The sequence below is a fragment of the Alloalcanivorax sp. C16-2 genome (assembly GCF_046507615.1).
GTDB lineage: Bacteria > Pseudomonadota > Gammaproteobacteria > Pseudomonadales > Alcanivoracaceae > Alloalcanivorax > Alloalcanivorax marinus_A.
In genome coordinates, this window is record NZ_JBKFTL010000006.1 from 55,645 (window position 1) to 111,168 (window position 55,524).

Below are 55,524 nucleotides of genomic sequence, written 5' to 3' on the forward strand. Positions count from 1 at the left end.
ACGTGGGAATGCACGGTGCGTTCACTAAGGCAAAGGCGCCGCGCGATGTCCCGGTCACCAAGCCCCGCCGCCAGCCAGCTGAGCACCCGCATCTCGGCGCTGGTCATGTTCATCGGCAGCGGTGTGGGCGTCAGCGTCGCCAGCACGTCCTCCCCGGCGAGTTTTTGCGCGTGCAGCCGAAAGGCGCGGCGCCCCTCCAGCCAGAACGCGGTGAGCGTATCGTCCTTGAGCGAAGCCAGCGCCCGGGCCATCCGTTGGTGATCCAGGCCGGCCGGCGGGCGCGGCGCGTATAACGCCTGCCGCCCCGGCTGACGGTTGAAGTACACCGGGACCGACTGTTCGGCGTGCAGCGCCGGCAGGCGCTCCCGCAGGGCGGCCTCCAGCAACGGTTGGGCGCCCCGCGCCAGGGTGCGCACCCGCTGGTTGAAGGCGCCCGGCGTGCAGGAAGAGAAATGCGCCAGCCCCAGATGCCGCCCCTCGATGCCCAGCTCAATGGTCATGCCGTCCTGGAAACCCTGAGGGTGCAGAGCGGACCGGTAAACCGACGTCGCCAGGAACGGCGGAAACATCTTGCCGGCGCACTCACTGATGGAAGGCGGCAGCCGGTCCCGGGGGGAAAGCTGTCGGGTAAAACCCGGCGGATAGAGGCGCGGAAACTGGTCGGCGAGGGCATCGATGCTGGCTGGGGAATATCCTTGATGCCACAGCGAAACATGACGCTTCTGCGACGGCAGAAACGCGACCAGTTGCGCGGCATCAAAGCCGATCAGCTCCCGCAGCGCCAGGATGGGTTGCTGCAATGGCGACATGGTGGTCACCCCGTTGTTATTCTCTTCGCTCATAGCAGCACCGCCTTGAGACGAGGTCAAGGAGAACCCATGAGCGACACTCTGGATTACCACGCCCTGCTCAAGGTGGCCCTGGAACAGGCCCGCCAGGGCCTGGCCGAGGGCGGCATCCCCATCGGCGCGGCCCTGTTCGACGCCGACGGCACCCTGCTCGGCGCCGGCCACAACCGGCGCATTCAGGAAGACGACCCCTCGGTGCACGCCGAAACCGACGCCTTCCGCAAGGCCGGCCGTCAGCGCCGCTACCGCGACAAGATCATGGTCACCACCCTGGCGCCGTGCCTGTATTGCAGCGGCCTGGTGCGCCAGTTCCGCATTGGCACCGTGGTGGTGGGCGAGTCCGAGAATTTCCCTGGTGGCCTGGACGAGCTGCGCGCCCACGGCGTGCGCGTCATCGAGCTGGACGACCCGGACTGCAAGACCCTGCTTGCCGACTACATCCGCGCCAACCCGGACGTCTGGCACGAGGACATCGGCGAGGACTGAGCCCCGCCCGCCGGCAGGAAGCGGCCGAAGCCGGCATCGCGGCCCAGCGCCGGCATGACCCGGTCGTTTTCCATGGCCAACCGACCGTTGATCCAGACCGCTTCGATGATGCCCGGGTTGCGGTTCACCATGCGCTGCAGGCCGAAGTTTTCCATCTCCGCCCATTGCGGCTGTTCCAGTTCCTGGTCGAGGCCGGCGGGGTCGAGGATCATCAGGTCGGCGCGGTCGCCGGGGCGGATCTTGCCCGCTTCCACGCCAAGCCAGTCGGCCTGTTCGCCGGTGAGTCGCCAGATGGCTTTTTCCATGGGCATCACCGGCTCGCCCTGGCGTTGTGCCTGGAGCACCAGTTTCAGGAAGCGCAGCGGCATGTTGTAGAACGCCATGTTGCGGATGTGCGCGCCCGCGTCGGAGAAGGTGAGCAGGGTGTGCGGGAAGCACACCATCCGTTTCAGGCGCTCTTGATCGTGATTGCCGATCACCGTGAACCAGCGCAGCTTGCGACCGTGTTCGATCATGGCGTCGAGGAAGAAATCCACCACGTGCACGCCGCGCTCCGCGGCCAGGCTAGCGAAGTCGCGGCCCACCAGGGCCGGGTCCGGGCAGTCCAGCACCACGGCGTCGGCGAAGTCCCTCTGCCAGACGCGGGGCGACAGTTTGTTGCCGTAGTTCTTGCGGAACAGCCGACGGTAGGCCGGGTCCCGCAGCAGTTCATTGCGTTCGATCTGGTCCTTCAGGTCCAGGGCCATTTCGCCGGCGCCGAATTCCTCGAACAGCACCACGTCCATGCCGTCCGCGTAGACCGAAAAGGCGGTGGGCAGCAGCTGCCAGCGGAAGTCGCCGTTGAGCCAGTTGGTGACCCGTGCCGAGAGCATGGCCATGGGGCGTACGGTGGCGTTGCCCTTGAGGTCGAGCATGGAGATCAGCGTGGTCTTCAGGGGTTTGCGCAGCAGGCCCACGGCCTCGCCCAGGTACTGGAATATCTGCAACGGGTTGGCGGCGTTGGGGGCGCCCTGGTGGACCCGGTCGTAGCGGCGCAGCAGCCGGTTGAGGCGGCGCACCTCGCTCCAGCGGGCGTAGGTGCTGGGCAGGGTCCGGGACCAGGCGCGGTCGCCGTCCACCTTGTCGAACTTGAGGCACATGGTGGACAGGCCGGCGAAGCCCAGTTCCAGGGCCTCCTCCAGCAGCGCTTCCATGGCTTGTTGTTCCTGCTCACTGGGGCGCGTCCGGCGGTCGGTGGCCCGCTCCAGGCCCATGATGCCGGTGCGCAGGTCGCTGTGGCCGAGCAGGGAGATCAGGTTGGGCCCCAGCGGCAGGGAGTGAATGTGCTCCAGCCACTGGGCCGGCGTGCGCCAGGTTTTCTTCGCTTCCAGGATCGGCAGCACCTTCTCCCGGGGCACCGTCTCCACCCGGGTGAAGATGTCCGAGGCGTCCTCGGTGTCCGCGCAGATCATGGACAGTGAGCAACTGCCCACCAGCACCGTGGTGACGCCATGGCGCACCGATTCGGACAGGCTCGGCGCCACCAGCAATTCAGCGTCGTAATGGGTGTGGGTATCGAGAAAGCCGGGCAGCACCCACTTGCCGTGGGCATCGATCACCTGTTCCGCGGCGTCGCTGTCCAGCGTCGGGGCCACCGCCACCACGTGACCGTCCTTTACCGCCACGTCGCTGTCGGTGGCCGGGGCGCCGGTGCCGTCGAAGTAGCGGCCGCCGCGAATCACGAAGTCATAGGCGTATGCCATGGCGTCATCCTCTTGTTGTGGTTATGGGGCTCCTGGTCCGGGCCCTTGGGACGTCATCAGCATAGGCGGCTATACTGGGCCGGACTTACCAATTCACGACACCGTCATGTCTTCCTCGTATTCGACACCGGCTTACGGCGTGCGCAGCGGCGCTCTGATGGGCTGGCGGCCCCTGGTGGAGAGCCTCGGCGGCGAGCCCCGGGTATTGCTGCGCGATCATGGTCTGTCGCCGAGCCTGCTTACCGACCCCGACGCCATCATGCCGGTGGCGCGCTTCGCCGCGCTGCTGGGCAGCTGCGCCCGGCGTCTGGCGTGCCCGGATTTCGGTCTGCGCATGGCGGACGGGCAGGGCATGGCCATGCTCGGAGCTCTGGGCAAGCTGATCCAGGACAGCGCCGGGCCACAAGACGGGTTGGCGGTACTGCAACGGCACATAGCGCTGCACAACCAGGGCGAATACTGGAGCAGCCAGGTCACCGGTGACCGCCTGTACGTGTACCGCTTCGAGTTGTTCGATGGTGATCTGGACCGGCGCGTTTACCGGGAGCTGTCCGTGGGGGCTTGTTTGCGTCTGATCCAGGAACTGATCGGTCGCGACATCCGTCCGTTGCGAGTGGCCCTGTGTCACCGCCCGCTCGCCACGCAGGCCCGGTACCGACGCTTTTTCTCGGCGCCGGTGTCCTTCAACGAGGAGCAGGATGTGCTGGTGTTCGATGCCGCCATTCTGCGCCGCCGGCTGGTGCCCGCCAGCGAGGCCCTGAACCGCTATCTGGACGGCTATATCCAGGGCCTGATTCGCGAGACCGGGGACGACCTGGCGCGCCGGGTGCGCGCCCTGATCAGCCAGACCCTGCCCGCCGGCGGGCACGACCTGCAACACATCGCCGCTTTATTGGCCCTGCATCCGCGTACCCTGCAGCGGCGCCTGCGCCAGCAGGGCACCGGCTTCAACACCCTGCTCACGGAAACCCGCATGGGCGTGGCGCGCTGGCACCTGAGCGCCTCCACCATCCCCGTGACCATGCTGGCCAGCCTGCTGGGCTACGCTAATGTCGGTGCTTTCTCCCGGGCCTTTCACAAGGCCCATGGCTGCCCGCCCCGCCAATGGCGACGCCAGCATGCGCTGCGGGGCACCGCCGGGAACGGCGTCGGCGCTGTGTTATGATGCCCCGCCCAAGCCGCCGAGCCGGCACCCACCGACCCCGCCGGGGGCCGCCTGACAGAGAATGCTCATGAGTGAATTGCCCGCCTGCCCCCAATGCAGCTCCCCTTACACCTACGAAGACGGCGCCATGTTCGTGTGCCCGGAATGCGCCCATGAATGGAACGCCGCCGATGAGCAGGCCGCCGCCGAAGCGGACCTGATCAAGGACGCCAACGGCAATGTGCTCAACGACGGCGACACCGTCACCGTGATCAAGGATCTCAAGGTCAAGGGCTCCTCATCGGTGGTCAAGGTGGGTACCAAGGTCAAGGGCATCCGCCTGGTGGGCGGCGACCATGACATCGATTGCCGCATCGATGGTATCGGCGCCATGAAGCTGAAATCGGAGTTCGTGAAGAAGGTCTGACCGGGCGCGCTCGCCATTGGCCCGGCCTTTCAGCATGATAGGAAGCCTTTGCGACGCCCGCCGTTCCAACCCTGGCCGGGACGTTCTAAGGTGCCGGGTCCGGCCCCGCGCCGTCTTCGTTTTGCCACGGGAGAGATTGCATGTCCGACGACACCTATACGCCGCCTAAGGTTTGGAAATGGGAACCGGGCAACGGCGGCAAGTTCGCCAATATCAACCGTCCCATCGCCGGCCCCACCCACGACCAGGAACTGCCGGTGGGCAAGCACCCGCTGCAGCTTTATTCCCTGGCCACCCCCAACGGCGTCAAGGTCACGGTGATGCTGGAGGAACTGCTGGCCCTGGGCCATGAGGGCGCCGAATACGACGCCTGGCTGATCAATATCGGCGAGGGCGATCAATTCGGAAGCGGCTTCGTGGAGATCAACCCCAACTCCAAGATCCCGGCCATGATGGACCACGGCGTGACCCCGCCGCGCCGGGTGTTCGAGACCGCCTCCATCGTGCTCTACCTGGCGGAAAAATTCGCTGCCTTGATTCCGGCCGACCCGGCGGTGCGCACCGAGTGCATGAACTGGCTGTTCTGGCAGCAGGGCGCGGCGCCCTTCCTGGGCGGCGGCTTCGGCCACTTCTACGCCTACGCGCCGGAGAAATACCAGTACCCCATCGACCGCTACACCATGGAAGTGAAGCGCCAGCTCGACGTGCTCGACCGCCGCCTCGCCGACAACGCCTACCTGGCCGGCGACGAATACTCCATCGCCGACGTGGCCACCTGGCCCTGGTACGGCCAGTTAGTGCTGGGCCGGCTCTATGACGCCGCCGAGTTCCTGGACGTGACGTCCTACAAGAACGTGCTGCGCTGGGCCAAGGACATCGACGCACGCCCGGCGGTACAACGGGGCCGCATGGTGAACCGCAGCTTCGGCGATCCCGCCTCGCAACTTCGTGAGCGCCATGACGCCAGCGACTTCGAAACCAGGACCCAGGATAAAATCGGCGGCTGACCGGCGGGCCCATGAATGACACCGACCTGGCCCATCTGAGCCACTGCATCGAGCTCGCCGAGCGGGCCCTGGAAGCCGGTGACCAGCCATTCGGCTCGCTGCTGGTGGACCAGGACGGCACGGTGCTGTTCACCGCCCGCAACCGGGTCGGCGGCGGTGACCACACCCGCCACCCGGAATTCGAGATCGCCCGTTGGGCCGCCGAACACCTGCTCCCGGAGCGGCGCGCCCGCGCTACTGTCTACACCTCCGGGGAGCACTGCCCCATGTGCGCCGCCGCCCACGCCTGGGTGGGCCTGGGCCGCATCGTCTACGCCAGCTCCGGCGAGCAGTTGAGAGCCTGGCGGGCGGAATGGGGCCAGCCACCGTCCCCGGTGGCCGGCCTGTCGATCCAACAGGTGGCGCCGGATGTGCCGGTGGAGGGCCCGGTGCCGGACCTCGCCGAGCAGGTGCGTGCCTTGCACCGGCGATATCGCGACTGAAGTCGCTCCTACCGCGGTGCTGCTTGCACCTTAGGAGCGACCGGGCGGCGCACCGCTTCAGTCGCGATCACCCCGGTCGCCGGATGCCCCCTAACCGCGCCGATTCCCGAGCGCCTTTTCCAGCGCCATGAGCGTGTCCACGTAACCGACGAAGCGTTCCAGATATTCCGGCGCCAGTTCATGGAGCTGGTCCAGGGCGCGCACCACCTGGCGGTGGGAATTGAGCGGGCCGGCGTCGCCGGTGGGGTGGGCGAGGGCGGCGTCGATGCGTTGCGCGGTGCGCTGCCGGGCGTGTCGGGCGCGGATGTCGGCGGCGGCTTTCAGGTCTCGTTTGGGGGCGGCGTCGCTCTGGCCCTGGTGGTGGGCGCGCAGGCGCTGGTGCTGTTCGTGGAGCAGGGCGTCCAGCGCCGAGGCGCCGGCGGGCGCCGCCGGGGTGGTGTCGCCGGCGCGCAATTCGTCGACCAGTGCGCCCAGGGGCGAGGGCGCGCCGCCGGCGTTCGCCAGGCGCCTTGCGGCGCGGTGCTCGCCGCGCTCGCCGAGCGCCTGGAGCCGGGTGCGCAGGGCTTCGTCCCCGCATTGCTCGATGAGTGCGTCGGTGTGCCGGCGCGCCGCCGCCAACGCTTCTTCCAGGGCGCTTAGTTCCCGTTCCAGTTTTTCCCGGGTGGTGGCCAGGCCGGGCCGATGGTCGCCGTCGAGACGGCGGGCCAGGGCGTCCAGATAATGAAAGCGCACCGGTTCGAACCGGGCGGCGCCTTGCCCACGCAGGGCTGTCAGGCGGTCCATCAGGTCCGTCGCGGGCACAGTCGGGTTACTCATCGCCGCTGTCCTGGCGCGGCACCGTGGTGATTTCCACACGCCGATTGCGGGCCCGGGCGTCGTCGTCGGTGTTGGGTGTCACCGGCTGGTTATCGCCGAAGGCGGCGGCGAACAAGCGCTCTTCGGGCAGGCCCTGGTCGATCAGGGTGCGGGTCACGGTGAGCGCGCGCTGGGCGGACAGGCCCCAGTTGTCGCTGTAGCGGGGGTTGCCCTTCTGGATCGCCAGATCGTCGGTGAAGCCGCTTACCATGAGCAGCTCGTCGTGCTCGCTCAGGTATTGTTTGAGGGGCGCCACCAGGCTGCGCAGCAGGGTTTCGCCGTCCGCTTGCAGGCGGTCGGAGTTGAGCCCGAACAGGACGCTGCCGTTGATACCGATACGACCGTTCTGGAACGAGATGCGGCCACTGGCGAGCGGATCGGCGAGCGCTTCCTCCAGGGCCTGGCGGCGCTGCTGCTCGGCCTGCAGCTTGGCGCGCTCCTCCTGCAGCGACTGGCTCAGTTCCAGCTGGATGCCGATCACCCACACCAGAATCAGCACGAAGATGCCCACCAGGGCGGCCATCAGGTCCGAGAAGATGGCCCACACCGGGGTCGCCTGAGTGTCGCCGTCGTAGGCCATCAGCTCGCTCCGGTGGAGGAATCACGGACCCGGCCCAGAGCGTCGATCACGTCCTTCTGGGCGCTCAGGCTCAGGTCGATCACTTCGCGGGCCTGCTCCACATAGTAGGCGAGCTGTTCGTCGCTGCGTTCGGCGGAGCGGGTGAGGGCGCCTTCCACCTGCTGCAGGGTGTCCAGCAGCCCCTCATTGGCCTCACCGAAGCGGGCCACGGCGGCGCCGAAGGCCTCGCCCAGGCTGGCCATTTCCCGGGCGCCGCCGGTGAGGTCGCCGGCCAGGGTTTCCAGTTGCGTGCTTTGCCGTTCTACCTGGTCGGTGAAGGTGTCGCTGACCGCGCGCAGGGCGCCGCCGGCATCCACGATCAGGCTTTCCACCGCCTCGCGCTGCGCCTCGGCGGCCTGACGCTGGGCGCCGAGCAGGCGGTCCAGTTCGCTGACCAGGCGCTGGCGTTCTTCCAGCAGGGCGTTGTCGCGCTCGCTGTTGCGGGTCATTTCCGCGCGCAGTTCGTTGATCACCTCGGCGGCGGCTTTGGGGGTTTCCGAGGCGGTCTCGATGAGCCGGGTCATGGGTGCTTCCAGAGCCGTACCCAGTTCGGTGAGATGGCGGCTGGCGGTGGCTTCCAGCTCCGCCAGCCGCTGGCTCGCGGCCTCGCCGCGGGCCTGCTCCTGGTCGCGCAGGGCGGCCAGTTGCTCGCCGGTGCGGGCGGTAAGTTGTTCCAGGCCCTGCCGTTGCCCGTCCAGCAATTGCCGCACGGCCTGCTGGAAGCCGTCCTGGTGGCCCTGGAGGGTGGCGCCGACGTCGCGCAGTAGTTCGCCGGCTTGTTGTCGCTGGGTGTCCTGACTCTGGCGCTGGCCATCCAGCAGCTCGCCGGCGGTGGCGCGGAAGGCTTCGCCGTGGCGGGCCAGGGCCTGGTCCAGGCGTGCCACCAGTTCGCCGGCGGCGTGGCCTTGCTGCTCCAGGTGGTCGCGCCATTGCCCGGCGGCCTGCTCGGTGCTGGCCTGGAACGCCTCGGTGGTACGCGCCAGTTGCTCCTCGACGCGGGCGGCGTGCTCCGCCTGTTGCTGGCGGCCATGCTCGATCATCGCGCTATTGTCGGCGCGCAGGCGCTCGGCGGTATCTTCCAGGGTGCCGGCCAGGCGCTCGGTGGTTTCCGCCTGCTGACGGTTCTGTTGCGCCAGGCCGTCGCTCCAGGCGTCGGCGGCCTGGCGGGTGGTGTCCTGGAAGCGTTCGCTGAGCGCCGCCAGTTGTTGTTCATGGGCCTGGCGGCTTTCCGCCAGGCCCTGGCGCCACTGTTCGCCCAGGCCCGTCAGGTGCCGCTCGGTGACCTCGCCGAGCCGGTGGTGGGTGCGCTCGGTCTGTTCCTGGAGACGGGCCATGGCGTCTTCCATGACCGGCTTCACCCCCTCGGCGGCGAGTCGGGCGCTGTCGCCCAGGTGATGTTGCAGCCGCTCGCCGAGGGTGTCCGCGAGGGTTCGGTATTCCTCGGTCATGCGGCTGTGGAAGCGTTCCTGGTTGTCGCTCAGATTGTCGGCCAGCCGGCCGCCCAGGGCGTCCAGCCGGTCGGTGAGCGCGGCGAGCTGTTCGACCACGGCGGGGAAGGCATCGGATTGGGCGCGCAGGGCCTGGAAGGCGTCTCGTTGCTGCTGCTTAAGCGAAAAGACGCGCAGTTCGCGGCTGATCTTGCCGTCCAGTTCGCGGCCGGCCAGGGTGCGGTCCCGACGGCACAGGGTGGCGGCGAGGCCAAGCATGGCGGAGGCCGCCACGCCGGCGATGGAGGTGCCGAAGGCCAGGCTGAGGCCGGCGATGGGGGCTGCCAGGGCGCCCTGGATGGCCTGCAGGTCGGCGCCGCCGTCCAGGGCGGTGACCGCCCCTTGCAGGGTCACGGTCATGCCGATGAAGGTGCCCAGCAGACCCAGCATCACCAGCAGGCCGGACAGGTACGGGGTGAGCATGGGCCCGGGCAGCGCCACCGCCTCGCCCTCTATACGTCGCCGCACGGCGCCACGCAGGTCCGCCGGCAGGCTCGCCAGCCAGCCGCCCAGGGCCTGTTCGTCGCTGGGGGTGGAGGTGAGGTTCTCGCTCAGTCGGTCGGTGGCGCGGCGGAAGCGCAGCAGTTCCAGGAAGCCGAAGCCATAGACCAGGGCGATCAGCAGGGTGGCGAGCAGCGCCACTGGCTGGCCGGCGAGAAAACCGAGCCCCACCCAGAGTACCGCGGCGGCGCCCAGGATGAAGGCCAGAACAAAAAGAAAGCGTGTCATGTGCGGTCGCGTACCTCGTTGTGCAAAGCGTCCAGCAGGCCCAGCGGCGGCTCCAGCCGGGCTTCCAGTTCGGCGAGCAGCAGTAGCTGCATCTCCTGACAAAAACGGTGCAGCCAGCCGCCGGGCGCCATCCAGGCATCGGGGTCATCGGCGTCGTTGTCCAGCAGGCTGCGTTGTCCATCCGGCTTGAGCGCCTCGAAGCGCCGCGCCAGCAATTTCGGGACGGCGCCGAAGCAGCGCCGCGTCCAGGCGGTGAGGGTGGCGTCGAACACCGCGTCCAGTTCCGCCAGCCGGGCGGCGCCCGGACCGCAGTCGGCCAGGGCTCCGCGCAGGCGCACGCGCACCGGTTGCAGGCCGGCGGTGAGCTGGCGCTGGCGGGCCACGTAGAATTTCTGGTAGGGCTCGTAGTCCGCCTGGGGGGCGGGCAGGCCGTTGCGGGTGCCAAGCTGTTCCGGTTCGAACGCCCGGGTCAGGCCAGCCAGCAGCTTGTCGCGAACCTTGGCCAGATCCTCGCCGAGGCGCCGGTAGTCCCGCTCGCTGGCATGGAAGGGGCCCGTGGCGCGGTGGGCGTTGGCGGTGTCCAGAGCCACGGTGTCCGACAGGTCGAACAGGCGCGCCAGGCGTTCGGCGACGTCGCCGTCGGGCTGACCGTCGAGCAGATGCAACTCGGCCAGCAGACGGGCCAGCCGGCCGCCCGGATAGGATGCTCGTGGAAAGCTATGCACGCCGTTGCTCATTGCTGCCACCCTGGCCGGAACACGGGCCCGGAGGCGCCCGTTTAACGGGGCCCCGCCGGGCGAAGCGGCACATTCTAATCAGGAACGGCCGGCGATGATAATGCCGCGCCGCCGGGTGCGCCCGGCGCCCGGCAATCTTCCGGTCACCGCCCTTCAGGCGACCGCCAGGTCCCGGGGGAAGCGACGGATGCGCAGGGTCAGCAGCAGGGCACCCAGCAGCGAGGCGCAGGTGAAGCCCACCGCCAGATGGAAACCACCGCTGAACTCGATCAGCGCGCCGGCGATGGCCGGGCCCAGGAACTGGCCGGTGGCGAAGAACACGGTGACGTAGCTGAAGGCGATGGGGATGAAACGCGGCGCCACCTGGTCGGTGCTGGCGGCCTGGATCATGGTGAACACGCCATTCACCGCGCAGCCCATCAGCAGAAAATGGGCGAAGAACACCGGCAGCCCCTGGTCGAGAAGCGGCAGGCCCATGGCCAGGGTGACCACGGCGGTGGCCAGGGTCAGGGCGTTGCCGCGCCCCCAGATGTCCGAGAGTGACCCCCACAGCGGCCCGCTGGCCACGGACAGCAAGCCGGACATGGCCATCAGCCAACCGGCCACGTCGTCGCCGTGGCCGGCTTCCACCACATAGCTGACCATGAAGATGGACTGGATAATGTAGACCATGCCGATGACGCCATAGACGGTGGCCATGGTGATCACCCGTGGGTGACGGTAGATGCGCCATTTATCCGCCGGCGCCGGTCGCTGGGGATCGTCGCTGTCCAACGGCTCGGGATCGCGCACCGCGATCAGCACCAGGGCCACGGCCACCGCCGAGATCACCGCGAACACCCCCCAACTGACCCGCCAGCCGTGGTCGCCGAAGGCATCGGATAACCAGGGCACCAGCAGGCCGGTACCGAACAGGCCGGCGCCCACCCCCGCGCCCATGCAGCCGATCACCAGGCCGCGCCGCTCCGGATACCAGGTGGCCAGCAATGACACCATGGGCGCGAAGCAGAAGGCGGTACCCAGGCCCAGCAGGCCCATCAGGCCGAGAATCCAGCGGTAATCGGAGGCCACCGCCAGGCCGGCGAAGCCGAAGGTGAGAATGAACAGGCCCAGGGCCACGGCGTTGCGCGCGCCCCAGCGACCCGCCGCGACCCCGCCCACCAGCACGAACAGCAGATAGCCCAGGGCGGTGACGGTGCCCAGGTTGCCGGCCTGGCGGTAGCTCAGGCCCAGGTCCTCGCGCATGGGCGGCAGGATCACGCCGTAGGCAAGCCGCGCGAACACGATCGCCACCAGCGCCGTGAGAATGCCGCCGGTGACCATGATCAGGGCATTGGGGCGGTGTGGCGGTGGCGTGACCAGTGACATGCGGGCTTCCAGACGGTGGCGGCGCGAAAAGGGCGCACTACTTTAGGGCCTTTTCACCCTACTTGCATCACACCCGCCGCTTGCCCTGTCCGGCTTCCCGCCTGGGGCGCTACAATCACCCTGTTGACCCTTCACGAGGAGATCGGAACGATGACGACGCTGTTCATGGACGGTTTCGGCCGTCACTGGTGGTTGCTGGTGCTTTACGGCGTGCTCGGTGTGCTAGTGGGCCTGTATGCCGTGGTCTCCCCGCTGGAGGCGGCGGTGGCGCTGGCCTGGGCGATCGGTGTCCTGGCCCTGGCCGAGGGCGTGGTGGGGCTGGCGGCGCTGTTCGCCAACGGCGCCGTGGCGGGGCGCGGCTGGGTACTGTTCTACTCGCTGATTTCGCTGCTGTTCGGGTTGCTCGCGGTGACCAACCCGGCGGCCACCGCCGGGGCCCTGCTGCTGGTGCTGGCGTGCTGGTTCGTGGTCGCCGGCGTGTTCCGGGTGCTGTTCGCCTTCCAGATCCGCCGCCATGTGCGCGGTGAATGGGTGATCGCCGTCACCGGGCTGCTGGGCATCGTGCTGGGCGGTTTGTTCCTGGCCAAACCCCTGGCCGGATTGGTGGTGGCCACGGTCTGGTTCGGCGTTGGGATGCTGATCTACGGCGTGCTGCAGATCGTTGCCGGCCTGCGCCTGAGGAGCCTTTACAATCGTTCGTTTTAGGGGTTCACGATGACCGAAGTTTCCACTAGCCCGGCTCGCCGCCGGTTGCTGCTGGTGCTGGGGGTGTTTGCCTTGCTGGCGGTGGGCGCCGCCCCGGCGGTTTGGTGGTGGACCTCCGGCCAGTATCTCCATGGCGAGTGCCGCCCCTTGAACCCCTGCGGTCCGGCGGCCAGCGGCGCCGTGGCGCCCTTCACCATGGATACCGTGGGTCAGGTGATGGCGGTGCCGTCGCCCGGCGATGAGGTGGTGCTGGTGGGCACCTCGTTGCCGCCGGAGTCCGAGCGGCCAGTGGGTTGGCTGGGCCATGTCGAGCTGGTGCATATGGATCTCGACAGCGGCGCCGTCGGCGCCCGCCAGCGGATTCCGTTCGTGCATCCGCCGGACTGGGTTTTCGTTTCCCCCGACGGGGGCCGTATTACCCTGGTCTGCCCGAAGCATCACAATGACCCCTGGCGGCGGGAGAATGCTTATGAGCCCGGCAAGCTTGGCGACGACGAGTTCTGTTACCGGGGGGCCGGAGACGATGCCCTGGTGGTATCGGCGCGGGATGGACGCCGGCTGGATACCGTCGCCGAGATGGCCCGGCCGGGGTTTTTCCGCGCGGACTGGTGGCGCGGTTCGGGCCGTGGGCTGACCCGGCTGGGTGAACAATGGGTGGGGCAGCCCGATGGCGAGGACGTGCTGCTGTACCGCGTCGATGACGGCGAGATGCGTCGCCTGAAACCCCGCGACAACGAACCCAGATTAAACTACCCCTCCGGCTATACTCTGGCGCTGTCACCGGACGGCGAGCGGTTGGCGGCGCTCTACGCCGACGACACCCTGCGGCGCGATGGCTCCGCCTATATTCGCGTCTGGTCGGTGCGCAGCGGCGAGCAGATCGCCGCCTTCCAGGCGGAGAACCGGAACCTGCCCCGTCTCGCCTGGAGTCCGGACGGTGAAATCCTGGTCGCCGCCACGGCCATCGGTGGTTACCGCATTTCGGAGGTCCGGGTGGAGGTGTTCCGGCTGCCCTGAGCCCCCTGACTGGCTGTAGGGGCGGCTTCAGCCGCGACCACCCGCGCACCTCGGGTCGCGGCTACGCCTAAACCACCGTGGCGGCGTGGCGCCCGGCGCGGCGGCCGGAGAAGATGCAGCCGCCCAGGAAGGTGCCTTCCAGGGCGTTGTAGCCGTGGTAGCCGCCGCCGCCGAAGCCAGCCACCTCGCCGGCGGCGTACAGCCCGGGCAGCGGGTCGCCGGCGTCGTCGAGCACCTGGCCGTCCACGTTGGTGTGCAGGCCGCCCAGGGTCTTGCGGGTCAGGATGTGCAGGCGCACGGCGATCAGCGGGCCGTGTTTCGGGTCCAGGATTTTGTGCGGTTTGGCGGCGCGGAACAGCTTGTCGCCCAGGTAGTGGCGGGCGCCGTGAATGGCGGTGATCTGCGCGTCCTTGGCGTAGGGGTTGTCCATCTGGTTGTCGCGGGCGGTGAGCTCCGCGAGCAAGCGCCCGTGGTCGATGCGGTTCTCGCCGGTGAGCCGGTTCATGCCGTCCACCAGGGTTTTGAGGTCATTGGCCACCACGAAGTCCTCGCCGTGTTTCTTGAAGGCCTCCACCGGCGGCGGCGCGCCTTTGCCCAGGCGGCTCTTGAGCACTTCCTTCCACTGCCCGGAGGTCATGTCCGGATTCTGTTCCGAGCCGGACAGGGCGAATTCCTTCTCGATGATCGACTGGTCGAGCACGAACCAGGAATAGTCGTGGCCGCTGGCGAGGATCTCCTTGAGCGTGGCCAGGGTGTCGTAGCCGGGCAGGCAGGGCGCCGGCAGGCGCCGGCCGTTGGCGTCGAACCACATGGACGAGGGGCCGGGAATGATGCGGATGCCGTGGTTCGGCCAGATCGGGTTCCAGTTCTTCATGCCCTCGGTGTAATGCCACATACGGTCGCTGTTGATCACCGCCGCGCCGGCCTCCCGGGTAATGGCGATCATCCGCCCGTCCACATGGTGGGGCACGCCGAAGACCATGCTGGCCGGCGGTTCGCCGAGCCGCTCCCGGGGCCAGTATTCGCGCACCAGATCGTGGTTGCCGCCGATGCCGCCGGAGGTGACCAGCACGGCGCCGGCGTGGAATTCGAACGCGTCGATCACCTCCCGGGAGGAGCGCTCGCCCCGTTGCACGGTGCTGGGGGCGAGCATTTCGCCGGCCACGCCGATGACGCGGCCGTCGGCGGTGAGCACCCGGCCGACCCGGTGGCGCGTTTTTAGGGTGATGCGCCCGGCGTCCATGTGTTCGCGTACACGGCGTTCGAACGGCGCCACCACGCCGGGGCCGGTGCCCCAGGTAATGTGAAAGCGCGGCACGGAATTGCCGTGGCCGGTGGCGGTGGAGCCGCCCCGTTCCGCCCAGCCCACCACCGGGAACCAGCGCATGCCCTGCTCATACAGCCAGGGCCGCATTTCGCCGGCGGCGAATTCCACGAACGCCTCGGCGGTCTTGCGCGGCCAGTAGTCCTCGTCGCGGTCGAAGCCGGCGCTGCCCAGCCAGTCCTGCAGGGCCAGCTCGGCGCTGTCCTTGATGCGCATGCGGCGCTGCTCCGGGCTGTCCACCAGGAACAGGCCGCCCAGGGACCAGTGGGCCTGGCCGCCCACGGAATTCTCCCCTTCCTGCTCGACGATCAGCACCGATTTGCCGGCGTCCGCCAGTTCCGCCGCGGCCACCAGCCCGGCCAGGCCGGCGCCCACCACGATCGCATCGCTTTTGTTGTCCATGATGATGCCCCTGGAAGGTTGCGAGGCCTTAAACCTAGCAGGTTTCTGGCACCATCGTCAGGCATTCTCCGCCGGGTTTCAGCCGAAGCCGGGCAGGGCGGTCTGGCCACCGGCGTGCCGGCGTTCGTGGTCGAGCAGCCATTGCTTGCGTTCCAGGCCGCCGCCGTAGCCGGTGAGGGTGCCGTTGGCGCCGATCACCCGGTGGCAGGGCACGATGATGCCCAGCGGGTTGCGGCCGTTGGCCAGGCCCACGGCGCGGGACGCCCCCGGGTTGCCGAGCCGACGGGCCAGCTCGCCGTAGCTTTCGGTCTCGCCGTAGGGGATGTCTGCCAGGGCCCGCCAGACGCTTTGCTGGAAGTCGCTGCCGCGCGGCGCCAGCGGCAGCTCGAACTCGCGCAACTGGCCGGCGAAGTAGGCCGCGAGCTGTTCCCGGGCGGCACGGAACAGGGCGTCGTCCCGGTAGCGTTCCCGGTCCGCCTCGGGCCTTTCCTTCCAGCGTTTCATGTACAGGCCGGTGAGCGCGTCGCCGTCACTGGTGAGCAGCAAGGGGCCAAGGGGGGAATCGATCGGATGATGGACATCGGCGTCGGTGTGCATGGTGTCTCCGCCAGGGTAACCGGTGATCATCGCCATTGTAGATGGGCCACGAGATCCCGGCTCGCCATTTCCGGACATCGCTGCATGGAGCGCCCGGTTGGACGCGTTAGCGGCCCAGGAAGGCGGACACCAGCCGCAGGGAGGGAATGTTGTCGCACACCAGTTTGATGCACACCAGCAGCGGCACCGCGATAAGAATGCCCACCACGCCCCACATCCAGCCCCACAGCAGGATCGAGAGGAACACCGCCACCGGGCTCAGCTGCAGCCGGTGGCCGGCCACCGTGGGAGTGATGAACTGGCCCTCCAGCACGTTCAGGCCGAGGATCAGCGCGGGCGGCAGCAGGGTCGCGTAGATCCCGTCGAAGTGCAGCAGGCTGACCAGCAGGATCACCGTGAAACTGGCCACCGGGCCAATGTAAGGCGCGTAGTTGAACATCCCGACCATGACGCCGAACAGAATCGGATTGGGCACGCCGAGAACATAGAGAATCAGCGACGACAGCATCGCCAGGCACAGGTTGATGATGGAGATGGTGCCCAGGTAGATGGAGATGCGGTTCTGGATCTCGCGCACCGTGGCCACCGCCGCGCGCTTGTTCTCGAATTGAGGGATCACCCGCACCAGCTTGCGCAGAAAGGTGTCGCCGGAAGCCAGCATGAAATACAGCAGCACGAAACTGATGGCGATGCCGTACAGCGCCGACCAGGTGCCGGACAGCAGCCACTTCACCGGGCTCCAGGGCACCTGGCCGCCGGCGGCGTCGTTGCCGCCTTCGCCGGGGGTGATGCGCGCGATCTGCTCGTTGGCCTGGCGCAGTTTTTCCATGGGCGCGGCCAGTTCACGGAATTCCAGCTCCAGTTTGCGCAGGTCCCGGGGCGCTTTCTCCAGCCATTCCATGGCCGGTTCGGTGAGCCCGTACAGGGCGCTCACCGCCAGAGAGAACACCAGGCACACGATCACCGCCGCGCTCACCGGCGGCGCGATGCGCAGCGGTCGCAGGGCGCGCACCACCGGCGTGAAAATCAGGCTGGTGAGGAACGCCACCACCAGGGGCGCGAACAGGGTGGCGGCGGCGTACAGGGTGTACATCACCAGCAGTACGAAGATACCGGTGAGCATCGCCGAGCGCACCGTCACCCTTTCCATCAGCTTGCGGGTTTCCTGGCGGGTGACGACATCGTCCTGGTCGTCGCCAGTTCGGTCCTGGGTGCGCGGGTCGTCCATTGAGGGGGCGTTCTCCGTCCTTGAGCATGGAAACAACGAGTTTACGGGGTGGGCGGGCGGAACATGAGGGGCGCGTCGTAAAAAGCGGTAAAGGGGGGCGCTGGCGGGCCGGCGACACGCTGCGATAAACTGCCGTCGTCGTCAGCGTCCAGCCAGGGGTAGGCGTATGTTCTACATTGTCGCCGTCAACGTCCTGCTGGTGACGGCGGTGGTTTTGATCCACTACGAATTTCTGTCGCGCATCACCGTTTGGCTTCCCAAGGCAGGCATCAAGCACCGTTACCGGGTGCTGGTGGGCGTGGGGGGCGCCCTGGTGGCCCACGCCGTTGAGGTGTGGTTGTTCGGCGCCGCTTACTACGTGATGGTCAACCAGCTCGGTTGGGGCGAATTCAACGCCACCTTTTCGGGCAACTATAATGGCACCTTGCTGGATTGCGTGTATTTTTCCTTCACCGTCTATACCACGCTCGGTTTCGGCGACATCCAGCCGCTGGGTGACGTGCGCTACCTGACCGGTATCGAGGCGTTGACCGGCTTGGTGCTGATCACCTGGACCGCCTCCTTCCTGTACCTGGAAATGCAGCGCTATTGGCGCAGGCCAGGCTGAGCGCCGTATTCGACTTTCGTCGAAGTGTGGCCTGATCGGATTGCCGGCGGGCCCGCCGGGGCCGGATAATTCCTCGAGTGTTGAAAAAAACAACAACCGGGAGACACCCGCCATGCTCAATCGCGCATCCCAGCCTCTGGTCCGTCTGGTGGACCGCTACCTGCCCGACCCCTATATCTTCGTTCTGATCCTGTCCCTGGTGGCGGCGGTCGCCGCCATGGCCGTGGAAGGCCAGTCTCCGGTGGCGGTGATGGACATGTGGGGCAAGGGTTTCTGGAACCTGCTCACCTTCTCCATGCAGATGCTGTTGGTGCTGATCACCGGCTTCATGCTGGCCAGTACGCCGCTGGTGAAGAGCATTCTCGACAAGCTGGCGGCCTTGGCCCGTTCGCCGGGCCAGGCCATTTTGCTGGTTACCTATGTGTCGCTGGTGGCGAGCTGGATCAACTGGGGCTTCGGCCTGGTGGTGGGGGCGCTGTTCGCCAAGGCTCTGGCGCGCCGTATCCAGGTGCACTATCCGCTGCTGATCGCCAGCGCCTATGGCGGTTTCGTGGTCTGGCACGGCGGGTTGGCGGGTTCCATTCCGCTGACCATCGCCACGCCGGGGCATTTCACCGAGAACCAGATCGGCGTGATCGGCACCGGCGACACCATCTTCGCGTTTTTCAATCTGGCTATCGTGGCGGCCCTGTTCATCGTGGTGCCGGTGATCAACCGGTTGATGCTGCCGCCGCGAGAGGAGAGCGTGTTCGCCGATCCCAAGGCCATCGAGGACCCGGAAGTGCCTGACGTTACCCCACAGCGGCCCGCCGAGCACCTGGAGAACAGCCGCGTGCTGGCCTGGCTGGTGGGCTTCAGCGGTGTCGCCTACGCGGTCTATTACTTCAGCCAGGGCGGTGGGCTGAACCTGAATATCGTCAACTTCATGTTCCTGTTCCTGGCCATCGTGTTGCACCAGACCCCGCGTCGGCTGCTGATCAGCCTGCATGAGGCGATCAAGGGCGGCGCCGGCATCGTCATCCAGTTTCCATTCTACGCCGGCATCATGGCGATCATGACCGACTCCGGCCTGGCGGCCACTATCTCCAACGGCTTTGCCTCCATCGCCAGCGCCGATACCCTGCCGTTCTGGAGCTTTATCAGCGCCGGCCTGGTCAACATCTTCGTGCCCTCCGGCGGCGGCCAGTGGGCGGTGCAGGCGCCGGTGATGCTGCCCGCGGCCGAGGCGCTTGGCGCCGACGTGCCCCGGGTGGCCATGGCGGTGGCCTGGGGCGATGCCTGGACCAACCTGCTGCAGCCGTTCTGGGCGTTGCCGGTGCTCGCCATCGCCGGTCTCAAGGCCAAGGACATCATGGGCTATTGTCTGATGCTGCTGATCATCACCGGCGTGGTGATCAGCGTCGGGCTCACCTTCCTGTAGCCAGGTCGCACTCGATCACGCCGTACCAGCCCAGGCCCCGGTAGGTCTCATAACCCGGGGTCAGGGCGAAGGCCACCAGCTTGTCGCCGTCCCGGTAGAAGCCCCGTTCGCGCTCCTCGGTGCGTAGCGGGTAGGGCGTGCCCAGCTCGCCCTGACCGGTGGCGTCGGCGATCACCCGGTGCTCCGCGTCAAGCAGCATCACCCGGCAGTGGGCGCGTTCCTCCTCGCTCAGGCCCACGCCCTTGACCACGTCGCCGGCCTGCGGGCTCCAGTCGAAGAAGATGCCGAGCACGCCAAGCTTGTCGCCGTCGGCGCGGCCCTCGCGGCGGATGGCGGTGGCGTAGGTGGCGACGGCGGCGTCATCCAGGGCGCCGTTGAGGGCGATGTCGGTAACCGCGAAATCGTCGCCGCTGGCGGTGGCCATGGCCTGCTGGAACCAGGCGCTGCGCGACACGTCGAGGCCGACGGCGCCGGGGTAGCGGTCCGGGCGGCCATTGGCCACCACCCGGCCCTGGGCGTCGGCGATCCACAGATCCAGGTAGACCACGTAGGAGCGTAGAATGGTGGCCAGCCGCTCGCTGGCGTGGGCCAGCGAGGCCTCGTCGCCGCCGTCGGCGGCGGCCACCACGGCGGAATCCGTGGCCCACCAGCGCACGTCGCAGGAGCGCTCGAACAGGTTGCGGTCGATGATCTCGATGGCGTTCAGGGACAGGTCGGTGAGGCGCTGACCACGAAACTCCGTGAGCATGCGCTCGCCGGCGTCCTCGATGCGGCTGGTGTGCCCCTCCACGGCGTCGCGGAAGTCCGCGGCGATGTGGTTGATCTCCTCGGACACCTTGCCGATTTCCTCGGCGACCACGCCGAAGGCGGCGCCGGCGGTGCCGGCCCGGGCCGCCTCGATGCGGGCGTTGAGCGCCAGGATCTTGGTGGTCTGCATGATGTCCTCGATGGCGCCGACTTTCTCGCGGGTGACCTGGGAGATGTCGTAGGCCAGCTCGAGAATGGTGTTGTCTTGCATGGTCGTACCCCTTATCGCTTGGCAATCGGACCCTTGCAATAAACGGGCCTTCATATTCTCGTTAGTTATTGTTTTAAAAGGATAAAGTTCACCGGAGTCAGTATCGGCCGCGAGCCCTGAAACTTTAGCCTTGGCGCCTTTGATCCGGATCAATGCTCTTGGCGGGGGTGGGGTTAGAGTGGCGTCATGGGCGTTTTGCCCGGACTTCGGAGGACATCGCCATGGTCAAGAATGTGGGTGAGCTGGATCGCGGCCTGCGGTTGTTGGTGGGCATCGCCCTGTTGGGCGCCGGTGTTTACTTCCAAAGCTGGTGGGGGCTGGTCGGGTTGGTGCCGATCACCACCGCTACCCTGAGATGGTGCCCGGCCTATCTGCCGTTCGGGCTGTCCACCTGCCGGAGCGGTGCGCGGGAATAGGTGCGAAATAGATTGACCGGGGATTCTGGCGGTGTATCCTGCACGGAGCTAGAAAGTACGCCCGTATTTATGAACCCCGTTCGATGCCATTCCGTAGTCTTCGTCCTGACCTTCATAAGTAACCCGTAAGACCTTTCAGCAAAACCGGCCCGCCATTGGGCTACCCAACAGTTATGAATTATCAGGAGACAACTATGTCTACCACCACCGGTACCGTTAAGTGGTTCAACGAAGCAAAAGGTTTTGGTTTCATCGAGCAGAGCGGCGGCCCTGACGTGTTCGTTCACTTCAGCGCCATCACCGGCTCCGGCTTCAAAACCCTGGCCGAAGGCCAACAGGTTGAGTTCACCGTCACTCAGGGCCAGAAAGGTCCGCAGGCGGAAAACGTGGTCGCCGTATAAGGCGCAGCCACCCGGTCCAAGGACCGGAACGAGAAACGGGGCCCATCGGGCCCCGTTTTTTTATGCGCGCTTGAAAGCCGGCCTGCTAACGCTCCTGGGCCCAGCTGCCCCGCGCCAGCGCCTCCACGTCGGCCACGTCCTTGGCCGGCACGCTCGCCGGGTCGATGTGCTCGAGGGGATCGAAGTGGAAGATATAGAGCCGCGATACGAACTCCGCCACCGGCAGCGATGATTCGCCGAACCGTTCGCCGCGCCCCTCGGTGGAGACCTTGACCCCATTGCCCAGATCCTGCCCGGAATCGTTGTTGGGGTTGTAGAAATACACCCGCATTACCTCGTCCTGATCCAGCGCCACTCGTTGGATGGTGATGGCGTGCCAGCCGACGAAGCGCGCGGCGCTGTCGGTGACCGCCAGACCCGCCGGTTGCGGGTGAATCAGCGGCTGGTTGCCGTTATAGAGCGGGTGATAACAGGCATGGAAATGGCGCACGAAATTCTCGTAGTCATGCAGGGCGCCGCTGGCCAGGTCCACCGCCAGCTTGAAGCCGCGCCCCACCCACCAGCCATGGAATTCCGGGTTGATCCAACGGTGCGGATCGTCGCCACGGTCCGCGCACAGGGCGCCCATGGCGTGATAGATGCGATCCAGGTGTGGCACCAGCAGGGTGGAAACCGCGTCCACATCCAAAGGCGCCGTGCCGGCGGCGCCGCCGCTCAGTTCCCGGGACGACAGCCGCTGACCCTCGAAGTGCATCACCAGGTCGTCGTCCCGGGCCGCCCAGACGATCATCTGCAGCAGATAGTCGGGGTCATTATGGGCCCACATGGACAGGGCCCGGGCGGATTGGCAGGTGGGGTTGTTGCCCTGGCCGATCCCGAGCGGCAGCCCGAGTACGCCGAGCACGTCGGCCAGCAGCCGCACCCGGGCCGGCTGCGCCTCGCCCTGGGCGCGAAGAATGGCGGTTTCCGCCTCGGGACACAGCTCCAGGTTGAGCTGGCGCCACAGAGCCGGCGCCATGGGCGGAGCGAACAGCGTGCCCCTTTCCAGCAGCAGCGACAGACCATAGACGGTCTGGGCGGTTTCCGGATGCACCGCCGCCTCGATCAGGGCGTGGACCAGTTCCTGGTAGCACAGGAGACCGTCGCGACCGGTGGCGCTGAGGCCCAGGGCGCTACTGATCAGATCGGCGGAGTGGTCCAGCGCGAAGCGCAGAAAAACGGCGTGATAGGGCGAAACCAGCCCGGTGTCGTGCATGGCCCGGGCGAAGCCGTTGGCTTCCTGGGCCAGTGACGGCCCATCCATGGCGGCAAGCCGTTCCCGGTAGAGCGGCAGGCCGGGGTCCTCCGAGCAGGCTTGGGTGGGGCCGAACAGGGCGCTGACCAGGCGGTCCGCGCCGCGGCTGCCGGACACATCAATGGACGGGTTGTACAAGCAGGCGGCGATCTGGGTGATCATTGCCTTGATGTGATCCAGGCGCACCGGTCGCTGGGCCAGGATGCGCCATATTTCCTCGATCAGGCGGTCGAGAATGTTGTCATAGCCGATGTTTTCCACCAGCAGTTGCAGAACGCCACGCACCGCCGGCGCCAGGCGACCCTGGCGTATGCGCACCGCTTCGCCGCCGATGTCGAACAGCAAATCCAGGTTCAGCGCCAGCACCTGTGCCAGATAATGGTGCGCCTGCTCGGCGGAGAGCGCGGGATGGTGCAGCCGCCCCAGCGCCACGGCCAGCAAACGCAGTTCGCTGAGGCACTCCAGGGTAATGTCGTCGGCGCCGCCCAGGCGCAGAGTGTTTACCGTCAGGTCGGCCTGGAGGATTTCCGGGAACGCCCAGTCGGTGCCGGCGAACACGCCGGCGCGCTCGAAATCGGCCGCCCGTTCAAGCAGCCAGGCGGGCCCATCCGGTTCGCGCAGCACCCGGGCGGCTTGCTGCAGGACCTTGGCGCTGTGCAGCCCCTTGGCGAAGTCGCGGGTCTGCGCGAGCTGATCCAGGGCACGTTCGAAGCGGGCCTGGGCGCCGCTGCCGTTATCTTGGATTTCACTGCTGCTCATGCTGCTTTCGGACCGTGTTCGCTGCCTGTCAGCCGTAGCTTGCCCGTCATCTCCCCGGAACACCACCCCACCGCCGGGGCCGCTCTGCAGGCCCGGGTCGCTTCTGCTAGGGTAGAAAAAGGGCCGCTCAGGGGCCGCCAGCCGGTTCCACTCACTTTTGAGGCGCGCCCTCGACAGGAGGTGACCTCATGGTAAAGGAGAAGAACCCACAGAAAGGCTACATCGCGTTGCTTGGCTGGAGTCTCAACGCCATCGACGCTCTGGAAAAATTCGACCGCCGTTTCGTGGTGGTGGCGCCCAACTGGGCCGAGGACTACGCTCGCGAGCACGATATCCCCTACATCCGCTGGGATTTCGAACGCCTCAATGACCGCTCCATGGAAATCGCCGAGCGGCTGCGCGACGAAGGCGTGGACGTGGCGGTGCCGCTGTTCGAGGAAACCGTGGAATGGGCCGGCGCCATCAACTCGGTGCTGATGGATAACCCCCGCTTGTACGGCCAGTCCGTGCTGTTCCGCGACAAGGCGCTGATGAAACGGCGCGCGCAACTGGGCGGCATTCGCGTGGGTATTTTCGAGGAAGCCCATGATCGCGATGACGTGATCCGCTTTCTCAAGCGGGTTAACCAGACACTGTTGAAACTGGACGGTGACCCCAACGACCCGATTCACCTCAAGGCTTTCGACAAGGCCGGTTGCCTGGGCCACCGGGTGATTCGCACGCCGGATGAGGTGGATACCATCCCGGAAGAGGAATTCCCGGTGCTCATGGAGAGCCACCTGGATGGTTGGGAATTCGCGGTGGAAGCCTGGATTCACGACGGTGAGATCTGCTTCCTCAACATCTCCGAGTACGTGACCCTGGGCTATTCCGTGTTCGTGCCGGCCAGCCCGGAGCTGGAAGCCTGGCGGCCGCGCATCCGCGAGGAGATCGAGAAACTGATCAAGACCTTCGATCTCAAATCCGGCTTTATTCACCCGGAATACTTCGTCACCAGCGACGGCACCATGTACTTCGGCGAAGTGGCCTTCCGGCCGCCGGGCTTCAAGGTGTTCGAGCTGCTGGAGCGGGTCTATGGCTTTAACGCCTACCAGGGCATGGTGCTGGTGTTCGACCCGAAAGCCACGGCGGAGGAGATCAAGGCCTTCTTCCCCCGCGAGGTGGTGGACGCGGACGGCCACGCCGGTTGCTTCGGGGTCTATCCGCGCCGGCGGGTGGTGAGCCGTCTGGAGATTCCGGAGGAGACCCAGGACGACCCCTACTTCGATTTCCACGAACTGACGCCGCCCCTGGAAGAGACCGTCACCAAACGCACCGCCTTCGGCACCCACTGGGGCCTGGTGTACTTCCACGGCGACGATCCCTACCGGATGCGCGAGCTTCTCAAACACCAGGAGGAGCTGGATTTCTACGTCTGACCGCGCCTACCAGGTGCCGGTGTTCTCCATGGACGCCCAGGGCTCCTTCGCGGGCAGGGCGTCCCCTTTCTGAAGCAGCTCCACGGAGATCAGATCCGGTGAGCGCACGAACGCCATGTGACCGTCCCGGGGTGGGCGGTTGATGGTGTAGCCCATTGATTGCAGGTGTTCGCACAGGCCGTAGATGTCGTCCACCCGGAACGCCAGGTGGCCGAAGTTGCGCGCCGAGCCCATGTCGTCTTCCGGGTCCCAGTTCCAGGTCAGTTCCAGCTCCGCCTCCGGGCTTTCCGGGGCGGCCAGGAATACCAGGGTGAAGCGGCCCTTGGGGACTTCCTTACGGCGGGTTTCGCGCAGGCCCAGGCCGTCGCAATAGAAACGCAGTGTCTCGTCCAGATCGCGGACGCGCACCATGGTATGCAGATACTTCATGTTTCGGATGCCCTTTGATACAAGGAATGGCGAACAGAATGTCATTTCATAATAACAGAGGGAGAGTTCATGGACCTGCATCGTATTGGCGCCCGGGCCCTGGCGCGCCGTATCCGCAACAGAGCGATCACCGCCGAGGCGGCCCTGGAGTATTTCATCGATCGCGTGGAGCGCCTGGATGGCCCGCTCAATGCCGTGGTGGTGCGACGTTTCGATCTGGCCCGGGAACGCGCCCGGCGGGCGGACCAGGCCCTGGCCCGGGGTGAGGACTGGGGCCCGCTGCACGGTGTGCCGATGACCGTGAAGGAAACCTACGAGATCAGTGGCTGGCCCACCACCGCCGGCGTGGAGGGCTTGCGTGAGCACATTTCCGACACCACCAGCCGGGCGGTGCAACGGCTGATCGATGCCGGCGCGGTGATCTTCGGCAAGACCAATGTGCCGGCCTACGCCGGGGATCTGCAGAGTTACAACGAGATCCACGGCACCACCAACAATCCCTGGAACACGGATCTCACCCCGGGTGGTTCCTCCGGCGGCGCCGCGGTGGCCCTGGCCGCCGGCTTCTCGCCCCTGGAGCTGGGCAGCGATATTGGTGGCTCGATTCGTACCCCTTCGGCGTTTTGCGGTGTGTGCGGACTCAAGCCCAGTTACGGGCTGATCTCGACCCGGGGCCATGTACCGGGTCCGCCCGGGGCCCTGGCACGCCGGGATCTGTCCGTGGCCGGGCCGATGGCGCTCAACGTGGGCGATCTGGAGCTGGCTCTGGAGGTGCTGGCGGCGCCGGAGCCCGAGGATGCGCCGGCCTGGCGGTTGGCGCTGCCGCCGTCCCGTCACCAGAATCTGGCCGATTTCCGCGTTGCCGCCTGGCTGGATGACCCGCGCTGCCCGGTGGACGGCACCTTGAAGGCGGCCTTGGAGAGGCTGCTGGTGGAGCTGGGCGAGGCCGGCGTGGCGGTGGACCCGGCGGCACGCCCGGATGGCATTACCCTGGAAACCGCCTATGACGTCTATTACCAGTTACTGGCGGGCACCATGGGCGTGGGCCTGCCCGATGGTCTGTACCAACAGATGGCGGAGAGCGCCGCCACCACGCCGGCTAGCGACAATGGCTACCGCGCCCGCTTCGCCCGGGGTGCCACCCAGTCCCACGCCGACTGGCTGCGCGCCGACGAGCGCCGCCAGGGTATGCGGCTGGCCTGGGAGCGCTTCTTTCAGGACTACGACGTGCTGCTGTGCCCGGTGGTGCAGACCCTGCCGTTCCCCCACCAGCACACGCCGGGGCCGGATGCCCGGGTGCTGGAGGTCAACGGCGTCGATCAGCCCTACATGGATATTCTGGTGTGGGCGGGGCTGGCCGGCGGCGTCTATCTGCCGGCGCTGAGCCTGCCCATCGGCCTGACCCGGGACGGCTTGCCGCTGGCCGTGCAGATCGTCGGGCCCTACCTGGAGGACCGCACCGTGCTGGCGTTCGCTGCCCGTTTGGCGGAGACCCTGGCGCCTTTGCCTCCGGCGCCGACGGCGGAGTGAGGCGATGGGCGGTCAACATCGGCCATAAAGTTGTATACATGGGCCGCCAAAACCGGGCTCCGGGAGAAAAAGAGGGTATTGGGGAAGGTGAGAGCTGTGCTACATTCCCCTCGCAGTTTCATTTTTTGGCCTTGGTGTTTCGCTATGCGAAACACCCCGGGTGAAAACAACAACCAGGAGCTCCCCATGAGTCTGATTCATCGTTTCCGCAAGACCCTCGCGATCGGTGGCTCGGTGATCGCCGTGGCGGCCACCGTCGCGCTGTCGCCGCTGGCCCAGGCCGCCGAGGACACCATTACCTGGAAGGTCCAGTCCCACTGGCCCGGCTCCAGCAGTTCCTACAAGGACAGCCTGGAGCGCATCAAGCGTGTGATCGAGGATCGCACCGATGGCAAGCTCAAGTTGCAGCTCTATGAAGCCGGCGCTCTGTTCAAGGCCCAGGAAACCTTCAACGCGGTAAGCCGTGGCGTGATCCAGATGGGCACCATTTCCCCGGCCTATGCCCAGGACAAGATGACCCTGGCGGGCGTTGCCTCCGGCATGCCGTTCGCTTTCCGCAACGTTTGGGAAGCGGCTTACTTCCACAAGAACATGGGCTTCGAGGACATGCTCCGCGAGGAAGCGGCGAAGTTTAACGTCTATTACTCCACCGACAAGGTGTATCCCACCGAGATGGTTTCCAAGAAGCCGATCGAGAGCTGGGATGACTTCACCGGCCTGAAGATTCGTTCTTCCGGCGCGCTGCAGAAGTTCCTCACCGAAGCCGGCGCGGCGGCCACCTATGTGCCTGGCGGCGAGCTGTACCAGGCGCTGTCCAGCGGCGTGGTGGACGCGGCTCACTGGGGTGCGGTACAGGGTGCCGCCAGCATGGGCCTCTACGAAGTGGCCAAGTACCACGTGCATCCGGCGCTGAATATCGCCGGCACCGATGCCTTCATCGTCAGCCAGAAGGCGCTGGACAAGCTGCCCGAAGGCATGGCCAAGATCGTCAAGGACGCTCTCGACGAGCAGTTCTGGGTGCGCACCAACGAATACCTCTACAAAGAGCAGATCACCCTGGCCAAGGTGATGGCCGACCAGGGCGTGCAGGTCAACACCATGCCCAAGGACGTCCAGGACAAGCTGGCCCAGGTGGCGCAGAAGATATGGGACGAAGAAGCCAAGCGCAGCGACAAAGCCGCCGAAGCGGTACAAAAGCTGAAGGACTTCCTCTCCGACCTGGGTTACCTGTAAGCCCGTTGTGAACCCCCGGGGGCGCCGTTCCGGCGTCCCCGTTTTCCCATTGATCGATTGATGCCCCCCGCGGAGGAACCATGTCCTTCCTTCAGAAGCTGATTAACGGGGTGACCCGCCTGAATGATTTTCTGGGCCGGTGGATCGCGCTGCTGGTGTTTGTCATGAGCGCGTTGCTGCTGTTCGAGGTCATCTGCCGTTATGCGTTTGATTCGCCCACCGTCTGGACCACGGAGCTGACCCAGTTCCTGTTCGCGATCTATTCGATCATGGCCGGCGGTTATGTGATGGCCCATCGTGGCCACGTCAACGTGGACCTGTTGTATTCGCACATCCCGGTTCGCGGCCAGGCGATCATCGACATTTTCACCGCCGTGGTGTTCTACATCTTCATTCTGGCGTTTCTGTACTTCGCCACCTCCATGGCCTGGGAATCAATACAGGGCATGGAAACCAGCTATTCCGCCTGGAACCCGCCGGTATGGCCGGTCAAGGCGTTCATGCCGATCGCCGTGTTCCTGGTGTTCCTGCAAGGCACCGTGAAACTGCTGCGCGACATCGCCGTGGCGATCAACCCGAACAACGCCAACGTGCTTAAAGACGGCATCGACACCGGTGAAGAGGAGCAGATCTGATGAGCATTGAAATGATCACGCTGCTGTTCTTCGGCTCGCTGCTGTTCTTCCTGGTACTGGGCCTGCCGCTGACTTTCGTGCTTGGCGGTGTGTCGGTGATTTTCCTGTATTTCACCTGGGGGCCGGATGCCTTCTATATGGTCGCTTCGCAGATATGGAGCACCATGGGTAACTTCACCCTGGTGGCGATTCCGCTGTTCGTATTCATGGCCATGGTGCTGGAGCGCACCGGCGTGGCCAAGGATCTGTATCGGATGATGTACCTGTGGTGGGGTGGCCTGCGCGGTGGCCTGGCCATCGGTACCCTGGCGATCTGCGCCATCTTCGCCGCCATGTGCGGGATTTCCGGCGCCGCCGTGGTGGCCATGGGTACCATCGCCCTGCCGTCCATGCTGGAGCGCGGCTACGACAAGCGCATGGTGCTGGGCTGCATCAACACCGGCGGCGGCTGGGGCATTCTGATTCCGCCCAGCATTCTGATGATCCTCTACTCGCTGATCACCGGCGTGTCCGTGGGCCAGATGTTCGCCGCCGGCGTGCTGCCGGGCATTCTGCTGATGGTGCTTACCTGCGCGTACATCATCATCCGCTGTTACTTCCAGCCGGATCTGGCGCCGGCGCTGCCCAAGGAAGAGCGTGCCAGTTGGGGCGAAAAGATGGCCGCCCTGCGCGCGGTGATCCTGCCGATCCTGATCGTTTTCATGGTGCTCGGCTCCATCATCCTGGGCGTTACCACGCCCACCGAAGCGGCCGCCATGGGCGTGCTCGGCGCCCTGATCTCCGCGCTGGTGTACCGGCGCATGTCCTGGGAGCTGATGCGTGACGCGGCGCTGCGCACCTTCAAGCTCACCGGCATGATCATGTGGATTCTGTTCGCCGCTCACGCCTTCAGCGCGGCTTACCAGAGCATGGGCGCCCAGGAGATGATCCAGGGGTTGATCACCGGCATTCCAGGTGGGCCCTGGGCGATCATCATCACCATGATGCTGATCGTGTTCCTGCTCGCCATGGTGCTGGACCCGGTGGGTATCATGCTGATCACGCTGCCGGTGTTCCTGCCGGTGGTCAAAGCCCTGGGCTTCGATCCGGTCTGGTTCGGCATCCTGTTCGTGATCAACATGGAAATCGGCTACATGACACCGCCGTTCGGGTTCAACCTCTTCTATTTGAAGGGGGTGGTGCCGCCGAGCATCACCATGAAGGACATCTATGTCTCGGTGATTCCGTTCGTGCTGGTGGAGATCGTGGGCATCGCCCTGATCATGATGTTCCCGGAGATCGCCACCTATCTGCCGGATCTGTTCTTCTAGCGTTCCGGGCGCTCCATTCGGGCCGCGTTTCGGCGTGGTCCCCCTTCCGGGAACGCCGTGAACCCGTCCATGGGGGCTCCCGTCAAACATCCTGTTTGACAGGGTCCCGGAAGGGGGACCACGCCGAAACGCTCCGAGGTAGCTTCACGGCGGATCCCGATCAGGGGCTTTTGTTATTTCCCTTCGCTGTCCTTCCAACGGGCCATGAGGGTGTTGGAAGGCAGGCTTTCGTCGAGCAGCTTGTGGGCGGTTTCCGCGCCGGCCACGGGCAGCCCCTCGCCGTCCAGCAGGCCGATCTGCTTAAGCACGCTGGCCTGGTCCCAGTAGATGTGCTCGTGGCAGAGTTTGTCGCCCCGGAAGCGGATCACGCCGAGCATGGGGATCTCCACTTTCTTGCCGGTGGGCGCCACGCCGGGCAGCATCCAGTCGATTTCCCGGTCGTGGGTGAAACCGAGGATGAACTCGTCCACCAGCTGGGTGGCGCCCACTGTTCGTGACACCGGCACCAGCGTCATATCGTCCGGATTGCCGTGCACGAAATGGTTGCGGTAGAAGCGGCTGAGCTGCTGGTAGCCGACACCGCCGGTCATGGTGGGGATGTGGTTCACGTAGGGCTCGGCCACCATGGTCGCCATGGTGGCGTCCACGTTACGGGTGGCGAATTCATGCCGGCAGTGTTCATCCCACAGGGCCGACAGGTCCACGTCCGGGCCGATCTCCCGTTTCAGCGCGGCGATGGTGCGCTCGTGGGCCATGTCGGCGCTGGTTTTGTGAAAGTGGTCGCCGCCGGGGCGCGCGAAGGCATGGTCAACGCCCGGGTAGACGAAGGTTTCCAGCTTGCTGACGGTGCCGCCCAGGGCGGTGATGATCTGGTTGCGGGTGGTTTCGTCGCAGAAGCCATCCTGTTCGGCGAAGTGCAGCACCAGGCGGCCCTGGATCTGGGCCGCTTCGTCCAGATGCTCCTCGATGCCCACGCCGTAGTAGCCCACCGACACCGCCACCCGGGTGCGCGCGGCGGTCAGGTAGGCGAGCTTGCCGCCCAGGCAGAAACCCATGAAGCCCAGGTCACCGCCGGTCACCTCCGGGCGCGCCGCCAGGGTTTCCAGGCTGGCGTCGATGTCGTCGATGGCGCGGTCCAGGTCCACGGTCTGGAACAGCTTGAAGGCGCGCTGGAAATCCGCCTCTTCGTAGCCCAGCTCGATACCCGGCTCGATGCGCCAGAACAGGTCGGGCACCAGCACCACGTAACCTTCCTCGGCGTAGCCATCGGCCACCCGGCGCATGGTCTCGTTGACGCCGAAAATTTCCTGCCCCACCACCAGGCCCGGGCCCTTGCCCGCCGGTGGCAGCGCCAGGTACGCCCGGAACCGGCCGCCATCTTTGGCGGTAACGTCGATGAACTCTCCCATGGTGCTTCCTTACTGTGCGCGTAAAGCGAAAAGCCTAGCAGCGCTTCAGGAAGCTGTCGAAAGGGGAGGGGGGAACCCGGATTCAGGATGCAGGATACAGGCGGCGCACGGTGGCGCCCTTCATCCGCGATCGTGTCTCCATGCCGCCGTGGTCGTGTCGCACGCTCGAATCGCGGCTGAAGCGGTACGCCGCCCGGCCGCTCCTACACCATCCTGAACCGTAGGAGCGACTTTAGTCGCGATATGCCGAGGCCAGGCTCAGCCGAGCAGGTGGTTCTCGTACTCGTCGCGCAGTTTGGTCTTCAGCACCTTGCCGGTGGCGTTGCGGGGCAGGGCGTCCACGAACACCACGGCATCGGGCACCTGCCAGGAGGCCACCTGGCCCTCGAAGCCGGCCAGCACGTCCTGCTCGGACGGGTCCTGACCCTCGGCCTTCACCACGATCAGCAGCGGGCGTTCGTCCCACTTGGCGTGCTTGGCGGCGATCACCGCCGCGTCCGCCACTTGCTCCATGCCCATGGCGATGTTCTCCAGCTCCACGGAGCTGATCCACTCACCGCCGGATTTGATCACATCCTTGGAGCGGTCCTTGATGGTCAGGATGCCGTTGGGGTCCAGGGTGGCGATGTCGCCGGTGGGGAACCAGCCCTGCTTGTGCGGCGCCGGGGTATCCACGTTGAAGTACTCGCTGATCACCCAGTGGCCCTTGGCGTACAGGTCGCCCTGGGTGTCGCCGTCCATGGGTTTCTCGTTGCCGTCTTCGTCGCCGATCATCAGGTCCACGCCGAACGGCGGCCGCCCTTGCTTGGCGCGGATCGCCGCCTGCTCTTCCGGGGACAACGCCATGTGCTTGTGCAGCAGGGTGCTCACCGAACCCACCGGGCTCATTTCGGTCATGCCCCAGGCGTGCAGGGTGTCCACGCCGTAGTCGTCGCGGAAGGTGGCGATCATGGACGGCGGGCAGGCGGAGCCGCCGATTACCGTGCGGGTCAGGGTCGGTACTTTCTCACCGGCTTTCTTGAGGGCGCCGATCAGGCCCTGCCACAGGGTCGGCACGCCGGCGGCGCAGGTTACTTCCTCGCTGTTGATCAGGTTCTTGAGGCTGTCGCCGTCCAGGCCCGGGCCGGGCAGCACCACCTTGGCGCCGACCATGGCCGCCGCGTAGGGAATGCCCCAGGCGTTCACATGGAACATGGGCACCACCGGCAGCAGGCAGTCCCGGGCGGTCAGCGCCAGGCTGTCGGGCAGGGCCACGGCCAGGGAATGCAATACCGTGGAACGGTGCGAGTAGAGCGCGCCCTTGGGATTGCCGGTGGTGCCGGAGGTATAGCACAGGCTGGAGGCGGTGTTCTCGTCGAACTCCGGCCATTCGAAGCCGTCGTCGCCCTGTTCGATCAGGTCCTCGTAGAACTTCAGCCCCGGCACCTTGGCGGCGGCCTCGTCGTCCTTGCCGCTGAGCAGGTAGACGTGCTCCAGCTTGGGCAGCTTGTCCTGCAGGGCCTCGATCAGCGGCAGGAAGGTCTTGTCGATGAACAGGACCTTGTCCTCGGCGTGGTTGAAGATATAGACCAGCTGTTCCGGGAACAGGCGCGGGTTGATGGTGTGGCAGACCAGGCCGGCGCCGGACACGCCGAAGTAGATCTCCAGGTGGCGGTGGTTATTCCAGGCCAGGGTGGCGACCCGGTCGCTGCGTTCCAGGCCCAGACCCAGCAGGGCGGAGCCCAGGCGCCGAGCGCGTTGTTCCACCTCTCCCCAGTTGGTGCGGTGCAGGCCGCCGGCGGTTTCCACCGAGACGATTTCGCCGTCGGCGTGGTAGCGGGCCGCGTGGCGGATCTGGCTGCTGATCAGCAGCGGTTGGTTCATCATCTGGCCTAGCATAGGAGCTCTCCGAGTGTTTGCCGTTGTTGTTTTGAGACCTTCGAGATTTCCTTTATCCGAAGGAGCTGTCAAATCCGTCCGGACCAGGGTGGCGGCGTGCCGGTCGTATCCCTGTGAAAGGAAACGGGTTCGGCGTTGGAAACTGAATCAGTCCGCTTGACCTACCATTGGGACAGTCACGGTTTTCTTCCGTGGCTCGCTGGGATAATGTGGCCGCCCTTTCGTGACAGCCGCTTTCCGGAACCCTGCTATGTGGATCAAGAACCTCACCGTCTTTCTGGGCACCGAACCCTTCAACTGGAGCGCCGCCGAGCTGGAGGAGCGCCTGGACGCGCACCGCTGTCCGCCCTGTGGCCGCCAGAGTCCGAGCAGCGAGGGCTTCGTGCCGCCGCTGAAGAACGAGGACCGCATGGTGGTGGCCACCGGCAGCTATTTCTACCTGGTGCACCAGGAAATCACCCGGCTGCTGCCCGGGCCGGTGGTCAAGGAGGAACTGGACGCCCGGGTGGAGGAAATCCGCGACCGCGAGGGGCGGCCGGTGGGTCGCAAGGAGCGCTCCGAGCTGAAGGACCAGATCACCTTCGAACTGCTGCCCCAGGCATTCACCCGTTCCCGGCGTACCGGCGTGCTGATTGACCCCCAGCGCCGCCGGGTGATGGTGGATTGCGGCTCCGAGAGCCGCGCCGAGCAGGTGGTGTCGGCCCTGCGCAAGGCGCTGGACTCGCTGCCGGTGAGCCGCCCCACCGCCGCGTCGGCCACCACCGCCGCGTTCGCCGGCTGGCTGCGTGATCCGCGCGGTCTGCCCGACGGCTTCACCCTGGGCGACCGCTGTGAATTCAAGAACGGCGACGGCGCCAGTGTGCGCATCACCGCCCTGGACCTGGGCCGCGAGGAAATCCTCGCCCACCTGGAGGAACTGGCGGCGGTGAAGGTGAACCTGGCCTGGAAGGACGAGATGGAGTTCGACCTGCAGCAGGACTTCGCCATCAAGCGCCTCAAGCCCCTGGACCTGATCCAGGAAAACCTGGATGGGATCAACGCCGAGGACGCCCTGGACGAGATGATGGCGGGGCTGGAGCTGCAGGGCGGAAGCCTGCGCGCGGTACTGGATGCGCTCTACAACTACTTCGAGGTCAAGGCCGAGAGCGGTCCTGGCGCCGACTGAAGCGGATCGCGACTGAAGTCGCTCCTACGGCGGCAGTAAGTTGTAGGAGCGGCCGGGCGGCGTTCCGCTTCAGTCGCGATACCCGGCGCCGTCATGGCTACCTGCTCCAGGGCTGGCCCCAACCCGCCAAAAACGCTACAGTCCCGTCTAAATGTTTACACTGTAAACACTGAAACGGGAGCCTGATATGATCGAACAAACCATCCAACACTGGCACCGCCTGGTGGAGAGCAAGGACGCCAATGAGCTGGACCGGCTACTGGCCGATAACGTGGTGTTCCACTCGCCGGTGGTACACACGCCCCAGGAAGGCAAGGCGATCACCAAAATGTACCTCACCGCCGCCCTGCACACGCTCAATAACGAGCACTTTCGCTACGAGCGCGAAATCCTTCAGGGCGACAACGCCATGCTGGAATTCACCACCAACCTGGACGGCATTCACCTTAACGGCGTGGACATCATTCACTGCGACGCCGAGGGTCGCATCGACGATTTCAAGGTCATGGTCCGCCCGCTGAAAGGGGTCAACAAGATCCACGAAATGATGGGCGCCATGTTGGAGCGGCTGAAAAAATAAAGGGCTCGCCAAGGCGGACCCGATACAGGATGCATCCTGCACCCTGTATCGCGGCCGACAGGCCGCTAGTCGAAAACGATCACCTGCCGGATTGCCTCGCCCTTGGCGAGCCGCTCGAAGCCTTCGTTGATGTCCTCCAGCTTGAGCCGGTGGGTGAGCAGCTTGTCCACCGGCAGGCGGCCGGCCTGATACAGGGCGATGTACTCGGGAATATCCAGCGCCGGCACGTGGCCACCCAGGTAGGAACCCAGGAAGCGCCGTTCCTCGGCGACCATCTGAACCGGGCTTACCGCCAGCCGCGTGCTCGGGTGGGGCAGGCCGGCGGTGACCGTGCTGCCGCCCTTGCCGGTGGCGGCGAAGGCGAATTCCAGGGCCGGGCCCACGCCGGCGAATTCCGCGGCGATGTCCACGCCGCCGCCGCTGATGGCCTTCACCTGTTCCACGGCGTCTTCGTCGGCGGAGTTGACCACGTGGGTGGCGCCCAGGGATTTCGCCATGTCCAGTTTGTCCTGGGCGATGTCGGCGGCGATGATCTGGCGGGCGCCGCCGGCCACGGCGCCGAGCACTGCGGACAGGCCGACGCCACCCAGGCCCACCACCAGCACCGACTGGCCGGCGCGCAGGCCGGCGGTGTGCACCACCGCGCCCACGCCGGTGAGCACCGCGCAGCCGAACACGGCGGCGATATCGAACGGCAGATCCTTGGGAATTTTCACCGCCGAGCGCCGTGAGGTGACCGCGTGCTCGGCGAAGCCTGAGACACCCAGGTGATGGTTCACGGTGGTGTCGCCCTGGTGCAGCCGGCGGCCGCCGCCCAGCAGCACACCCTCGTTATTGGCCACCGCCCCCGGCGCGCACAGGGCGGCGCGGCCGCCCAGGCAGTAGTCACAGGTGCCGCAGCTGGGCACGAACGAAAACACCACATGATCACCCACTTCCAGGTCGGTGACCCCGGGGCCCACTTCAAGTACCTCCCCGGCGGCTTCGTGGCCCAGGGCCATGGGCAGCGGTCGGGGCCGGTTGCCGTCGATCACCGACAGGTCCGAGTGGCACAGGCCGGCGGCGCGCACCCGCACCAGGATCTCGCCGTGTTCCGGAGCGTCCAGCTCCACCTCTTCGATCTTCAGCGGTTTGGAGCCGCCGTAGGGGCGCTCGGCGCCCATTTCGCGAAGTACTGCCGCGCGGGTCTTCATGGGGATTCCTCTTGGTTGTCCCGGGAAGGGTTGTCCTGGGAAGGGTTGTCCGGGGGAAGGTCGTGTTTGGTGAAGGTGCGGTCGTTTTCGCCTTGGAAGAAGCGGCGACCGTAAATCAGGATGCACAGCGCCACGCCCACCGCGAACGCCCAGGTGGCGCCCTTGGTGGCGAGCACCGCGGCGATCACGCCGGCGATGCCCAGGTCACGCTGGCTGCGTGCTTCCAGCACGCCGATGCGGACGCTGACATAGCCCTGGATCAGCAGGGTCAGCGCCAGCGCCACGCCGAGAATCGGTTCCACCAGACTGACGATGGGCATCAGGATGAGGCCGGTGTTGGTGCCCCATCGGAACGAGCCGGCGCCGCCGAAGATTGAGTCCATCGCCTTGCGGCCTTCCTTGAAGCGCTCCACGATCACCACGTGCATGGCCGCCCACAGCGGGCCGCACATGGCCACGTCCGGGCCGATAATGCTCATGGTGGCGTTACGGCCGCCAAAGATCATGTGGGCGCGGTCCGGGTTGTAGTCCACCTTCTCGTCCCGGCGCGATTCGTCCGCCTCCTTGAGTAGCGCCTTGCCCTGCAGTACATCGCCGAACAGTACGATGTAGGCGGCCAGCATGGTCGGGATCGCCTGCAGGAACATGGGCACCGACGGCAGGCCCAGGCCGAACACCGTGTACTCGTTCCACAGGGTCACGAAGTCCGGCTTGGAGAAACCCCACTCGATGGTGGGCCAAGGCGCTTCCGCGAACAGCGGCGCGATCACGATGGCCAGGACGATGATCGGGAAGATACCCAGCTTGCCGAAGTTGGCCCAGAAGGCGTTGCGTCGCTTCAGCCAGGCGAAGTGCCGCGAGAAGATCAGATAAAAGGCGATGCCGATGGCGATGGAAATGGTCCACGGGAAGCTGTCGAAGCGACCGCCCACCTTGAACACCGATATCACCGCCGCGATGCCCGCGCCCATGATGATGCCGGCCTTGATCGCCGGCGGCACCAGGCCCACCACCTTGCGCGACAGGCCGGTGATGCCCAGGCCGATACAGAACAGCCCCAGCAACAACTGGAAGGCGATCAACGCGTGCACCCGCTCCGGGCCCTCCGGGAAGGTCTGGCAGTAGGCGATCAGCAACGGAATCGCCGGCGTGATCCAGCCCGGCACCACCGGGTCGCCGAGCAGGTGATGGGTGAGATAGAGCAGGCCGTTGAGCATCACCACCGCCAGCGCCGCCTCGAAGGGCATGCCCAGCAGTTCGGTCATCAACGGAATGGCGGCCAGATCGACGGCGCACATCAGCAGGCCCTGGAAATAATCGGGCCACTCAAAGCGGTAATGCAGGAAGGGGAGGCGGACCTTGAACGGACCCAGCGGCCAGTAGCGGGTCTCGCCGTCCGCGCGGCGATAGTCTCTCATCTTGGTTCCCGAGCCAAAATAGTGTTTTGAAATACTGTAGAGCGACGGGGCTCCGGGTCAACCGCCAGGGCGCTCAGCCCGCCACGGTGGCGTACAGGTAACGGCCAATCATCGCCAGGCACATCAGCACGATCAGCGGCCGGATCAGCCGCTGGCCGCCGCGCAAAACGGCGTGGGCGCCGAGCCAGGCGCCGGTGAGCTGGCCGAGAATCATGGTGCCACCCACCAGCCACAACACCTTGCCGCCGATCACGAACAGCACCAGCGAGGCGATGTTGCTGGCGAAATTGAAGGCCTTGGCGTGGGCGGTGGCGGTGATCAGCTCGCGGCCGCGCAGGGCCACCTCCGCCAGGGAGAAGAAGGAGCCGGTGCCGGGGCCGAAAAAACCGTCGTAGAAGCCGATCGCCGGCACCACCGTGCGTTCGTAGAGGGCTGCGCCCAGACGCGGAGCCCGTTCCACCCGGCCCGCGCCGGGCGTGAGCAGGAAATACAGGGCGATGATCGCCAGCACCACCGGCACCAGAATCTCCAGGGCATCGGTGTGCACCACCTGTACCAGCACCGTGCCGGCGGCGCTGCCCACCAGTGCCCAGAGAAACGGCCGGCGTACCGCCGCCGGCGAGAACCGCCGCAAACGCAGCAAGGTGAAGGTGGCCATGCCGGAACCGAAGGTGCCCTGCAGCTTGTTGGTGGCCAGGGCCTGCACCGGCGGCAGCCCGGCCAACAGCAGGCCGGGCAGGGTGAGCAGCCCGCCGCCGCCGGCCAGGGTGTCGATGAAGCCGGCCAGCAGCGCCAGGCCGCCGAGCATGAACAGCGTTGTCAGTTCCAGTTCCAAGCCCGTTCCCCGCCGTTGGTCGCGGCGCTCACTCTACTCCGGCGCCAGGGGGGGTGGAAGAGCGCCGCTGGCCGTTAAAGACTGTAAATCCGTGAAGTGTCCGGGGCGCGGTCGGGGCCCGTATGCGGTCAAATAGGAGGGAAACATCAAGGAGGACCCATGCGTTACTGCACCGTCTTGCTGGCGGCGCTGGTCGCTCTGAGCGGTTGTGACTCGTCGCCCCTGGGCAAGGCTGCCCCGGGTAATAGCGGCGCGCGTAGCACCGCCGTGGCGTCCGGCGCGCCCCAGGCTCGATATGAGAATCTGGATTATGGCATCGCGCTGAGCTACCCGAAGGAAGAGGCGGAGCGCAGCAAGGACCGCGATGATTACTTCGACGAGGGAGGCTGGCGGCTGGGCGCGGGCCCGGACGCTCCGGGCGCGGCCTTATTGGTATTGCGGCTGAAGGGCTCGGATGAAATCCGCGCTGGCGAGTTGCGCCTGGGCGCCAGCCGCGACGAGGCGGCCCTGGCCACCTGCACCGAGCCCGATCCCTGGGCGCGGCGTGGCAGCGTCGGCGAGGCCCACTTGGATGGCGTTATCTTCACCACCTTCCAGGGCGGTGATGCCGCCATGAACCACTATCGCAAGGTGCACGCCTACCGGGCCGTGCACCGTGGCGTGTGCTACGCCATCGATCTGGTGGTGCAGGGCAGCAACGGCCAGGTGTATGACCCGCCCCGGGAGGCGCCGTTCAGCGAAACCCGCGCGTTCGGTGATCTGCAGGCCCTGGTGGACGGCACGCGCTTCATCGAGCGGGCTCCTTGACCCGGAACCAGGCCGCGTACAGCGCCGGCAGGAACAGCAACGTCAACGCCGTGGCCACGATCAGCCCGCCCATGATCGCCACCGCCATGGGCCCGAAGAAGTCGCTGCGCGACAGCGGAATCATCGCCAGCACCGCGGTCAGGGCGGTGAGAGCGATGGGGCGGAAGCGGCGTACCGTGGAATCGATGATCGCATCCCACTGGCTATGTCCCTGTTCGATGTCCTGCTCGATCTGGTCCACCAGGATCACCGAGTTGCGCATGATCATGCCGGCCAGGGCGATGGTACCGAGCATCGCCACGAAGCCGAACGGTTCGCCGAACAGAAGCAGGAACACGGTCACCCCGATCAACCCCAGGGGCGCGGTGAGGAACACCATGGTGGCCAGCGAGAAACTGCGCAGTTGCAGCATCAGCAGCGTTACCACCACCAGGATGAACAGCGGCATGCCGGCGTTCACCGAGGCCTGGCCCCGGGCGGATTCCTCCACCGTGCCGCCGACTTCCAGCAGATAGCCCGGCGGCAGGTTGTCGCGGATACCGGCCAGGTCCGGCCAGATCCGCTGCACCAGGGTGGCGGGCTGCTCGTCGCCGTAGATGTCGGCGCGCACGGTGATGGTGGGCAGCCTGTTACGGTGCCAGATCACCCCTTCCTCGAAGCCGTATTCCAGGGTCGCCACCTGATTGAGCGGCACGCTGCGGCCGGATTCGGTCTGCACCGCCAGGTTGCCGAGCTGGCCCAGCGCATGGCGCTCGCGGCGGTCGCCGCGCACTTCCACGTCGATCAGCTCGTTGTCTTCCCGGTACTGGCTCACCACCACGCCGGACAGGGAGCTCTGCAGGGCCCGGGACAGGTCGGCGCTGTTCACGCCCAGCGCCCGGGCGCGGGCCTGGTCGATGTTCAGGCGAACCACCTTGCTGGGTTCCTCCCAGTCCAGGTGCACATTGGTGACCTCCGGATTCTCGCGCACCTTGGCGGCCACCGAGCGGGCGATGGCGCGCACCTCGGGAATGTGCTCGCCGGACACCCGGAACTGGATCGGGTAGCCCACCGGCGGGCCGTTCTCCAGCCGCGATACCCGGCTGCGCAGGGTCGGGAATTGATCGTGCAGGGTGTCGATCAGCCAGGCGCGTACTTCCTCGCGCTCCTGGATATCGCGGGTCAGCACCACGAACTGGGCGAAGCTGGCCGCTGGCAGTTGCTGGTCCAGTGGCAGGTAGAAGCGCGGCGACCCGGAGCCGATGTAGGCCACGTAATTCTCGATCTTGTCGTTACCGGCGATCATCTTCTCCAGACGTCGGGCCTGCTCCTCGGTGGCCGCCAGAGAGGCGCCCTCGTGGAGCTTCAGGTCCACCATCAGCTCCAGCCGCGCCGAAGGCGGGAAGAACTGCTGCGGTACCAGCCGGAACAACGCCACCGCGCCGAGGAAGATCAGCACCGTGGAAACGATCACCGTCTTGCGGTACCGCACGCACCACAGCACCAGCCGCCGGAAGCGCTGATAGAAAGGTTTCTGGTAAGGGTCATGCACCTGGCCGCTGTCGTCGCGGCGTGCCAGGTTGGGCAGCAGCTTGTCGCCCAGGTAGGGCACGAACACCACCGCCGTGATCCAGGACACCAGCAACGACAGGGTCACCACCTGGAAGATCGAGCGGGTGTACTCGCCGGTGCCGGACTGCGCCGTGGCGATGGGCAGAAAGCCGGCGGCGGTGATCAGGGTACCGGTGAGCATCGGGAAGGCGGTACTGGTCCAGGCGAAGCCCGCCGCCTTGATGCGGCTGAGCCCCTGTTCCATTTTGATCGCCATCATCTCCACGGCGATGATGGCGTCGTCCACCATCAGGCCCAGGGCCAGCACCAGGGCGCCCAGGGAAATCTTGTGCAGGCCGATGTCGAAGTAATTCATCAGCGCGAAGGTCATCGCCAGCACCAGCGGAATCGACAGTGCCACCACCAGGCCGGTGCGCGCGCCCAGGGAGAAGAAGCTCACCAGCAGCACGATCACCAGCGCCTCGATCAGCACCTGCACGAACTCGCCCACGCCGTGTTCCACCGCCGCCGGCTGGTCGGACACCTTGCGCAGCTCCAGGCCGGCGGGCAGGGTTTCCTGCAGCCGCTTGAACTCCCCGTCCAGGTGCTCGCCCAGGGCGAGGATGTCGCCGCCTTCCTTCATGGACACGGCGATGCCGATGGCGTCCTCGCCCATGAAGCGCATGCGCGGCTGGGGCGGGTCGCTAAAGCCCCGGTAGACGTCGGCGATGTCGCCCAGGCGCAGGGTGCGGCCCTCGGCGCGGATCGGGAAGCGGCGGATTTCATCCACGGATTCGAACTGGCCGCTCACCCGCAGCCGCACCCGGTCGCTGGGGGTCTCGAAGAAGCCCGCCTCGGCCACCGTGTTCTGGGATTGCAGCGCCTGCTGCACCGCGCCCATGGGAATGCCCAGGGAGGCCAGCTTGGTGTTGGAGATTTCCACCCACACCTTTTCGTCCTGCAGGCCCACCAGCTCCACCTTGCCCACGTCTTCCACGCGCTGCAGAGCCAGTTGGATACGGTCGGCGTAGTCCTTCATCAGGGCATAGTCGAAGCCCGGGCCGGTGAGGGCGTAGATATTGCCGAAGGTGGTGCCGAACTCGTCATTGAAGAACGGCCCCTGAATGCCCTGGGGCAGGGTATGGCGGATGTCGCCCACCTTTTTGCGCACCTGGTACCAGAGGTCGGGAATGTCCCGGGAGTGCATGTCGTCGCGGGCCATGAACAGCACCTGGGACTGGCCCGGCCGGGAAAACGAGGTGATGCGGTCGTAATCCCCGGTTTCCATCAGCTTCTTCTCGATGCGTTCGGTGACCTGCCGCGATACTTCCTTGGCGCTGGCCCCGGGCCAGACCGTGTTCACCACCATCACCTTGAAGGTGAAGGGCGGGTCCTCGCTTTGTCCGAGCTGGGAATAGGACAGGACGCCCAGGGCACCCAGCACGATCATGGCGTACAGCACCAGGGTGCGGTTGCGCAGTGCCCATTCGGAAAGGTTGAAGCGCATGGCTTACTCCCCGTCCGTGCCGTTCAGATGCAGCGGCCGGTTTTGCCGGTCCACCGGCTGCACCGTCTGCCCCTCGCGCAGCACCTGAGTGCCGGCGGCCACCACCCAGGCGTCCATGGCCAGGCCGGCCAGCACCGGCACCCGCTCGGCGTGGTAGGCGCCGGTTTGCACCGGGGTTTTGGTCAGGGTCAGGTCGTCCGGGTTCACCACCCACACATAGGCGTCGCCGTCGTCGGCGGTGACCGCCGACAGCGGCAGGCTGAGCGCCTCGCCGTTACCGCCGTGCACCAGCACGCGGGCGCTCTGGCCCAGATCGGCGCCGACTTCGTCGTTGTCGAAGGCGACCCTTGCCTCGAAGGTGCGCGACGCCGGGTCCGCCGACGGCGCCAGCTCACGAATATGGCCTGGGAAGGTGTCGCCGGGTCGGGACCACAGTTCGATGGCCACCTCGTCGCCCACCTGGAAACGGTCGATGTCCTGTTCCGGCAGGTCGATGCGCACCTCCCGGTCGCCGTCCACCGCCAGCACGAACACGGTCTGGCCAGCGGCCACCACCTGGCCGGCCTCCGCCAGCCGTCGGGCGATGACGCCGTTATCCGGGGCTTCAAGGACCGCGTAGCCGGCCTGGTTACGGGCCACGTCCATCTGCGCCCGGGCCTGTTTGAGCTGGGCTTCGGCGGCCTGGAAGCGGCTTTCCACGCTGTCGAACTGGGAGCGGCTCACCACGCCGCGCTCCACCAGCGGCCGGTAGCGTTCCAGCTCGCTGGCGGCCAGCCGGTGGTCGGCGCGGGCGGAGGCCAGCCGGGCGCGGGCGGCATCCAGCTCCAGGCCCACGTCCTCGGCGTTCAGCTCCGCCAGGGGCTGGCCCTGCTCGACCCGGTCCCCCACGGTCACCAGCCGCCGGCTGATCTTGCCGCCGATGCGAAACGCCAGCTCCGGCTCAAAGCGGGCGCGCACCTCACCGGGAAAAATATCCATCAGGGTGTCGGCGCCTTCCGGCTGCACCACCAGGGCCGGGCGTGGCTTCACCTCGCCCTGGGGCTCCGCCGGGGAGCAGGCGGCCAGCGTCAAGGCCAGCGGCGTCAAGGCAAGCAAGAGAGGACGGAACATGGCGTGGACCCTCGGAGCGTTATTGTGGAATCACGTAAAAAAAGCGTCGGTTAGCGCATCGGCAATGCTATACTCGCCGGTATAGTAATTTTATTGAACTTACTGGTCCAGTATTTGGAAGGCCATTTGGAGCGACATGTCCGATAATGACCCCCAGACTGGCCTGCGCGGCCGGCCCAAGGACCCGGCCAAACGCCAGGCGATTCTGGATGCCGCCAAAGCCCTGTTCCTCGCCCAGGGTTTCTCGGGGACCAGCATGGATGCCGTGGCCGCCGAAGCGGGAGTCTCCAAGCTCACCGTCTACAGCCACTTCTCCGATAAGGCGACGCTGTTCGCCGCCGCCGTGGAGGCCAAGTGCCAGGGCCTGATGCCCGTTCCCATCTTTTCCCTGGAGAGCGATGACGCTCTGCCCCGGGTGCTGGAGCGCATCGGCCATGCCTTCATGGAACTGATCAACAGCGAGGAAGCCATTGGCCTGGAACGGCTGATGAACAGTCTGGCCAGCCAGGACCCGGAGATGGCCCGGCTGTTCTTCGAGGTGGGGCCGGAGCGCACCCTCAAGGACATGGAGCGCTTGCTGATCGCCGCCCGGGAGCGGGGACTGGTGGTCCTGGACGACCCCTGGGGCGCCGCCGAGCTGTTCTTCGGCATGCTGCAAAGCTGCCGGCACATGCAGGTGCTGATTGGTTGCGCGCCGCCGCCGGGGCAGGCCGAGACCGAGGCCCATGTGCGCGAGGTGGTGCGCGTTTTCCTGCGCGGCTACGCTCCCTAGGCCCGGCGGGCCCCGGGGTCCGAAAACGGCGAGTGCCGTGGTTCGCTCCGGGGGTATCATCGGCTCATGTTCGATGACGATGTCCGCTACCGCGCCCTGAGCGCCCGGGACCCCCGCTTTGACGGCCACTTCTTCGTGGCCGTCACCTCCACCGGCGTGTACTGCCGGCCGGTGTGCCCGGCCCGGGTGCCGCGCCGGGAAAACTGCCGTTTCTACCCCAGTGCCGCCGCCGCCGAGGCGCACGGTTACCGTCCTTGTCTGCGCTGCCGCCCGGAACTGGCCCCCGGCCACGCCAGCGTGGACGCCCGTGGCCGGCTGGCGCGGGCGGCGGCGGCGCGGCTGGAAGCCGGGCCCCTGGACGAGGGCGGGCTGGCGGCCCTGGCCGTCGAACTGGGCGTCACCGATCGCCACCTGCGGCGTGTGTTCCGGGACCAGTACGGCGTTACGCCGGTGGCCTACGCCCAGACCCGGCGGCTCCTGCTGGCGAAGCAATTGCTTACCGACACCCGTCTGCCGGTGACCGAGGTGGCCCTGGCCGCCGGCTTTGGCAGCCTGCGCCGCTTCAATGCGTTGTTCCAGCAGCGCTACCGGCTCAAGCCCTCCAGCCTGCGCCGCCGGGGCGCGCGGCCCACCGATACCCTGACTTTCCTGCTCGCCTACCGGCCGCCTTATCCCTGGGCGCCGCTGGCTGATTTCCTCGGCCAGCGGGCCATTGCCGGGGTCGAACACCTTGACGGTGATGTTTACCGGCGCACCGTGGCGTTGCGTCGCGGGGAGCGCCTGCACCGGGGCTGGCTGGCGGTGACCCCGGTGGCGGGCAAGGACCAGTTACGGGTAACCCTGTCCGCCTCCCTGGCGGCGGTGGTGCCGGAGGTTCTGACCCGTCTGCGGTGGTTGTTCGATCTGGATTGCCAGCCGGAGGAAGTGGCCGGGGCCCTGGGCGAGCTGGCCCAGGGGTGGCCGGGGCTGCGCGTGCCGGGTGCCTTCGACGGTTTCGAGGCGGCGGTGCGCGCGGTGCTCGGCCAGCAAATCACGGTGCGCGCCGCCCAGACCCTGGCCGGCCGGGTGGCGTCTCGCCTGGGTGAGCCCCTGGACACGCCCTTCCCGGAACTGACCCACACCTTCCCGGAGGCGGCCACGGTGGCGGACGCCGACCCGGAAGCGCTCGGCAAGCTGGGTATCCTGCGTGCCCGGGTGGGCGCCATTCAGGCTCTGGCCCGGGCCTGCGCCGACGGCGGCCTGGTGCTGGCACCGGGGGCGCCGGTGGATGCCACCCTGGAACGGCTGCGGGCGCTGCCCGGCATCGGCGACTGGACCGCCCAGTACCTGGCCCTGCGTGCCCTGTCCTGGCCGGATGCCTTCCCGGCCTCGGATTACGGCGTGCTCAAGGCGCTGAATGAACGCTCACCGGCGCGGGCCCGGCGGCGCGCCGAGGGCTGGCGGCCCTGGCGGGCCTACGCGGTGTTGCATTTGTGGCAGCGGCTGGCGGATCAGTCCGCCTCGCAGGCCACCGGTGGCGCCGGGCGGTAGCGCTGATGGCGGCGGCTGTAGGCGCTCAGCGCCACCCCCGCCGCCATCACCAGGCAACTGAACGCGAACACCAGCCGGAAGCCGTCGCGCCATTCGATCAGTGGCCCGGCCAGGGCCGGCCCCAGCAACTGCCCCACGGCGTAGAACAGGGTCACGAAACTCACCGCCACCGGCGCCCGGTGGGCCGGCACGGTTTCCGTGGCCGCCGCCAGCACGGTGGAGAACATGCCCGCCGCGCACAGCCCGATCAGCACGAAGTGAACGCCGAACGCCCAACTGCCCGGGTGGATCACCGGAACCAGGGTGGCCACCAGGGACAGGCCCATGGACAGCATCAGACCGCTGGCGTAGCCGAGCCGGTCGGCCAGCCAGCCCCAGGCGGGCCCGGCGAAAATCGACAACATCCCCATCGTGGAGACCAGATGCCCGGCGGTGATCGGCGGCGTGCCCGCGTCCAGGGCGAAGCTGTACATAAAGGTGGTCTGGACGATGAAGGTAAGCCCCAGTACGCCGTAGATCAGCCCCACCACGATCACATGAGGATTGCGAAAAACAGGCTCGTCCGGCTCGCCCAGCGCGCTGGCGGTGTCCGGCGCCAGGGGCCGGGGCGGATTGCGCAGGAACAGGGCCACCAGCACCGTCACCGCCACGCCGCCGGCGGCGAACAGCAGCCATACCCGACGCCAGCCGTCGCCGGCGGCGGCCTCGGTGAGCGCCGGCACCAGGGCGCCGGCCAGCAGCATGCCAATGCCCACGCCGCTGTTGGTGAAGCCGATCACCGCTCCGCGCCGGTGCGGATAGGTGTTGGCCAGCAAGGAAATCAACGGGGTATAGCCGAAGGCGGTGCCGGTGCCCAGTACCACCATCAATACGATCAGCAGGGGGTAGTCGCTGGCGCGGCTGAGCCCCAGGAAACCGGCGATCACCAGTACCAGCCCGATCAGGATGGCGGTCTTGCCGCCAAAGCGCGCGGCGAACACCCCGGCCACCATCACCAGCAGCAGATAACCCAGGGCGTTGGCGGTGCTCAGGTTGGCGGCCTGCTGGTAGCTCAGGTCCAGGCCCTCGCGCATGGCCGGCAGCACCAGGCCATAGCTGAGCCGGGCGAATACCAGCAGCACCACGGTGCACAGGGCCCCGGTGGTCACCATCAGGAAGAACGGCGGGCGCCGTTGAAAGAAACGCATGGAAACCCCGGTATGTTGTTGGTGTTATGACGGCTCGGCTCAGTGTACTCCGCCGGTGTTATCGGGCATACCGATAGGTATGCAGGGGGGAATTCAGGGGGTTGCGGGCCGGTCTTCCCGGTCCTGGGTGGTTATAATGCCAAGGTTCGTGTTTCAGGAGTAATGTCGATGGAAACCCCCCGTCCAGGCCGTTATCGGCACTTTAAAGGCAATGATTATCAGGTGTTGGGCACGGCCACGCACTCGGAAACCGGTGACCACCTGGTGGTCTATCGTCCCCTGTACGGAGAAGGTGGGTTGTGGGTGCGTCCCCTGGCTCAGTTCCAGGAAACGGTGTTCCGCGATGGCGTTGAGCAACCACGATTTCGATGGCTGGATGAACAGTGAGCGAGCCGGCGGCGTTGAGGCGCTCGTCCGGTGGCTGGTGGGTTGATCGGAATTGCCGGTCGCTGTTCCCTGACTGGCAGGCGCTGGAAAGCCTGGAGTCCCGTTTGGTGGCCAGCAGCAGCCTGAGCCGCGTGGTTTATAGCCGCCAGAGCGATGAGGGTTATTTTATCAAGACCTACCAACGCGGTGGCGGCCACCTCCACGACTGGATTGGCACGCCCCGGGTGGCTGGGGAGTGGCGTAACCTGCTTTATTTTCAGCGTTTGGGCTTACCGGTGCCTGAGCCGGTGGTGTTTGGCGTGGAGCGTCGCCGGGGCCGTTTCCGGCGTGGTGTTCTGGTCACGCGGGAGGTACCGGGCAGCACCGATCTGGCCCGCCTGGCGGTGGACGGCGACCCCCGGCTGCGGCAGCGGGACTGGCTATGCGCGGTGGGGCGTCAGGTCGCCGATGCCTTGGCGCGGATGCACGCCGACCGCTTTTGCCATGGTGATATGAAGTGGCGGAACCTGCTGGTGAAAGAGAACGGCGGGCCTCGTGTTTACTTCTTCGATTGCCCGGCCGGGCGCCGCTGGCGTGGACCGTTTCTGACGCGTCGCCGGGTCAAGGATCTGGCGTGCCTGGATAAGCTCGGGCGCGAACACCTGAGCCGTACCGACCGGCTGCGCTTCTATTTGCGTTACAAGAGGCTTGACCGGCTGACCCCGGCCAGCAAGAGGGAAATCGCCAGGATCGAGCACTACTTCGACGGTTGCCGCTGATTCAAGGATGCAAAGCAATCGGGCAGGGCCTAAGATGCCCGTTTTGCGCGAGCCCACCGCCATGTCCCAAGCAATACCCGTCCTGCGCCTGCGGAAGAATGAAGAACGCCGCCTCAAGGCCGGCCACGACTGGATCTACGCCAACGAGGTGGACAGCGGCGAAACCCCGGTAAAGGATCTGCCCGCCGGTGCCGCCGCCCTGGTCCAGGATGCCCGTGGCAAATCCCTGGGCCGGGCGCTGCTCAGCCCCCATTCCCTGATCGTGGGCCGGCTCTACAGCCGCGACCCGGAGCAGGAGCCCAGCCGCAGTTTCTTCAAGAAACGCATCGAGCAGGCCCTGGCCCTGCGCGAGACCCTGTTTGCCGAGCCCGGCTATCGGCTGATCCACGGCGAGGCCGATGGCCTGCCCGGCCTGGTGGTGGACCGCTACCGCGATACCCTGGTGATGCAGGCCGGCACCGCTGGCATGGAGGCGCACCTGGAGACGGTGGCCTCCGCGCTGGACGCGGTCATCAACCCGGCCAATATCGTGGTGCGCAACGAGGCCGGCGTGCGCGAGCTGGAAGCCCTGCCGCTCTACACCAAGGCGCTCAAGGGCGAGGTGCCCGAGGAAGTGCATCTGCACGAGAACGGTGGCCATTTCGTGGCGCCCCTGCGAGACGGCCAGAAGACCGGCTGGTTCTTCGACCACCGTGCCGCCCGCGCGCGCATGGCGCCGCTGGCCAAGGGCGCCCGGGTGCTGGACGTGTTCGCCTACTGTGGTGGCTGGGGCGTACAGGCGGCCCTGGCCGGCGCCCGCGAGGTCACCGGCGTGGACAGCTCCGCCCTGGCGCTGGATTTCATGCACCGCAACGCGGAACTGAACGGCGTCGGCGATCGCCTGCGTACCCTGGAAGGGGACGCCCAGACCGCCATGAAGGAGCTTATCGCCGACGGCGAGAAATTCGACCTGGTGATCCTCGATCCGCCCGCCTTCATCAAGCGTCGAAAGGACTTCAAGAACGGCCTGGCCGGTTACCATGCCATCAACGAGCTGGCGGTGCGGCTGGTGAAGCCCGGTGGCTATCTGGTGTCCGCCTCCTGCTCCATGCACCTGCCGGCGGACAAGCTGCTGGACGTGGTGCGTGCCTCCGCTCGCCACATCGACCGCGCCCTACAGATCATTGGTCAGGAAGGCCAGGGGTCGGACCATCCGATCCAGCCGGCGATGCCGGAAACCGCGTATCTGAAGAGTTGGTTCGGGCGGTTGCTGTTCCGCTTCTGATTCCCGGCCGCTCCTACACCCAGACGACGACGGCGACCAGGGCCAGCACCAGGGCCGTGGCCCGCTCCACGCGGACGTGATGCCGGCGCAGGGCGGCGAGCACCGGCCCCCGGGCCAGCAGCAGCGCCACCAGGGAATACCAGGCGCCGTCGATGACCACCGCCGTGGCCGCCACCTGCACCCGGGCGGCGGTGCTCATGCCGGCATCGATGAACTGGCTGAACAACGCCAGAAAGAACAGTGCCACCTTGGGGTTGAGAAAGGCGATCAGGAAGCCGTCCCGGGCGGGGCGACCTCGGTCCTCCGGGGCGGAGGCCGGCGCCTCGCCGGCGCCACGCCAGCTCTTCCAGGCCAGCCACAGCAGGAACAGCGAGCCGGCCAGTCGGATGCCGGTTTCCAGGGACGGGAAGCGGTGCAGCACCACCGCCAGGCCGGCCACGGTGGCGGCGGCGTAAACGCCGATGCCCAGGGCGTGGGCCAGACCGGCGCGCACCCCGGCCGGTGCCGAGCCGTGCAGGGTATGGTGCAACACCACCGCCAGGCTGGCGCCTGGCGTCATCGCCCCCAGGGCACACACCCCGGCCAGCAGTAACCAGTCCTCGATCGCAAGCATGTCGTTCGTCCGTTCAGGAAGCGGGCATTGCACGCCAGGGCGCCGTTCCCGTCAACGCTTACATAAAAACACCAAACGGTTCGCCGCCGCTAAGTGGCTGTCCGCAAAGCAGTTCGCGGCGGCCCGGCGGGACCCCGTGACGGCCGCTCACGGGGCCTTGACGAAAACCGCCGGGTCCTTGACCCGGGGCTCACTCCGGCGCGTGCAGCGTCGGTCGCGGGTTCCACATGAACGGGAACGACCGCCGACCAAATCAGGAGAATAATCATGTACAGCCAGCCTCAAGGGCCAGCCAGAGACCGTGCCGGAATGCCCCGGCGCCCAGCACTCATGCCGACCCTGCTTAGCGCACTCATGGCCGCCGCCGTGCTGTTGAGCGGTTGCGGGGGCGACGACGATGACGACGACCCGGTGATGCAGGCTCCGGACCCGGCGGTGCAGGGCCAGACCGTGTTCCGCTATGAAACCTTCGGCAACCAGCGCTTCTGGACCGACGCCATGCAATTGCCCCAGGGCATCGCCGGCGCCGGCGTCACGCCGTTGCAAGCCCTGGGGCTGGGCCTGAACGTCAACGTGGGCGCGCTCAGCGACGGCACCGCCCAGGCCCTGTTGGACGCCCTGGAGCAGGTGGGCAACGGCACTCCGCCGGAAGATACCGCCCTGGGCAGCCCCGCCGTCACCCTGTTGCTGATCAACGAGGGCGCGGTGATCGGCGTGGTGCCCTTCGATGAAAACGGTGACCGCAAGCCCCTGGGGAGCGACGCGGACTACAACGGCATGGATTCCCTGGACATCGCCGGCGGCGACAAGGTGGGGGTGACCTGCGCCCTGTGCCACGCCAAGACCGACGGCTCCGTGGTGCCGGCGGGCATGGTGGGCCCGGGCTCCGTGGGCGCGGAAACCGACGGCGTGATCGCCGGCGGCCTGGACGTGGGCGCCATCTTCGCCGCCGCCGACAACCCGCTCGCCTACCTGCCGCTGCTGCAACTGCGGTTCGACGCTCTTAACGGCGCCACCATCGGCAAGGGCGACTTCGCCGGCATCGCCTCCGGCGGTACCGTCGCCGACGCCACCGCCGCCGCCCGCACCTATCTGACCGGCACTTTCGTGGACGGCGAGGAGGAAAAACGCTACTACGGCAGCACCTCCTTCGACGCCACGCCGGACGGCATCGGCAACGCCACCTACATCCCGCCGTTCTTCCGCACCGACCTGGCCGCGCCCTGGGGGCAAAGTGGCGCCTTCGCGGAACTGGAGGATTTCAACAATCTGGTCTACACCGTGGCTCTGGATCCCACCAGCCTGCTCACCGCCGATGGCCGCGCCTTCCTGAACGTGCTGGCCGGGCCAGTGGGCGACGAAATCGCCGACCGCTATGAAGCGGTGCTGCGCGACACCGGGGTGATTCCGGACGGCATGGCCGCCTCGGACGTGCTGCCCTTGGTGGACGTGGCCCGGGACGATCTGGCCGCCGGTAGCGCCGCCGGTCCGGTGGGCCGCCGCGTCAGCCAGGACAAGCTGGACGCGCTGACCGCCTACACCGATCAACTGGCCGCGCCGCCGGCGCCGGACGGCCTGGACGACCAGCTCGTCAGCCAGGGCCAGGATCTGTTCACCACCGCCCGCGGGGAGGGCGGCGCCGGCTGTGCCGGCTGCCACACCGCCAACCCCAACGAGCCGGTGGAGAACCGCATCATCGCCATCGACACCCTGTACCGGGCCTACGGCATGCCGGATGTGATCCTGGACCGCTCCGCCAACGGCCTGACGCCGATTCAGAACAGCACCGCCGGCCCGGCGCCGTCCTACGACGATTCCGTGGTGGTACTGGACGCCAGTGTGCGCGGCGAACAACGCGGCCAGGCCAAGCCCTTGCTGCTGGGTCTGAACACCAAGCTGAACTACCTGCATGATGGCTCGGTGGGTCTGGATACCCCGGCTGCCGGGCTCGAAGCCTTGCTCGACCCGGCCCGTGGCGAGAACGCGCCGCACCCGTTCTACTTCCCGGGCAACCTCGACAATGGCGACGACCAGAACGGTCGCGACGCCCTGGTGGAGTTTCTGCTCAGCCGCACCACCACCAACTGACCGGCATTGTCATCCCCCCAAAACAGCAGGGCCTCCTTGGAGGCCCTGCTTTTCAGGTTTCCGACCACTGGCGCAGCAGGTTGTGGTAGGCGCCGGTCAGTTGCAGCACCGCCGTTTCATCGCCGCCGGTTTGCTTGAGGCGGGTGATGGCGGTGTCCATGTCGAACAGCAGGGTGCGGCGGGCGTCGTCGCGGATCATGCTCTGCACCCAGAAGAACGAGGCCAGCCGGGCTCCCCGGGTGACCGGCTGCACCTGATGCAGGCTGGACGCCGGGTACAGGATCAGGTCGCCGGCCGGCAGTTTGACCTCGTGTTCTCCGTAGGTGTCGGCGACGATCAGCTCACCACCTTCGTATTCCTCCGGCTCGCACAAAAACAGCGTGCAGGACAGGTCCGTGCGCAGCTGCTTGCCGGGGAAGCCGCCGTGGCCGGGCAGCCGCATCACCGCCCCGTCCACATGCATGCCGTAGGTGCCGCCGCCCTGATAGCGGTTGAAACGTGGCGTCAGGATCTCCACCGGCAGGGCGGCGGCGAAGAACAGCGGGTGGCGCGCCAGCGCCGCCAGCACCCGTTCGGCCAGTTGTCGCCGTAACGGCGCGTTCTCCGCCAGTTGCTGGTTGTGTTTCACGGCGGCGCCCTGGGCGCCCACCGTTTCACGACCGTCCACCCATTGGTCGCTGGTTTCCAGCGCCCGGCGGATCTCCCTGACTTCCTCGGCGCCGAACACCTCGGGTACGTGCAGCAGCATAGTCGACTACATCAATAGTGCAGATTCACGGACAGCAACGCGGTGCGCGGCGTGCCCGGCGTATAACGGTAGCCACTCTTGTTGATGGCGGCCACGTATTCCTCGTCGAAGAGGTTATACACATTAAGCTGCAGGTCCACGTTGCGGTTCAACGGATAGCGGGCCATGGCGTCCGCCACCCAGTAGCCCTCGGTATGGTCCGGGGTGCCCACGGCGCCGTCGCGGCCTCGTTTCAGACCGCCGGTGTAGCGCGCGCCGGCGCCCACGGTAAGGTCGAACGGCAGCCGGTAGGTGGTCCAGCTGGTGAAGGCGTGCTTGGGGGTGTAGGTCAGCCGGCTGCCGCCGTCCTGAGCCTGAGCCGAACCTTCCTCGACGGTGGCGTTCATGGTGGTGTAGCCGGCGCTCAGGTTCCAGTTGGGCGTCAGGTTGCCGACCACGGAGACTTCCACCCCCTGCACCCGTTTTTCGCCGGTCTGGTAGTAGTTGCCGTCCGTGGGGTCCTGTTCGATCAGGTCGCTGACTTCGGTGCGGTACAGGGCGGTGGTCAGCAGAAGCTGGTTATGGGCCAGTTTCCATTTGGCGCCCACTTCGGCGGTGCGGGCTTTCTGGGGATCGTAGTCGCTGTTGTCGGCGCTGCGGTCGCTGTCGCTGAGTTGCAGGTTTTCGCCGCCCGGGGGTTGGTGGGATACCGCGTAGTCGGCGTACAGGTTCAGCCACGGAGTGGTCTTGTGCAGCACTCCGGCCTTCCAGTTGAACAGGGTATCACTGCTGTCGCTGTCCACGGACGGCACCACGGTGCCCACCGCCTGGCCGGAACAGGCCGCCGGGTCGCGGCCGCCGCCGGTGCAGGCGGAGGTGCTTTGGTAGTCCGCCTTGTAGCGGTCCAGACGGACGCCACCGTTCAGTTGCCAGTGTTCGCCGAACGTCAGGGTGTCGAACAGATAGCCGGCCACGGTGTCGGTGGTGCCTTCGCCGCCGCTGCCGTCCTTGGTGGCGCCGTAGTAGAAGTTGTCGTTCGGATCATAGAGCGAGGCGTCGGGCACGGTGGGGCGGGCCAGGCCGGAGGTCTCGATTTCCTCGCGGGTCACCTCCACGCCGTAGGACAGGGTGTGCGACACCGGCCCGGTGTCCAGCGCCGTGACCAGGCCGGTCTGGTTGGTGAGGATGGTGTTGGTCTGGTCCTTCAAATTGGGCAGGCGCCGGACCGTCCAATCCGCCGGGTCGGTGGAGCCGTTGGCGTTCACCGCCATGATCGCGGTCAGCCGGTAGTCCTGGTGGGTGCGGCCCCAGCGCAGGGTGTTGTGAAACCGGGTGTCGTCGCTCAGATCATACTCGAACAGGACCGTGGCCATATCCACGTCCACGTCGTCGTGGTCGGATTCGGCGCCATAGAAATTCTCGCTGTCCACCTTGGGGGCGTTGCTGATTTGCGGATAGGCCGGGTCCGGCGTGGTATAGCCGGGCAGGCCGACGGTGGAGACGCCGCCGTCGGGCACGTTGTTCTGGGTGATATGGAGAAAATTAAACGCCAGCCGGCCGCGATCGTCGAGGTCCAGGGTCAGGGCCGGGGCGATCCCCCAGCGGCTGTTGTTGACGGTGTCGCGGCCGGCCACGTCGCTGTCCTGGCCCATCAGGTTAAGACGCCCGGCCAGGTTGTCGCCGAGCTGGCGGTTGAGATCCAGCGTCACCCGCTTCTGGCCATCGGTACCGCCGGTGAGTGAGCCGGCGTTCAGGTCACCCATGAAGGCCTGTTTGGTGGCCATGTTGATGGAGCCGGTGGGGGCGGTGCGGCCATAGTCCGCGCCGGCGGGGCCCTTGATTACCTCCACCTGCTCGGTGTTGAAGGTGTCCCTGGAGATCGATCCCAGATCGCGGACGCCATCCACGAAAATCGAACTGGAACTGTCGAAGCCGCGCATGTACACCGAATCGCCGGTGGTGCTGGCACCGTTCTCGCCGGCGTAGAAGGTGCCGACGCCGGGGCTGTTGCGCAACGCCTCGGTGAGGGTGGTGGTCTGCTGATCGCGGATCAGTTGCTTGTTGATGACCTGAATGGTGCGCGGCGTTTCCGAAACCGGCTGGGTGAATTTAGGGGTCGCCAGGCGATCACTCTTGTAATCGCCGGTGTTCGGCGATTGCACCGAGACTTCATCGAGGGTGTAGGCGCTGTTGTTGGATTCGTCGCGTAGTCCGGCGGCGCCCGCGGAAGAGGCCATCAGGCCGGTGAGGACGGCGGTGCCCAGGGTCATGCTCTGGGAAAAAGCGGTGCGTGCCACCGGGCGTTTGCGGCGGGTTATATAGGCCATGGGTCGGTTTCCAGTTCACTGCGTATCCGGGACCGTCGCGGAGCAGGCCGGACGACGGCGCGATTCAGGCTCGCGTGAACCAGGCTGGCGGGCTTTGCATGGCTGGCGGAAGATCAGCGAAACCTGCCCCGGCCCCCGATGGGCCGGGTCGGTCGCATGCTATTGCGAATAGGAATGAGGTGCAATAGCGTTTAAAAAAAGACCCAGAAGGACCGGCGCGGCGGGTTCGGCGAAGCTAGGGATGTTCGGAGAACACCCGCACGCCCTGGTCCCCGTAGAGGAAGACCTTGTAGGCGTCGCGACGGTCGCCCATTTCCATGCCCGGGGAGCCCGCCGGCATGCCCGGCACGGTGAGGCCGTGGGCGTCCGGGCGTTCCTCCAGCAGCCGCTTCACGTCCTCGGCGGGCACGTGGCCCTCGATGGCGTAGCCGTCGATGAAGGCGGTGTGGCAGGAGCCCATGCCCGGTTTCAGGCCCGCTTTCTCCTTGATGGATTGCAGGTTCTGGGTGTTGTGGACCTCCACTTCGAAGCCGTTGTCGCGCATGTGCTCCGCCCAGGCGGTGCAGCAGCCGCAGCTCGGTGATTTGTAGACTTGCAGGCTGCCGGCGGCGGCCAGGGTACTGGTCAGCAGCAGGCCGGCGGCGATCATCAGACGGGTCATGAAAGTCTCCTTTTTTCCCTTCTTTAGTGAACGATCAGGGTGCCCTGATACATCTGCATCTGGCAGGTGAATCGGTAGGTACCCGGGTTTTCCGGCGTCAGGGT

Annotated in this window: 51 protein-coding genes (2 of these 51 cut by a window edge); 25 read left to right on the top strand and 26 right to left on the bottom strand. The window is 66.6% G+C overall.

Annotated features, from left to right (window positions below; genetic code table 11):
* Positions 1-842, bottom strand: the 5' portion of a protein-coding gene (locus tag ACLD02_RS18185) for a helix-turn-helix transcriptional regulator (RefSeq protein WP_410299359.1). 130 nt of this gene lie to the left of the window's left edge; 842 of the gene's 972 nt are visible here — the first part of the coding sequence; it begins with the start codon at positions 840-842; the stop codon falls past the left edge of the window.
* A 36-nt stretch (positions 843-878) separates the two neighbouring features.
* Here ACLD02_RS18185 and ACLD02_RS18190 point away from each other — a divergent pair, with 36 nt between their 5' ends.
* Positions 879-1,334: a nucleoside deaminase gene (locus ACLD02_RS18190; RefSeq protein ID WP_410299360.1), complete on the top strand. Its 456-nt coding sequence runs from the start codon at positions 879-881 to the stop codon at positions 1,332-1,334.
* Here ACLD02_RS18190 and ACLD02_RS18195 read toward each other — a convergent pair.
* The gene (locus tag ACLD02_RS18195) at positions 1,283-3,076 is read right to left on the bottom strand and encodes an N-acyl-D-amino-acid deacylase family protein (protein WP_410299361.1); all 1,794 of its coding nucleotides are present in this window, start codon (positions 3,074-3,076) and stop codon (positions 1,283-1,285) included. The two genes, ACLD02_RS18190 and ACLD02_RS18195, sit on opposite strands and share 52 nt — an antisense overlap.
* A gap of 106 nt (positions 3,077-3,182) precedes the next feature.
* Between ACLD02_RS18195 and ACLD02_RS18200 the strand changes: the two genes are divergently transcribed.
* From ACLD02_RS18200 to ACLD02_RS18215, 4 genes are all read left to right on the top strand, one after another.
* Complete coding sequence (locus ACLD02_RS18200; RefSeq protein ID WP_410299362.1) at positions 3,183-4,241, top strand: AraC family transcriptional regulator; 1,059 nt, start codon at positions 3,183-3,185, stop codon at positions 4,239-4,241.
* Positions 4,242-4,308: 67 nt separating this feature from the next.
* Entirely contained in the window at positions 4,309-4,647 is a 339-nt protein-coding gene (locus tag ACLD02_RS18205; protein ID WP_203105628.1) for a zinc ribbon domain-containing protein YjdM, read from the top strand.
* Between the two features lie 140 nt (positions 4,648-4,787).
* On the top strand, positions 4,788-5,654 hold the full coding sequence (yghU, locus tag ACLD02_RS18210; protein WP_203105629.1) for a glutathione-dependent disulfide-bond oxidoreductase: 867 nt from the start codon (positions 4,788-4,790) through the stop codon (positions 5,652-5,654).
* 11 nt (positions 5,655-5,665) lie between these two features.
* Positions 5,666-6,136, top strand: a complete 471-nt coding sequence (locus tag ACLD02_RS18215; RefSeq protein ID WP_203105630.1) for a nucleoside deaminase — start codon at positions 5,666-5,668, stop codon at positions 6,134-6,136.
* Between the two features lie 90 nt (positions 6,137-6,226).
* Here ACLD02_RS18215 and ACLD02_RS18220 read toward each other — a convergent pair whose 3' ends face one another.
* The 5 genes from ACLD02_RS18220 to ACLD02_RS18240 all read right to left on the bottom strand — a co-directional run bounded on the left by ACLD02_RS18220 (position 6,227) and on the right by ACLD02_RS18240 (position 11,931).
* Positions 6,227-6,952: a DUF2894 domain-containing protein gene (locus tag ACLD02_RS18220; protein WP_410299363.1), complete on the bottom strand. Its 726-nt coding sequence runs from the start codon at positions 6,950-6,952 to the stop codon at positions 6,227-6,229.
* Positions 6,945-7,571 (bottom strand): OmpA family protein, encoded by a 627-nt coding sequence (locus tag ACLD02_RS18225; protein ID WP_203105632.1) that lies wholly within the window; start codon positions 7,569-7,571, stop codon positions 6,945-6,947. Before ACLD02_RS18225 ends, ACLD02_RS18220 begins: the two co-directional genes overlap by 8 nt.
* Positions 7,571-9,826 (bottom strand): DUF802 domain-containing protein, encoded by a 2,256-nt coding sequence (locus ACLD02_RS18230; RefSeq protein WP_410299364.1) that lies wholly within the window; start codon positions 9,824-9,826, stop codon positions 7,571-7,573. The genes ACLD02_RS18225 and ACLD02_RS18230 overlap by 1 nt, the downstream gene beginning before the upstream one ends.
* Complete coding sequence (locus ACLD02_RS18235; protein ID WP_203105634.1) at positions 9,823-10,563, bottom strand: DUF3348 family protein; 741 nt, start codon at positions 10,561-10,563, stop codon at positions 9,823-9,825. Before ACLD02_RS18235 ends, ACLD02_RS18230 begins: the two co-directional genes overlap by 4 nt.
* Positions 10,564-10,716: 153 nt before the next feature.
* On the bottom strand, positions 10,717-11,931 hold the full coding sequence (locus ACLD02_RS18240) for an MFS transporter (RefSeq protein ID WP_203105635.1): 1,215 nt from the start codon (positions 11,929-11,931) through the stop codon (positions 10,717-10,719).
* A gap of 150 nt (positions 11,932-12,081) precedes the next feature.
* Here ACLD02_RS18240 and ACLD02_RS18245 point away from each other — a divergent pair, with 150 nt between their 5' ends.
* On the top strand, positions 12,082-12,636 hold the full coding sequence (locus ACLD02_RS18245) for an HdeD family acid-resistance protein (protein WP_238401136.1): 555 nt from the start codon (positions 12,082-12,084) through the stop codon (positions 12,634-12,636).
* A gap of 9 nt (positions 12,637-12,645) precedes the next feature.
* Positions 12,646-13,653, top strand: coding sequence for a hypothetical protein (locus tag ACLD02_RS18250; RefSeq protein WP_203105636.1), 1,008 nt, complete (start codon positions 12,646-12,648; stop codon positions 13,651-13,653).
* Positions 13,654-13,720: 67 nt separating this feature from the next.
* On the opposite strand, the gene ACLD02_RS18255 is transcribed toward ACLD02_RS18250, so the two are convergent.
* The 3 genes from ACLD02_RS18255 to ACLD02_RS18265 all read right to left on the bottom strand — a co-directional run bounded on the left by ACLD02_RS18255 (position 13,721) and on the right by ACLD02_RS18265 (position 17,204).
* On the bottom strand, positions 13,721-15,379 hold the full coding sequence (locus ACLD02_RS18255; protein ID WP_410299365.1) for an FAD-binding dehydrogenase: 1,659 nt from the start codon (positions 15,377-15,379) through the stop codon (positions 13,721-13,723).
* A 78-nt stretch (positions 15,380-15,457) separates the two neighbouring features.
* The gene (locus ACLD02_RS18260; RefSeq protein WP_203105638.1) at positions 15,458-15,976 is read right to left on the bottom strand and encodes a methylated-DNA--[protein]-cysteine S-methyltransferase; all 519 of its coding nucleotides are present in this window, start codon (positions 15,974-15,976) and stop codon (positions 15,458-15,460) included.
* 106 nt (positions 15,977-16,082) lie between these two features.
* Positions 16,083-17,204: an AI-2E family transporter gene (locus ACLD02_RS18265; protein ID WP_410299366.1), complete on the bottom strand. Its 1,122-nt coding sequence runs from the start codon at positions 17,202-17,204 to the stop codon at positions 16,083-16,085.
* Positions 17,205-17,370: 166 nt separating this feature from the next.
* On the opposite strand from ACLD02_RS18265, the gene ACLD02_RS18270 reads away from it, so the two are divergent.
* Together ACLD02_RS18270 and ACLD02_RS18275 are read left to right on the top strand one after the other, a co-directional pair.
* Positions 17,371-17,811 (top strand): potassium channel family protein, encoded by a 441-nt coding sequence (locus ACLD02_RS18270; protein WP_203105640.1) that lies wholly within the window; start codon positions 17,371-17,373, stop codon positions 17,809-17,811.
* Between the two features lie 112 nt (positions 17,812-17,923).
* Positions 17,924-19,231: a short-chain fatty acid transporter gene (locus ACLD02_RS18275; protein ID WP_203105641.1), complete on the top strand. Its 1,308-nt coding sequence runs from the start codon at positions 17,924-17,926 to the stop codon at positions 19,229-19,231.
* Here ACLD02_RS18275 and ACLD02_RS18280 read toward each other — a convergent pair.
* Positions 19,218-20,249 (bottom strand): methyl-accepting chemotaxis protein, encoded by a 1,032-nt coding sequence (locus ACLD02_RS18280; protein ID WP_203105642.1) that lies wholly within the window; start codon positions 20,247-20,249, stop codon positions 19,218-19,220. The genes ACLD02_RS18275 and ACLD02_RS18280 overlap by 14 nt on opposite strands.
* 221 nt (positions 20,250-20,470) lie before the next feature.
* On the opposite strand from ACLD02_RS18280, the gene ACLD02_RS18285 reads away from it, so the two are divergent.
* Both ACLD02_RS18285 and ACLD02_RS18290 read left to right on the top strand, forming a co-directional pair.
* The gene (locus ACLD02_RS18285; RefSeq protein WP_203105643.1) at positions 20,471-20,665 is read left to right on the top strand and encodes a DUF2892 domain-containing protein; all 195 of its coding nucleotides are present in this window, start codon (positions 20,471-20,473) and stop codon (positions 20,663-20,665) included.
* Between the two features lie 194 nt (positions 20,666-20,859).
* On the top strand, positions 20,860-21,066 hold the full coding sequence (locus ACLD02_RS18290) for a cold-shock protein (RefSeq protein ID WP_203105644.1): 207 nt from the start codon (positions 20,860-20,862) through the stop codon (positions 21,064-21,066).
* An 85-nt stretch (positions 21,067-21,151) separates the two neighbouring features.
* Here ACLD02_RS18290 and ACLD02_RS18295 read toward each other — a convergent pair whose 3' ends face one another.
* Complete coding sequence (locus ACLD02_RS18295) at positions 21,152-23,119, bottom strand: hypothetical protein (protein ID WP_203105645.1); 1,968 nt, start codon at positions 23,117-23,119, stop codon at positions 21,152-21,154.
* A 188-nt stretch (positions 23,120-23,307) separates the two neighbouring features.
* Here ACLD02_RS18295 and ACLD02_RS18300 point away from each other — a divergent pair, with 188 nt between their 5' ends.
* On the top strand, positions 23,308-24,537 hold the full coding sequence (locus ACLD02_RS18300) for an acetyl-CoA carboxylase biotin carboxylase subunit family protein (protein WP_203105646.1): 1,230 nt from the start codon (positions 23,308-23,310) through the stop codon (positions 24,535-24,537).
* A 6-nt stretch (positions 24,538-24,543) separates the two neighbouring features.
* Here ACLD02_RS18300 and ACLD02_RS18305 read toward each other — a convergent pair whose 3' ends face one another.
* Positions 24,544-24,966 carry a VOC family protein gene (locus ACLD02_RS18305; RefSeq protein ID WP_203105647.1) on the bottom strand — a complete coding sequence of 141 codons (423 nt, stop codon included), beginning with the start codon at positions 24,964-24,966 and terminating at the stop codon, positions 24,544-24,546.
* Between the two features lie 69 nt (positions 24,967-25,035).
* Between ACLD02_RS18305 and ACLD02_RS18310 the strand changes: the two genes are divergently transcribed.
* From ACLD02_RS18310 to ACLD02_RS18325, 4 genes are all read left to right on the top strand, one after another.
* On the top strand, positions 25,036-26,496 hold the full coding sequence (locus ACLD02_RS18310) for an amidase (protein ID WP_410299367.1): 1,461 nt from the start codon (positions 25,036-25,038) through the stop codon (positions 26,494-26,496).
* A gap of 186 nt (positions 26,497-26,682) precedes the next feature.
* On the top strand, positions 26,683-27,729 hold the full coding sequence (gene dctP, locus ACLD02_RS18315) for a TRAP transporter substrate-binding protein DctP (protein ID WP_410299368.1): 1,047 nt from the start codon (positions 26,683-26,685) through the stop codon (positions 27,727-27,729).
* A gap of 80 nt (positions 27,730-27,809) precedes the next feature.
* The gene (locus ACLD02_RS18320; protein ID WP_203105650.1) at positions 27,810-28,364 is read left to right on the top strand and encodes a TRAP transporter small permease subunit; all 555 of its coding nucleotides are present in this window, start codon (positions 27,810-27,812) and stop codon (positions 28,362-28,364) included.
* On the top strand, positions 28,364-29,674 hold the full coding sequence (locus ACLD02_RS18325; protein ID WP_410299369.1) for a TRAP transporter large permease subunit: 1,311 nt from the start codon (positions 28,364-28,366) through the stop codon (positions 29,672-29,674). The genes ACLD02_RS18320 and ACLD02_RS18325 overlap by 1 nt, the downstream gene beginning before the upstream one ends.
* Before the next feature lie 173 nt (positions 29,675-29,847).
* Here the strand turns inward: ACLD02_RS18325 and ACLD02_RS18330 are convergent, their stop codons facing one another.
* Together ACLD02_RS18330 and ACLD02_RS18335 are read right to left on the bottom strand one after the other, a co-directional pair.
* A complete protein-coding gene (locus tag ACLD02_RS18330; RefSeq protein WP_410299370.1) occupies positions 29,848-31,083 on the bottom strand; it encodes a dienelactone hydrolase family protein in 1,236 nt (411 codons plus the stop codon).
* Positions 31,084-31,341: 258 nt separating this feature from the next.
* Positions 31,342-32,961: a long-chain-fatty-acid--CoA ligase gene (locus tag ACLD02_RS18335; protein ID WP_203105653.1), complete on the bottom strand. Its 1,620-nt coding sequence runs from the start codon at positions 32,959-32,961 to the stop codon at positions 31,342-31,344.
* Between the two features lie 250 nt (positions 32,962-33,211).
* On the opposite strand from ACLD02_RS18335, the gene ACLD02_RS18340 reads away from it, so the two are divergent.
* Together ACLD02_RS18340 and ACLD02_RS18345 are read left to right on the top strand one after the other, a co-directional pair.
* A complete protein-coding gene (locus ACLD02_RS18340; RefSeq protein WP_203105654.1) occupies positions 33,212-34,126 on the top strand; it encodes a recombination-associated protein RdgC in 915 nt (304 codons plus the stop codon).
* 187 nt (positions 34,127-34,313) lie between these two features.
* Positions 34,314-34,706: a nuclear transport factor 2 family protein gene (locus ACLD02_RS18345; protein WP_203105655.1), complete on the top strand. Its 393-nt coding sequence runs from the start codon at positions 34,314-34,316 to the stop codon at positions 34,704-34,706.
* A gap of 65 nt (positions 34,707-34,771) precedes the next feature.
* On the opposite strand, the gene ACLD02_RS18350 is transcribed toward ACLD02_RS18345, so the two are convergent.
* The 3 genes from ACLD02_RS18350 to ACLD02_RS18360 all read right to left on the bottom strand — a co-directional run bounded on the left by ACLD02_RS18350 (position 34,772) and on the right by ACLD02_RS18360 (position 38,152).
* Positions 34,772-35,899: a zinc-dependent alcohol dehydrogenase family protein gene (locus ACLD02_RS18350; protein WP_203105656.1), complete on the bottom strand. Its 1,128-nt coding sequence runs from the start codon at positions 35,897-35,899 to the stop codon at positions 34,772-34,774.
* Positions 35,896-37,317: a hypothetical protein gene (locus ACLD02_RS18355; protein WP_410299371.1), complete on the bottom strand. Its 1,422-nt coding sequence runs from the start codon at positions 37,315-37,317 to the stop codon at positions 35,896-35,898. Before ACLD02_RS18355 ends, ACLD02_RS18350 begins: the two co-directional genes overlap by 4 nt.
* Before the next feature lie 73 nt (positions 37,318-37,390).
* Positions 37,391-38,152 (bottom strand): TSUP family transporter, encoded by a 762-nt coding sequence (locus ACLD02_RS18360; RefSeq protein WP_203105657.1) that lies wholly within the window; start codon positions 38,150-38,152, stop codon positions 37,391-37,393.
* Positions 38,153-38,311: 159 nt separating this feature from the next.
* Between ACLD02_RS18360 and ACLD02_RS18365 the strand changes: the two genes are divergently transcribed.
* The gene (locus tag ACLD02_RS18365) at positions 38,312-38,959 is read left to right on the top strand and encodes a hypothetical protein (RefSeq protein ID WP_203105658.1); all 648 of its coding nucleotides are present in this window, start codon (positions 38,312-38,314) and stop codon (positions 38,957-38,959) included.
* Here ACLD02_RS18365 and ACLD02_RS18370 read toward each other — a convergent pair.
* On the bottom strand, positions 38,940-41,996 hold the full coding sequence (locus ACLD02_RS18370) for an efflux RND transporter permease subunit (protein WP_410299372.1): 3,057 nt from the start codon (positions 41,994-41,996) through the stop codon (positions 38,940-38,942). The two genes, ACLD02_RS18365 and ACLD02_RS18370, sit on opposite strands and share 20 nt — an antisense overlap.
* Before the next feature lie 3 nt (positions 41,997-41,999).
* Positions 42,000-43,106, bottom strand: a complete 1,107-nt coding sequence (locus ACLD02_RS18375; protein ID WP_203105660.1) for an efflux RND transporter periplasmic adaptor subunit — start codon at positions 43,104-43,106, stop codon at positions 42,000-42,002.
* Between the two features lie 136 nt (positions 43,107-43,242).
* Between ACLD02_RS18375 and ACLD02_RS18380 the strand changes: the two genes are divergently transcribed.
* Both ACLD02_RS18380 and alkA read left to right on the top strand, forming a co-directional pair.
* On the top strand, positions 43,243-43,878 hold the full coding sequence (locus ACLD02_RS18380; RefSeq protein WP_203105661.1) for a TetR/AcrR family transcriptional regulator: 636 nt from the start codon (positions 43,243-43,245) through the stop codon (positions 43,876-43,878).
* A gap of 66 nt (positions 43,879-43,944) precedes the next feature.
* Positions 43,945-45,408 (top strand): DNA-3-methyladenine glycosylase 2, encoded by a 1,464-nt coding sequence (alkA, locus tag ACLD02_RS18385; RefSeq protein ID WP_410299373.1) that lies wholly within the window; start codon positions 43,945-43,947, stop codon positions 45,406-45,408.
* Here the strand turns inward: alkA and ACLD02_RS18390 are convergent.
* Positions 45,369-46,595, bottom strand: a complete 1,227-nt coding sequence (locus tag ACLD02_RS18390; RefSeq protein WP_410299374.1) for an MFS transporter — start codon at positions 46,593-46,595, stop codon at positions 45,369-45,371. The two genes, alkA and ACLD02_RS18390, sit on opposite strands and share 40 nt — an antisense overlap.
* 168 nt (positions 46,596-46,763) lie before the next feature.
* On the opposite strand from ACLD02_RS18390, the gene ACLD02_RS18395 reads away from it, so the two are divergent.
* The 3 genes from ACLD02_RS18395 (at position 46,764) to ACLD02_RS18405 (ending at position 49,004) form a co-directional block, all read left to right on the top strand.
* Positions 46,764-46,982 (top strand): DUF1653 domain-containing protein, encoded by a 219-nt coding sequence (locus ACLD02_RS18395; RefSeq protein WP_410299375.1) that lies wholly within the window; start codon positions 46,764-46,766, stop codon positions 46,980-46,982.
* Positions 46,979-47,740: a lipopolysaccharide kinase InaA family protein gene (locus ACLD02_RS18400; protein WP_410299376.1), complete on the top strand. Its 762-nt coding sequence runs from the start codon at positions 46,979-46,981 to the stop codon at positions 47,738-47,740. The genes ACLD02_RS18395 and ACLD02_RS18400 overlap by 4 nt, the downstream gene beginning before the upstream one ends.
* 61 nt (positions 47,741-47,801) lie before the next feature.
* Positions 47,802-49,004, top strand: coding sequence for a class I SAM-dependent rRNA methyltransferase (locus ACLD02_RS18405; protein ID WP_410299377.1), 1,203 nt, complete (start codon positions 47,802-47,804; stop codon positions 49,002-49,004).
* Between the two features lie 13 nt (positions 49,005-49,017).
* On the opposite strand, the gene ACLD02_RS18410 is transcribed toward ACLD02_RS18405, so the two are convergent.
* The gene (locus tag ACLD02_RS18410; RefSeq protein WP_203105666.1) at positions 49,018-49,617 is read right to left on the bottom strand and encodes a LysE family translocator; all 600 of its coding nucleotides are present in this window, start codon (positions 49,615-49,617) and stop codon (positions 49,018-49,020) included.
* 330 nt (positions 49,618-49,947) lie between these two features.
* Between ACLD02_RS18410 and ACLD02_RS18415 the strand changes: the two genes are divergently transcribed.
* Entirely contained in the window at positions 49,948-51,705 is a 1,758-nt protein-coding gene (locus ACLD02_RS18415; protein WP_410299378.1) for a hypothetical protein, read from the top strand.
* 52 nt (positions 51,706-51,757) lie between these two features.
* Here the strand turns inward: ACLD02_RS18415 and ACLD02_RS18420 are convergent, their stop codons facing one another.
* From ACLD02_RS18420 to ACLD02_RS18435, 4 genes are all read right to left on the bottom strand, one after another.
* Complete coding sequence (locus ACLD02_RS18420) at positions 51,758-52,453, bottom strand: Fe2+-dependent dioxygenase (RefSeq protein WP_410299379.1); 696 nt, start codon at positions 52,451-52,453, stop codon at positions 51,758-51,760.
* A gap of 11 nt (positions 52,454-52,464) precedes the next feature.
* On the bottom strand, positions 52,465-54,759 hold the full coding sequence (locus ACLD02_RS18425) for a catecholate siderophore receptor Fiu (protein ID WP_203105668.1): 2,295 nt from the start codon (positions 54,757-54,759) through the stop codon (positions 52,465-52,467).
* A 235-nt stretch (positions 54,760-54,994) separates the two neighbouring features.
* Positions 54,995-55,420: a DUF411 domain-containing protein gene (locus tag ACLD02_RS18430; RefSeq protein ID WP_410299380.1), complete on the bottom strand. Its 426-nt coding sequence runs from the start codon at positions 55,418-55,420 to the stop codon at positions 54,995-54,997.
* 23 nt (positions 55,421-55,443) lie between these two features.
* On the bottom strand, positions 55,444-55,524 hold the 3' portion of the coding sequence (locus ACLD02_RS18435) for a cupredoxin domain-containing protein (RefSeq protein ID WP_203105670.1). It continues 282 nt past the right edge of the window; 81 of the gene's 363 nt are visible here — the last part of the coding sequence; its start codon lies beyond the right edge, outside the window — the gene reads right to left on this strand; the stop codon is at positions 55,444-55,446.

Bases quoted from the DNA above. Each gene is read 5' to 3' on its own strand.
- dctP (WP_410299368.1), top strand. From the start codon at position 26,683: ATGAGTCTGATTCATCGTTTCCGCAAGACCCTCGCGATCGGTGGCTCG.
- ACLD02_RS18285 (WP_203105643.1), top strand. From the start codon at position 20,471: ATGGTCAAGAATGTGGGTGAGCTGGATCGCGGCCTGCGGTTGTTGGTG.
- ACLD02_RS18220 (WP_410299363.1), bottom strand. From the start codon at position 6,952: ATGAGTAACCCGACTGTGCCCGCGACGGACCTGATGGACCGCCTGACA.
- ACLD02_RS18395 (WP_410299375.1), top strand. From the start codon at position 46,764: ATGGAAACCCCCCGTCCAGGCCGTTATCGGCACTTTAAAGGCAATGAT.
- ACLD02_RS18230 (WP_410299364.1), bottom strand. From the start codon at position 9,826: ATGACACGCTTTCTTTTTGTTCTGGCCTTCATCCTGGGCGCCGCCGCG.
- ACLD02_RS18215 (WP_203105630.1), top strand. From the start codon at position 5,666: ATGAATGACACCGACCTGGCCCATCTGAGCCACTGCATCGAGCTCGCC.
- ACLD02_RS18365 (WP_203105658.1), top strand. From the start codon at position 38,312: ATGCGTTACTGCACCGTCTTGCTGGCGGCGCTGGTCGCTCTGAGCGGT.
- ACLD02_RS18300 (WP_203105646.1), top strand. From the start codon at position 23,308: ATGGTAAAGGAGAAGAACCCACAGAAAGGCTACATCGCGTTGCTTGGC.
- ACLD02_RS18280 (WP_203105642.1), bottom strand. From the start codon at position 20,249: ATGCAAGACAACACCATTCTCGAGCTGGCCTACGACATCTCCCAGGTC.
- alkA (WP_410299373.1), top strand. From the start codon at position 43,945: ATGTTCGATGACGATGTCCGCTACCGCGCCCTGAGCGCCCGGGACCCC.
- ACLD02_RS18350 (WP_203105656.1), bottom strand. From the start codon at position 35,899: ATGAAGACCCGCGCGGCAGTACTTCGCGAAATGGGCGCCGAGCGCCCC.
- ACLD02_RS18345 (WP_203105655.1), top strand. From the start codon at position 34,314: ATGATCGAACAAACCATCCAACACTGGCACCGCCTGGTGGAGAGCAAG.
- ACLD02_RS18330 (WP_410299370.1), bottom strand. From the start codon at position 31,083: ATGGGAGAGTTCATCGACGTTACCGCCAAAGATGGCGGCCGGTTCCGG.
- ACLD02_RS18415 (WP_410299378.1), top strand. From the start codon at position 49,948: ATGCCGACCCTGCTTAGCGCACTCATGGCCGCCGCCGTGCTGTTGAGC.
- ACLD02_RS18390 (WP_410299374.1), bottom strand. From the start codon at position 46,595: ATGCGTTTCTTTCAACGGCGCCCGCCGTTCTTCCTGATGGTGACCACC.
- ACLD02_RS18420 (WP_410299379.1), bottom strand. From the start codon at position 52,453: ATGCTGCTGCACGTACCCGAGGTGTTCGGCGCCGAGGAAGTCAGGGAG.
- ACLD02_RS18255 (WP_410299365.1), bottom strand. From the start codon at position 15,379: ATGGACAACAAAAGCGATGCGATCGTGGTGGGCGCCGGCCTGGCCGGG.
- ACLD02_RS18425 (WP_203105668.1), bottom strand. From the start codon at position 54,759: ATGGCCTATATAACCCGCCGCAAACGCCCGGTGGCACGCACCGCTTTT.
- ACLD02_RS18410 (WP_203105666.1), bottom strand. From the start codon at position 49,617: ATGCTTGCGATCGAGGACTGGTTACTGCTGGCCGGGGTGTGTGCCCTG.
- ACLD02_RS18225 (WP_203105632.1), bottom strand. From the start codon at position 7,571: ATGGCCTACGACGGCGACACTCAGGCGACCCCGGTGTGGGCCATCTTC.
- ACLD02_RS18190 (WP_410299360.1), top strand. From the start codon at position 879: ATGAGCGACACTCTGGATTACCACGCCCTGCTCAAGGTGGCCCTGGAA.
- ACLD02_RS18235 (WP_203105634.1), bottom strand. From the start codon at position 10,563: ATGAGCAACGGCGTGCATAGCTTTCCACGAGCATCCTATCCGGGCGGC.
- ACLD02_RS18270 (WP_203105640.1), top strand. From the start codon at position 17,371: ATGTTCTACATTGTCGCCGTCAACGTCCTGCTGGTGACGGCGGTGGTT.
- ACLD02_RS18250 (WP_203105636.1), top strand. From the start codon at position 12,646: ATGACCGAAGTTTCCACTAGCCCGGCTCGCCGCCGGTTGCTGCTGGTG.
- ACLD02_RS18335 (WP_203105653.1), bottom strand. From the start codon at position 32,961: ATGCTAGGCCAGATGATGAACCAACCGCTGCTGATCAGCAGCCAGATC.
- ACLD02_RS18205 (WP_203105628.1), top strand. From the start codon at position 4,309: ATGAGTGAATTGCCCGCCTGCCCCCAATGCAGCTCCCCTTACACCTAC.
- ACLD02_RS18195 (WP_410299361.1), bottom strand. From the start codon at position 3,076: ATGGCATACGCCTATGACTTCGTGATTCGCGGCGGCCGCTACTTCGAC.
- ACLD02_RS18275 (WP_203105641.1), top strand. From the start codon at position 17,924: ATGCTCAATCGCGCATCCCAGCCTCTGGTCCGTCTGGTGGACCGCTAC.
- ACLD02_RS18265 (WP_410299366.1), bottom strand. From the start codon at position 17,204: ATGGACGACCCGCGCACCCAGGACCGAACTGGCGACGACCAGGACGAT.
- ACLD02_RS18405 (WP_410299377.1), top strand. From the start codon at position 47,802: ATGTCCCAAGCAATACCCGTCCTGCGCCTGCGGAAGAATGAAGAACGC.
- ACLD02_RS18290 (WP_203105644.1), top strand. From the start codon at position 20,860: ATGTCTACCACCACCGGTACCGTTAAGTGGTTCAACGAAGCAAAAGGT.
- ACLD02_RS18260 (WP_203105638.1), bottom strand. From the start codon at position 15,976: ATGCACACCGACGCCGATGTCCATCATCCGATCGATTCCCCCCTTGGC.
- ACLD02_RS18320 (WP_203105650.1), top strand. From the start codon at position 27,810: ATGTCCTTCCTTCAGAAGCTGATTAACGGGGTGACCCGCCTGAATGAT.
- ACLD02_RS18340 (WP_203105654.1), top strand. From the start codon at position 33,212: ATGTGGATCAAGAACCTCACCGTCTTTCTGGGCACCGAACCCTTCAAC.
- ACLD02_RS18240 (WP_203105635.1), bottom strand. From the start codon at position 11,931: ATGTCACTGGTCACGCCACCGCCACACCGCCCCAATGCCCTGATCATG.
- ACLD02_RS18310 (WP_410299367.1), top strand. From the start codon at position 25,036: ATGGACCTGCATCGTATTGGCGCCCGGGCCCTGGCGCGCCGTATCCGC.
- ACLD02_RS18325 (WP_410299369.1), top strand. From the start codon at position 28,364: ATGAGCATTGAAATGATCACGCTGCTGTTCTTCGGCTCGCTGCTGTTC.
- ACLD02_RS18245 (WP_238401136.1), top strand. From the start codon at position 12,082: ATGACGACGCTGTTCATGGACGGTTTCGGCCGTCACTGGTGGTTGCTG.
- yghU (WP_203105629.1), top strand. From the start codon at position 4,788: ATGTCCGACGACACCTATACGCCGCCTAAGGTTTGGAAATGGGAACCG.
- ACLD02_RS18355 (WP_410299371.1), bottom strand. From the start codon at position 37,317: ATGAGAGACTATCGCCGCGCGGACGGCGAGACCCGCTACTGGCCGCTG.
- ACLD02_RS18380 (WP_203105661.1), top strand. From the start codon at position 43,243: ATGTCCGATAATGACCCCCAGACTGGCCTGCGCGGCCGGCCCAAGGAC.
- ACLD02_RS18200 (WP_410299362.1), top strand. From the start codon at position 3,183: ATGTCTTCCTCGTATTCGACACCGGCTTACGGCGTGCGCAGCGGCGCT.
- ACLD02_RS18430 (WP_410299380.1), bottom strand. From the start codon at position 55,420: ATGACCCGTCTGATGATCGCCGCCGGCCTGCTGCTGACCAGTACCCTG.
- ACLD02_RS18370 (WP_410299372.1), bottom strand. From the start codon at position 41,996: ATGCGCTTCAACCTTTCCGAATGGGCACTGCGCAACCGCACCCTGGTG.
- ACLD02_RS18375 (WP_203105660.1), bottom strand. From the start codon at position 43,106: ATGTTCCGTCCTCTCTTGCTTGCCTTGACGCCGCTGGCCTTGACGCTG.
- ACLD02_RS18305 (WP_203105647.1), bottom strand. From the start codon at position 24,966: ATGAAGTATCTGCATACCATGGTGCGCGTCCGCGATCTGGACGAGACA.
- ACLD02_RS18295 (WP_203105645.1), bottom strand. From the start codon at position 23,119: ATGAGCAGCAGTGAAATCCAAGATAACGGCAGCGGCGCCCAGGCCCGC.